Here is a 56372-nt window from a genome sequence, read left to right as displayed (position 1 = left end):
CGCGCAAAATGCACATGCTGTCGACCGTCGGGCCATGGTCCGGGTCGCGCTCACCCGATGGACCATAGCCAATGCAATCGGTCAGCTGTTGCATGAAGGTAGGGTTATGGATCAGCCATTCACCATTCTCGACATTGAACACTGTGAAAGTGGGACGGCCACGGCCATCGTCACTTGCGCCATTCAGGCCGAAACCGCGCAGGAGCGGAATTTTGCTGGCACCAAGGCGTGGAATATCGATGAGGCAGAGATCCTGATCGGCACAATAATGGCTCATCTGGTCTTGTGTCACCTTGCGCAAGGTTGCCGGGTCTGCGGTGGATGGTGTGTTCTTTACCTCAAAGACCTGCCGATCCTTATCGCTGATATTGCTCTGGTCAGTTGGTGCAGCGACGCTGTCCGGATCATCTGGCAAGGTCACATCGCCGACGCGAAGGGTGGTCAGGTTTGTCTCGACCCTGTTATCTGCTGCATCAGTATGGATATAGGATAGATCATAAGTCCCGGATTGTGCGGGTAAAGTCAGGAACAGACCTTGCGGAGTGATCAGATTTTCGAGGCTTGTGCTCTGGATCTCCTGGCCGTTTTGGCGCAGGACCAGTTGATTGGAATAATAGAGATTGCCGGTGATGCCAGCTTTCAGTTTGCCGCCGGGTGCTCCGTCCAGATCGCCAGTCCAGGTGGGGGTGTGATCTGCCACATAGGCGACAGGTGAACGGGACAGGATTTTCCCGTCCTGTATGACCTGAACTTCATAAGTACCGGCTTTGGCGGGAGAGGCAAAGGTATGCCAGGAAAGGCCAGCTCCGTCCGAGCCAAAACGATATTCCTGATCGATGCGTGTCTTGTTTGCCGGATCCATCAGTTGGACCGAATATTCCGCATTGGATTGCAACGCTCCTTCGGCATGCAGAAAGAAGGAATGCTCGATACCAAGCTGATAGGGGCCTTGATCAAGCAGGGAAAAGCTGGCGGCACCTGCGGTGAATGGGACGGCAAGTTCTTTGCTCTTGCCATTGATCTGTGCATCCACACTTCCCTTGCCTTCAGGACTGATGGCTTCAATCTGATAGTGACCATGCGCCAGTTTGGCTGACAAGCCGGTGAGGATCTGATCCGCACCCTGCAATTTGCCAAGGAGTTGTTTCTTGCCGGTCCTCTGATTTATGGCGCGAAAGCTGACCTCATCGGGGCGGACTGTTCCCTCACCAAGGGCGAGTGTCAGCGTCAGTTGGGTGCTGCCTGTCGCTTCCTCTTCTGTTTTGGGTGCTTGTTCCTTTGCCAGATTGTTCAAGGCGTCTTTCAGTGACCCGGCGTCCGATGCATCGCGATAGGTGCCGCCGGTATTGTTGGCGATGCATTGCAATTTTGCTTTGTCGTCCTTGCTGGCGATGCCAAAGCCAATTACGTGAGCGGTGAAGTCGATGCCCAGAGTGTCCAATTGGCTGGCAAGGGCGCAAGGGTCTGCGTCGCAAGTCTCAATGCCATCGGAGAATAGGATTACAGTCGCGGCATTTTCTTCAAATTTCAAATGTTCCGCTGCCTGACGGACAGCTGCCGACAGGGGTGTTTTACCCTTGGGGGTCAGCGATGCAATGGCCCCTGCCACCGCGCCATATCCATCCTTTGACAAAGGCACGATGGTTTCGATGTCGCGGCAATCGCCTTTTCTGCGATGGCCATAGGCAATGAGGCCGGTTTGCTTGCCTTGCCAATTCTGGCCAATTTCCCTGAATGCCGTGCGGGCGGTTTCAATCTTGCTGCGTCCTTCGATCTGCCCCCACATGGACCCGGATGCATCGAACACGAACATGGTGGCGTCATTGGCAAAGGCTGGTCCACAGAGAAAGGTCAGCGGAACTATGGTCTTAAACAGATTTGATATTTTAAAAATATTCAATTTATGACTCCTTGGATCGACAATGATATGAAAAAGAGGCGCGTCATTGTCCATCCCCCCAAATCGAGGGAGCTATGCATGAAAATTTGGGAAGAGGTTGCGCGGCTGGAGCAACAGGAGAGCGTGGAAGAGCTATGGGCTGTGTTGCTCAAAGCCTTGTCCGATCTGGGCTTTGACTATGCGATCTATCTGACCATTGGCGCAGATGGCGAAGAGGCCCTCATGCGCTCGAATATTCCTCAGATCTATGACCTGATCCAGGTGAAGGATGATCCGTTTTTCGAGCATTGCTGCAATTCCTATGAGCCGATTTTCACCGGCATCGAATTTGCTCAAGGCTATGAGGCTCTAACAGAGGAAGAGCTGGAGTTCATCCGTCAGGCCAGCGTGGTGACCGGCTTCATTTCAGGTGTCGCATTGCCCATGCGGCTGAGCGGTTCGGAGCGCTATGGCGGCTTCAATCTGGGTACAAGGCTGAAGCGGGATGACTTTCTGGCAAAGATTGAGGATCAGTTGGAGCCTCTGCGCTTTTTATGTCTGATCGCCCATCGCCGGATCGAGGAGATCTGCCATGGTCCGGTGAACGGGAGTGCCAATGGAAAGGCTGATTTTCGCTCGCTTTTGGTGGCCCCGCAAATCTCGGATGATGTGCAGCTCAGTCCTCGCGAGCGCGAGGTCATTTATCTGTTCAGTCAGGGCCTCAGCACCAAGGAATGCGCAATTGCCTGCAATATCTCGCCCAATACGGTCGCTGAATATAGCAAGAATGCCTATAAAAAACTGAGTGCCCGTAACAGAGTAGAAGCTGTGAACCGCTTCTTTGAGCTTAATCAGAGCGATGGCTGACGCAGCAAATGCGTGCACATTCTGCGACGGATTGGACTTGGCTCTTGCCATCCTGATTATCCTGGACAGCATTCAATCATGCGAGCTTTTTGATCATCCTGTTTGAGAGTGAGATGGCTCTGAAATTGATGCAGATGAGCGGAAAGCGCTCAAAATGTGGAGTGTGAGCGATTTTCGCTCAAAGCTCGGGATGCTATTGTCTGGATGGGAGGACGATTAACCGATGATTTCCATTGAGTTGGGCAAGTTGAATCTTGTGCGGCGATATCTGCTTGCTGCCTTGATCGCTGCCCTGATCCCGTTGATCACCATTGCTGTGCTGTATGACCGATATAGTGCCACGTTGCTCAATAGCCTGATCACCAATCGGATTGATGCCAATCTTGAGGCGGTTGCCGCCAAAATGAGCCATTTCATGGCGGTGCAGGTCAATCGGTTGGAAAATATCATTGATCTGCCTGACACCAGCGATTTTTTTACCAGAGGTCCAGAACCGGGACTCTCCAATCTCTTGCATGATATTCTTTTGTTGGAAGCCGAGAGCCCGGATATCTATGCTATCGAGTTGACAGATCTCAATGGCGAGATCTTGCAGACGGTGCCGGCGTTGCGTGCTCGTCCCCGCCCATTGAATTATACCCAGCTCCCCTATGTGCAGCATGGTGATGTGGAGGTTCTGGGTCCCGTGTTGCCACAAAATGGTCGACCAGGCTATTTTCTCATTCGTATGGCCGTGATCAGGAACCATCAGAAAATTGGTCTCGTTACCCTGCGGACAAGACTGGCCTCTCTAACAGAGCAGGTGGCCTCGCTGGTGGAGCCTGATGTCTATGACCCCCAGATCATTGTCTTTGACCGGATCAGACTGACCCCTGTGGGAACAAAAGCCGCCGCACAACAGGTCTTGGCCAGATCGCGACAATTCTTTCCCGGATGGCGTATCCAGCTGGTTGAGGGGACTGGGAATCTGCAAGAGCCAAGAACACAAATCCGCTATTTCCTCCTTTTTGCGGCATTGGTGTCCATTCTGGTGCTTGTTTGGCTGTTCTTCAAGATGTCGTCACGGCTATCCGGTTATCTCTGGCCACTCAATGAAGGTGCCAAGGCGGTGGCCAACGGTAATTTTGGTGTTTCGGTTCCTGAGGATGCGCCGGGAGAGCTGGGAATGTTGGCGCGGTCCTATAATCGCATGCGAGAACAATTGGAGAGCTTGATCAAGTCGCGGGTGGATGTGGAGCGGCGTGCAGCTCTTGGCAATATGGCGGCGGGGATCGCCCATGAAATACGCAATCCCTTGACGACAATTGCCACAACAGTTCATGGCTTGAACAGAGGAGAGACCGCTCCGGATCGACAACAGATGTATGCGGTCATCTCGTCGGAGATCACCCGTGTCGACAAGACAATTGGAGAATTTCTGAATTATGCCAAACCCAGTGATCCAGTGCTGGAACGAGTTCTGATCCGTGATGTGTTTCGCAGCATTCGAACCCTTGTGGCCTCCACAGCTCATAGAAATGGCATCACGGTCAATCTATCGGGAGATTCCACTCTGGAAATCAGAATTGATCCCGCTCATCTGAAACAGATCCTGCTCAATCTGTCTTTGAATGCCATACAGGCGATGCCAGAGGGCGGGTTGTTGACCTTGCAGGCCTTTCGCGAGCAAGACCAGGCAACGATTATTGTTTCTGACACTGGTATCGGGCTGGATGAGTATACCAAGGCAAGAATATTGCGGCCCTTTTTTACCACCAAGACCGAAGGCACGGGGCTTGGTCTGTCCATCACCAGTCAGTTGGTCGAGACCAATCAAGGCAGCATGACCATTGAGAGCGAGAAAGATGTTGGCACCACCTTCATTCTTTCCTTTCCGCTTGGTGGGTCGAAGGACCTGTTGGTTGATGTGCCACATGGCAGTCGGGAGTTGGAGCAATGACTGCGACCCGTGTTCTGATTATCGATGACGAGATCAAATTGGCGCAATCCCTGGCCTTCACCTTGCGGCAGGCTGGTATGGAATGTTCCGAGGCCCACAATGGTCATATCGGCTGCAGCCAGGCCAAGCGCGAGCAACCGGATATTGTTCTATTGGACATTCGTATGCCAGGAATGGGCGGTCTTGAAGTGCTCGAATGGTTTCAAGCGGAAATGCCGGATGTGTCTGTCATCATGATGTCAGCCTTTGATGATACCAAGGACGCGGTGACGGCCATCAAGATGGGAGCGGTTGATTATCTCTCCAAACCATTCGACGTGGACGAGTTGATCCTGCTTCTGGAAGAGACGAATGCTCGCCGCCAACTGGTGGCAGAGATACAATATCTGCGGGAACGCTATAGCAATGATGCCACCTTCATTGGCAATAGCCCGCTGATCCAGAATTTGCGTGAACAGATTGACCGCTTGTCTGAGGGCAATGCCAAGACATTGCTGTTGTCCGGGGAAACCGGTGTGGGCAAGGCGGTGGTTGCGCGTGAATTGCATATGCGGGGGAGCGGCAAGGAAGTGCCCTTCGTGGAAATCAATTGTGCGACCTTGCCCGAGAACCAGATTGAAGCCGAGTTGTTTGGTGCCGAGCGTGGTGCTTTGCCGGGGCTTGTTTCCAAGCGCCGGGGTCTGGTGGAAATCGCCAATGGCGGTACTTTGTTTCTGGATGAGATCGGTGAGATGCCCTTGGCCATTCAGGCCAAATTGCTCACTTTCATCGAGACCCGCGCTTATCGCCCGGTTGGGATGATGCGCGATCATAAGTCCGATGTCCGGATCATTGCGGCAACGAACCGCAATCTGGAAGAGGCGGTGGAAGAGGGATGCTTTCGACAGGATCTGTTTTTCCGCCTCAATGTCATGCCTATCCAAATTCCTCCCTTGCGCGAGCGGGAGCTGGATATCGAGTTGCTGGCCCTGCATTTTGCTCGTCGCTTTGCAGATGAGGTTGCAACGCCGCCAATCGGATTTGACAAATCCACGCGCAGCTTCTTTGCCTCCTATCGCTGGCCGGGCAATGTGCGTGAGTTGAAAAATCTGATCGAGAGGCTGACCATTCTGCATCCGGGGCAGGTCATTTCCATTGATCAGCTGCCGTCCGAGATCCGCAATGTCGAGCCAAAAGTGCCGCTCTCAATCGAGGATTCCATGGATAATGTAGAGCGTAACATGATACAGGATGCTTTGGTGAAATGTCGGGGCAAGAAAGGACTGGCGGCAGAACGACTGGGTATTTCTCGACATGCCCTGAAGCGGCGCATGCAACGATTGGGGCTTTCATGATGGGATCATCAATAAGGCGAAATTTGTTTGCGGGCTGGATTTTGGTCCTGACATGTGTTTTCCATGATGCCTCTCTGGCGCAAGCCGAAACCCGACCTGCTTCGGTGGTCAAGGTCGGGTGTCTCTATCCTTTGACCGGACCTGGCGGACTTTATGGCCGTGACAGTGCAATTGCGATTGAAATGGCGCAGGATTTCCTTCGCTCTTCCACCGATAAAGCCTATCCAGTGCTGGATGTCAGCATAGAGGATACGCGCTCCAAAACACTTCGCTCCATTCAGATTGCGCGCAAGTTCATCGAAGAAGACAAGGTTGCTTTTCTTTGCGGTGTGGTCAGTTCCAATATAGCTCGGGCTGTGTCCGAGCGCGCCCGTGAAAGCGAGACTTTTTTCATTGGTACGGATCATGCTTCGCCGAGCCTGATCAGCGAGGCGCTGCATCCGTTTTATTTTCGCGTCAATAATGGCACCCGCCTTTCGATGCTGGCCGGGGCCAAATATATCAAACAGAAATACGAACATCAAAACAAACCGTTGAAGATCGCGTTCATCGGACCGGATTATGATTATGGATATCAGGCATGGGAAGATCTGAGGGCCTTTCTCAGCTCCATGAATATGGAACTGGATATTCGGGGGGAATATTGGTCCAAATTGTTCGAGACCGACTTCATCACCTATATCCAGCAATTGTCTCGCTCGGATATTGATATTGTGGTCAGCGGTCATTGGGGGCTTGATCTGGTGACCTTTGTCAAACAGGCCAATCAGCTTGGGTTGTTCAATCAAACCCAGATCATGAATTTTGATGCTGGTGGCAATTATGAAATCCTGGCCGAGCTTGGCAATGACATGCCATTGGGCATGGTTCTGTCCGCGCGTCATCATCTCAACTGGCCTCCTACCAAACGCAACCGTGAATTTGTTGAGGCCTTTCGCGAGAAAGCAGGACGCTATCCAAGCTATGCGGCACAAGGCGCTTACACTGGTATTCTTGCCATCGCCCAAGCAGTGCATCAGGCGGGTGGCGTTGCTGATAAAGAAGCAATCCGGGTAGCCCTGGAAGGATTGAAGTTGAATTTGCCGGAGGACCCGGAGGGCTTCCAATCCTATATGGATCCTGACAGCCATCAGATGATGCAGGTTCAGGCGATTGGCAGAACCATGTTCAATAACAACTTCCCACCGGCAACGAGTCAACTTGGGGAATGGTCCATTTATTACCCACCCAAAGCATGGCCACGCCTTGATGGAGATGGATCGAACTCTCCATGAATTGCAGAAAATCGGACTTCGAGCGCTTGCCGCTCGCATTTGGAGCCATTTGAGCGGAAGGCGCTCAGAAACCTTTCCTGTCCAAATTGAGATTGATCGAAATCCCCCACGTAATGGGAATGCGTTCCACGGAGCGCAGGGAGGATTTCGCACTGAGAAAGCACCGGCTTGCAAGAGACGGAGACAATAGCTGTGCGGATTTCTATCTCCTGACAGGATAGAATTTGGAGGAAATTCATGGCTATATCGTCACGCTTGGCAAAGCCGTTTGGCGCCATTCTCAAAACAACTTCATCAATGATTGCCGTTGCCAGCCTTGCCATTGTGGTCGGAGCGGGTGTCTCGGCAGATGCATATGCGCAGGACAAGTCTGTCAAAATCGGATTTGTGACTTTCCTGTCCGGTGGTGCTGCGGGGCCATTTGGCGTGCCTGCGAGAAATGCGGCCGAGTTGATGATCCAGGCGATCAATGCTGGGTTGGTGCCTGCGCCTTATGCCTCAAACGGGATTGGCGGGGCGTCCATCGAGCCGATTTTTGTTGATGAGAATTCGAAGCAGAAGAATGCCGATTATCTGAAGCTGGTTGAAAAAGACGATGTTGACATGGTTGTCGGTTACATTTCTTCCGGCAGCTGCAAGGCCATTGCACCAGAAGCTGAAAAGGCCAAAAAGCTCACGATCCTGTTCGACTGTGGTACCCCACAGATTTTCGAGGATATTGTCACAGATCCAAAATATACTTTCCGCACTGGTGCTCATGCCACCATGGATAATGTGGCGGCAGCCCGTTATCTGGCCAAGATTGGTGCCAAGAGCGGTAAAATTGCCGGGATCAATCAGAATTATGCCTGGGGTCAGGATTCCTGGCGGGATTTCTCGGCATCTGCCGAGCAACTGGATGGCTCGGCAGAAGTTGTCACCAAGCAGTTCCCCAAAATCTATGCCGGTCAATATGGTTCGGAAATCTCCGCGTTGCTGACTTCCAAGCCGGATGTGGTTCATTCTAGCTTCTGGGGTGGCGATATGGAGGCCTTCATCATTCAGGGTGGAGCACGGGGTGTGTTTGATCGATCCAAGGTCGTGTTGACCACTGGCGAGACGGCCATGCATCGTCTCGGTGCCCAGATGCCGGACGGTACCGTCATCGGGGCACGGGGGCCTCATGGTGATCTGGCTCCCAAGTCAGAGCTGAATGATTGGTTCCGCAAGGCCTATTTTGATCGGTTTGGTACCCTGCCAACCTATCCATCCTACAAGATGGCGCAAGCCTTGTTGGGTGTTAAGGCCGCTGCTGACAAAGCTGGAAGTGCTGATCAGGACGCCATAATTTCTGCTTTGAAAGGTCTGGAATGGGAAGGTCCAAGCGGCAAGGTTTCCATGGCCCTGGCCAATGGCCATCAGGCTATTCAGGATACCGCCTATGGCACCTATGAATATGACAAGGACAGCGGCAAGGCGACATTGGTCGATGTGGTCCGCTTCAAGGCTGCCTGCGTCAATCCACCTGCCGGTGCCAAATCAATCGATTGGATCAAGGGTGGCTTCAAAGGCGCCCGGTGTGACTAGGCTCTAGTGAGCCTAGTCTCCCAAGAGGGGAAGGTGTCGTTGCACGGTGGGGCTGCGGCATCTTCCTTATCAAAATGATCGAGGCAGGTATGCAAGCCATGTCAAGGATATTGCGCCGCCTCGACACTCTCCATTTCAACCGGGATGGGGACAAGCAATCTCTCAAATCTGGAGTGAAGAATGCTGACCGCAGTCGCTATTGCTGTAGACGGTCTGGGTTTTGCCGCATGGCTGTTTCTCTCATCGGTAGGCCTGACCCTGATCTATGGTGTCATGCGCATCCTCAATATCGCCCATGGCGGGTTTTATGCATTGGGTGCCTATTCCTCGGCCTGGGCCATCGGTTTGTATACGCAGACCGGCAATACCATGGCCCTGACTTATCTGATCATTCCGTTGGCTGCCCTGATTGCCGGGGTGGTGGCGGGATTGGTCGTGGAACGCGGTATCTTGCGTTTTCTTTATGGTCGGGACGAGGTTCTGATGGTGCTGGTGACCTATGCGATTTTCCTGATTTTGGAAGATGTCACCAAGCTGATCTGGGGGACGGACAGCTACGTGGCTTATCAGCCAGCGTATTGGCTTGGATCCATTGATGTCTTCGGACTGCCTTATACCGTTTACAAATTCCTGATCATTGGCGTTGCGATTGCCTGTGGGCTGTTGCTCTATTGGGGGCTGAATCATACCCGGGTGGGCAAGTTGCTTCTGGTTGTGATTGAGGATCGGGAGATCAGTGCGGCGCTTGGCATCAATGTCACCTTGTTCTTCACGATCACCTTCTTGATTGGTGCAACACTGGGAGCTCTTGGTGGAGCTTTGACGGCGCCGGAAGTCTCCGTGGTGCCGGGCATTGGGGCCGAGATCATTGTCATGGCGTTTGCCGTCATCGTGATTGGTGGTATGGGCTCCATTGGCGGCGCAATGCTTGGCGCTCTGATTGTCGGATTTGCGCGCGCCGCATCCGTGCATCTCTATCCTCCTGCCGAACTTTTCTCCATCTATCTCGTCATGGCGGTGGTGCTGGCCGTCAAACCTTATGGCCTGTTTGCTCTGGCAGAAAGCAGGAAGATATGACCAAGTCACTTGATCGTACAGAATTGGGGCTGTTGCTTGCCCTGCCGATCCTGATCGGGTTGGCCTTCATCCTTCCGAAATGGATCGTCAATTATATGCAGGTTTCCATGGGAACCGGTCTGGTTGCTCTGGGTGTGATGATCCAGATGCGGGCGGGTCTCGTTTCCTTCGGGCAGGGACTGTATTTTTGTATTGGCGGTTATGCCGCCGGAATGGCTGCAAAATTCTGGGGTATCACCGATCTCTTCCTGCTGTTGATCCTTGGCCTCGTTGGAGCCGTTTTGGTCTCTTCAATCCTCGGCATTCTGATGCGACGATATCGTGAGATCTTCTATGCAATGCTCAGCCTCGCCTTGTCGATGATCCTGTTTGGATTGCTTTCCAGTACAGAGGAGCTTGGTAGTACCGATGGGTTCAATCTTCCAACTCCGACCTATCTGGGGTGGGCGCCCGAGGGGCGAGCAGCGCTTTTGTCTCTCTATATCATTACCAGCTGTCTTGTCATCGCGTGTGCTCTGGCCTTGCATCGTTTCCTGCAAAGTCCGGTGGGATATGTCAATGAAGCGATCCGCGAGAATGAATTGCGCGTGGAATATCTGGGCACATCTGCACACAGGTTGGTGCAGATCACCTATATGCTGGCCGCATCCGTCTCGGCTATCGGGGGTGTGCTCTGGGCTCTTGCTCTGGGCCATGTTGACCCGGAAATGACCAACTGGACCACGTCGGGTCAATTCGTCTTTGTCGCCATCCTGTCCGGTATCGGCAATATTGCGGCTCCGCTGATCGGGACATTCATTCTGGAAATCGTTCGTGTCTATGCCGTCGAGATTTCTCCCAATACCTGGCAGATGATCCTGGGCACGGTGATGTTGCTCACCATTCTGTTTCTGCCAAAGGGCCTGTGGTCTCTGGTTTCGAAAATGGGCAACAAGCAAAAATCCACCGACGGCGATGCCGCACAATCTGTGGGAGGCTGATATGACAACCATTTTGGAAACCCGGTTTCTGGAACGTACCTTTGGGGCTGTCTATGCGGCCCGGGATATCAATATCACCATCAATGAAGGTGAAATTCTTGGAGTGATCGGATCGAACGGGGCTGGCAAGACAACCTTCGTGAACATGGTCACGGGTTATCTGGAACCCAGCTCGGGTGAAATTCTCTATCGCGGCAAGAATATTGTCGGCAAACCGACCCGGGATATCACGCAGATGGGTATCTGCCGGTCATTCCAGATCCCTCAGCTTTTCCCGGAACTGGCGGTTATCGATAACATCATGACCGCTTTGATCCTGTCCAGACAACAGGGCATATCCCTGTTCAAGTCTGCTGTTTCCTGCGAGTTGAAACAGCAGGCAAGGGATCTTCTCGCACGATTCAAGATTGATGCTTATGCCGATCAGGAAATTTCCACCTTGCCACAAGGAGTGCGCAAGCTGATCGATATCGCCATGGCAACTGTGGCTGATCCTGATCTGCTGTTTCTGGATGAGCCGACCAGCGGTGTCAGCGCCGATGAAAAAATGGACTTCATGCAGACCTTGATTGATGCCCTGAAATCCAGCCGTACCGCCGTGTTGTTCATCGAACATGACATGGAAATCATCGAGACATTCTCCCCGCGATGTGTGGCTTTCTATGAAGGTACCATCTTGGCGGATGGTTCAACGAATGATGTCTTGAAAGAGCCAAAAGTGCGCGAATTCGTTATCGGCAGCGAATTTCATCGCGAAACCTCAATGCAGCAAGGAGGTCAGGCATCATGTTGAGCTTGAATATGGTCAATCTCTCCATTCAACGTGTCCCTATCCTGCGTGATGTGAGCCTTGAAATCGGAACCGGGGCGACTTGCGGTTTGATCGGACGCAACGGTGCGGGCAAGACTACATTGATGCGGGCCATCATGGGGGCCTTGCCGCTTGAGCAGGGATCCATCCAATATGACGGGGTAGATCTGCATGATGCCAAGCCCCACGAGCGGGCGGCGTTGGGGATTGGCTATCTGCCCGAGGATCGCCGTCTTGTTCCGCATTTCAGTGTTGAAGAGAACATCATGGTGTCTCTGTGGGCGACAGGGAACAAGGAAACCAGGCGTGTCAAATGGGTCTATGATCTGATGCCGGAAATTGGTCGTTTTGCCGACCGCAAGGCTCTTACATTAAGCGGTGGACAGCAAAAGCTTGTCGCGCTGGCGCGCGCCCTTGTCGCTGGCTCCAATCTTCTGTTGCTGGATGAACCCTTTGAAGGCGTGGCCCCGGCGCTTGCCCAACGGTTGATGGAAGTGATTGCAGATCTGAAAGCCGAAAATCTTTCGGTTCTGATTTCGGAGTCCGACTATACCCATTCGGAAAAACTGGTGGACCAGGTTTATTCCATCGAGCGAGGCGAAATCAGTCTGATGACCGCCAGCTCGGCTTCAGCGGCCTGAGGATTATCATGACAGATTTCATTTTCAATACCGCTCCCTCCATTCAGCAAATTCATGGGGGAGCAGCCCGGCTTGGTTCCATAATGGCTCAGATGGCATGGGCGCAATCGAACCGGATCGTATTGTTTGTCACGGATCCGGGGATTGTAAAGCTTGGTTTGGCGAATTCTGCATTGGTTTCTTTGGAAGAAAGTGGGTTTCGCGTTGTACTTTTCGATCAGATCGAGCCGGATCCAAAGGCCACTACGGTCCTTGAAGCAGTTGAAAGCGCCAAGGATAATGAATGCGGTTGCGTTATTGGTTTTGGAGGCGGCAGCTCGATGGATGTGGCCAAGATGGTGGCGTTGCTGACTGTCTCGGATCAATCTCTTGATGAGATTTATGGCGTCAATCAAGCCACGGGTTGCCGTTTGCCTCTGGTCCTGGTGCCAACGACAGCCGGAACCGGATCAGAAGTCACTGCGGTGTCCATTCTGACTACCGGAACAGCAGAAAAGAAGGGCGTGGTGTCACCTGTCATTCTGCCTGACATTGCGCTGCTGGATGCTGAATTGACGCTCGGCTTGCCGGGTCCGATCACGGCAGCAACCGGTGTGGATGCCATGGTGCATGCCATTGAGGCCTATATTTCCAAAAGTGCCAATAACAATCCCATATCGCGGCTTTTGGCTAAACAAGCCTTGAGCTTGTTGGGAGCCAATATTCGTGAGGCGGTGTTTAACGGGCAAAACATACAGGCCCGTCAGGAAATGCTGCTGGGTTCCATGATGGCGGGCCAGGCTTTTGCCAATTCTCCGGTGGCTGCAGTTCATGCGTTGGCCTATCCGGTCGGCAGTCTGTTTCATGTGCCACATGGCCTGTCCAACGCTTTGGTCCTGGTTGAGGTGATGCGCTTCAATGCTTCGAAATGCGCTGAGGCATATGCTGAATTGGCGCCATTTGTGTTTCCTGATATCGAGATCAATCGCTCAAGTCAGGCGGTCACTGCTGATTTCATAGAGCGCCTTGGAGAATTGAATTCCCAATTGGGACTGGAGGCTGGTTTACGCCATGTCGGGATTGGGCAAGGTGATATTCCCAAGTTGGCCAGTGATGCAATGAAGCAGACCCGCCTGCTCGTCAATAACCCGCGTGAACTGGGTTATGACGATGCCATCATGATCTATGAGGCGTCACTTTGATCACTCAGAAGAGGAAGGAGTATTGGTTCGGGCATGGCCCACCGAGCCAATAAAAGGGAGGGCCATTTTACGGGAGGAAATTATGTTGAAGCAGATTTTTTTAACGGCAGCTTTGTCTTGTTTGACGATGGTTGCCTCTCAAGCCAGTGACTGGACCCAATCCCCTTGGGGGCCGGAAGATGAAATTGGCGCTGCCAACCGGATCACAGCACAAAGTGTTCTGGCGGCGAGCAAATTGATTAAAACCGGCAAGACTTATAATCTGGGCATTGTTGTCGGTAAGGATACACCGGCTTTTTTTCCACGCACTCTCAGCGTTACCGTTTTGCAACCAAACCAGATTCAAACTCAGGGTTTGGGCAGCAATGGTATGACCTATAATGATGATATCTTCATGGGCTGGTTGGGTATTGGTCCTCAAATTGATGGATTAGGTCATATTGGGGTGAAGCATACATATTACAATGGCTTCAAGGACAACGACTTTGCCAAAACGGATGGTCTGACAAAACTTGGTCTTGAAAAGTTGCCGCCAATGGTAACGCGTGGTGTGGTGCTTGATATGGCCAAATTCTATGGTCAGGATATCGTCAAGGAGGGGACCGCCTATACAAGGGAAGACATCATGGCAGCTGCCAAAGCGCAAGGTGTGGAATTGCGTGAGGGTGATACGGTGCTCTTTCATTCCGGCTGGTTGAACTTGCTCGATGGCGAGCAAAAAGATCACAAACGATATGTATCTGTGGAGCCTGGTCTTGGGATTTCCGGCGCAGATTATCTGGCCGAGATCGGGGTTGTTGCAGTTGGTGCGGATACATGGGGGCTGGAAGCCGTGCCTTTTGAGAAAGGCACTGATGGGGTTTTCAAGGTTCACCAAATTCTTATTCCGCAGAATGGTATCTATATTCTGGAAAATATGGAAACCCGGGAATTGGTCCGGGATGGTGTGAAGGAATTCATGTTTGTTCTGGGGGTGTCGCGCCTGAAGGGGGCTGTTCAAATGATCATCAATCCCACTGCAATTCATTAGGCCGTGGACCTGAGCTGCTCTGTATCATGACTACATGAATGAGGTGTCTGACTAACAAATCTGTTTGGGTACGCGGCACAGGGAACATGTGCCGCGTGCTTTCTTGCCCACCTCGGCTTATTTCTTGCAGGCAGTGATAATGATCTCGACCTTGTAATCGGGAGTGGCCAAAGGAACGCCGCCGCAGGCACGGGTTGGGGCATGGCCCTTGGGTACCCATTTGTCCCAGACGGCATTCATCTCGGCAAAGTCATCCATGGAGGCCAGCCAGATGATGGCTTGCAGAATATGGTTCTTGTCAGATCCTGCCTCGGCCAGAAGATTTTCGATCTGTTGCAGGATGACTTCGGTTTGCACGGTGACGCTTTCACCTGGCGCTGCAACCTGGCCGGCCAGATAGACGTGATCACCGCATGTAACAATCTGGCTCATGCGGTCACCGCATTTGTGGCGTTCGATTTTGGCCATATGAAATACTCTCTTAGTAAGATTGGCTAGAAACCAAAGCCCATGACAAAGGCCACGGCGATGGCAAGAAGGAACAGGGTTTCGGCAACCAGAATGATGCCGTAACTGGGTTTGACGCGCAAGATTGTTGCCAGACTGGTTTTGACACCCAGTGCCGAGATGGCAATCACAAGACACCAACTCGACAATACGGCAATCGCTTCGGTTATGAACTGAGGCACCAGGCCTGTATTGACCAGCACAGCCAGCGCGATGAACATGATCAGGAACCAGGGCAGGGTGATCTTTTGTGTCTGGGCACCGCGAAAACTGACCATGACGACGATCATCACGATGGGCAGCAGGGCGACCCGAACCATTTTGACAAATGTTGCGATAACACCAGCTTCTTCGCTGATGGAATAGCCAGCGCCCACCACCTGAGCCACGTCATGGATCGTCGCACCGATCAGAAAGCCGCTTTCCAGATCGCTCAAGCCCAGCATTTGAAACAGAACCGGATAGGCAATCATGGCAATGGTGGATAATGCTGTGACACCAATCACCACAAAGAGCGTGTCCTGCTCTCGGTTATCCTTGGCCGGAAGAACCGAAGTGATGGCAAGGGCGGCTGATGCACCGCAGATGGCGACCGAGCCCCCGGCCAGAAGACCGAAGGCCAGTCGACGACCGAACAGGAAAGCCAGAAGGGCACCAAAGGCCAAGGTTGCCATGACAAAGCCGACCACAGCTGAGATGGCCCCTAGGCCAACGCTTTCCACGTCCCCCATGCTCAATCTCAGGCCGAGAAGCCCGACACCGAAACGCAGCAATGATTTGGATGAGAATTCCAGCCCGGTTGCGAATTTGGGATCATCATTGAGGAAATGGAATGCCATGCCGATAAGCAGGGCAAACAACATGACGGGCGCACCATAATGCTCGGACAGAAAGGTCGCTGCGGCGGCGATCACGCACACCAGAAGAATTCCACCGAAGTGGCTGTCCCAATGGGACTTGATCACCGTTACCATTGATGGCTCCTGAATTGGCAATAGGGAGCGCCTGTCAGGCGCGTTTGATGCAAGTTATGTCTTATCCGACCCATCGATTTGTGTGATCGAACGCCGCGTCATAGCCAAACAGGGCAACAGACCCGCCGGTATGCAGGAAGACAACACGCTCGTCTTTCTTGAAGTGACCCTTGCGGATCAGATCGATGAAGCCTGCTGCGCCCTTGGCGGAATAGACCGGATCCAGCAAAATGGATTCCAGTTCGGCAAACATCTGAATGGCTTCGATGCCACTTTCGGTCGGAATGCCATAGCCTTCGCCGACATAATCGGTGTTGGCGGCCACGTCCTCGCGGTTCACAATGCCAGAACAACCCAGTTTGTCTGCTGTGGCGCAGGCCAGATTATAGACATTCTCTTCCTGTTTTGGTTTTGGAGCACGCACGCCAATTCCAAGAAGCGGAATTTGGGCATTCATGGCTTTCAAGCCGACGATCAGGCCTGCCTGTGTGCCTGCAGAGCCGGTGGCATGGATGAGGTGGTCGATTTTCAGACCCCGGTCATTTGCCTGACCGACCAGTTCAAAGGCACAGTTCACATAGCCGAGCGCTCCGGTCGGGTTTGAGCCACCGCCGGGGATGGTGTAGACCTTTTTGCCATCTGCGCGGAACTTGTCAGCCACTGCTTCCATTTCGGCATTCATGTCCAGACCACCGGCTCTTTTTTCGGTGGTTGCGCCATGCAGGTGATCGAGCAGAACATTGCCGTTGTTGTTATAGTTTGCGTTGTTGGATCCGGTTCTGTCTTCCAGCAGGATATGACAATCCATGCCCAGCTTTGCTGCAAAGGCTGCGGTCTGGCGGGCGTGGTTGGATTGGGTTGCACCCTGGGTCATGACCATGTCGGCGCCTTGCAATTCTGCCTCGGCCATGAGGAATTCCAGTTTGCGGGTCTTGTTGCCACCGGTGGACAACCCGGTGCAATCGTCACGCTTGATCCAGATTTCCGGTCCGCCCAATTCTTTGGTCAAACGGTCCAGACGCTCCAGAGGGGTGGGGAGATGCGCGATAAAACGGCGAGGGTAGCGAGCGAGATGCATGGAAAACTCCTAACTTGGTTTTTTTGCATCTTAACCGTGGGGAATTGCTGATACTAATGCGAATTTTGCGCCTTAAATTGCACATCTTGCATAATCATGCATTTTCATTATGCTGAAGCCATGCAGTTGGATTGGATAGATGACATACTTGCGGTGATCGAAACCGGATCTTTGACACGGGCTGCCGAGCAGAGATTTCTGACGCAATCAGCCTTCACGCGGAAAATACGTACCATTGAGGGGCGTATTGGTTCTCCCTTGGTCGATCGCTCCTGCAAACCGGTAACCATCTTGCCCGGTGTGCGGGCTTTGGAGCCTGAGCTTCGTGAGTTGAGCGGACGATTGCGCCGCTTGCAACATGACCTCAAGGTCTCGGCGGAAGCAGGGGGGAATGATGTGACCTTTGCCTGTCAGCATGCCATCACCACAACCATTTCCCCTTGGGTGGTCAAGCAACTGACCAGTTCTCTGGACTTTTCGGTGCGGGTGCGGTCTGGCAATCTGGATAATTGTTTGATGCTGTTGCTGTCAGGGGAGGCGGATTTTGCCATTACCTATGAAAGTCCTGGTGATGCTGATTCCCTGATGCCGCAGGCTTTCGATGCACAAGTTGTGGGTGAGGACATTCTGGTGCCGGTTGCATCGCCACATCTGATTGCTGGTTTTGGCAAGGGAGAGATCCCGCTTATTGCCTATCCGTCTGATGTTTTTTTGGGACAGATTGTGAGCCGGTTTGTCCTGCCTGTTCTGCCTGATGATATCTTGTTATCGCCCAAAGCCGAGACGGCATTGACGTTGGCGGCGTGCGAATATGCGCTGGATGGCATTGGTGTGGCATGGTTGCCGCTTACTCTTGTTCGAAAGCATCTGGAAAAAGGGATGCTGGAGCGCATTCCCGAATTGCCTCAACAAGAGTTGAATATTGTGCTTATTCGATTGTCCAGCCAGAAGAGCGGTAGACATGATCGCGTCTGGGACCATCTGATTGGTGCTGCCGCTCCTCCTGGCTCCGGATTGTGAAGTCAGGCTTACAGAGAATTCCAGACTTGTTGACCTGTCTTGTCCAACCGGTCCAATGAGCAGAAAAGCGACAGGGTCAGCGTTGCATGCAAGTCCCTCCCGCCAATTTGCATGACTTCACCGGATTTGAGCTCCCCGGCCACCACGCTTTCCGGTAACCAGGCAACACCACTGCCTGATAGCATGCGGCGCTTGATGGCTTCTGTCAGGGCATCCACATATCGCAAGGATAAAGGCAGCTTGCGTCCACCGATGGTCTGATCGACGACGGACCCCAGAAAGCTGTTGGGGTCATAGCCGAGATAGGGAATAAGATTTCGGCTGCGACTATCAAGATCCCAACCATGGGCACGGACTGCGCCGGTTTGTGCCACCGGGATCATTTCTTCGGTGCCAATATCCTTTCGGGCAAACTGCCTTTCTTCGAAGACTGGCTGCACATCCTTGTGCCGGTAATAGAGCAGGAAGTCGCATGTGCCATCGGACAAGAGCTGACAGCAGGTGCTGAGATTGTCAGAATAGATTCTGACGCGCAAGTTCGGGATACTGTTTTCAAATTCGGCGATGCGGCGGGAGAGATAGTTGACTGAAATTGTGTGTAGAACAGCAAAGCGCTGAAAGGCCGTGTGTCCCAATTCCTCTGCGCGCAAGGTTTGGCGGATGTCTGTCAGATTGGCGATGGTTTCCTGTGCGACCGGCAGGAATTGCTGTCCGGCTTCGGACAGTTGCACGGGATAGCTGGAGCGCTTCATCAGAGGAACACCCAGCCAGTTTTCCAGGGACTTGATGCGACGACTGAAGGCGGATTGGGTGATGTTTCTTTCTTCAGCAGCACGGGTAAAATTCAGTGTTCGTGCCAGACAGGTGAAATCCTGAAGCCAATTAATGTCCAAATTTTTCCCTCCATTTTTCTCTTATCTTATTGTTAAATAAAAACTATGCAATATCGGAATGAATTAATGACACATTTGAGTTGGAAATAATCACCTATCAGGGCCTAGCGTTTGGTCTAGGCTGCCTTGGCACGATGCGCCAATCAACACTGAAGGAAGCCTTGGGCCTGACGGGGAGGAGAGCCGTCAGTTGAGCTTGCATAAATTGGGAGGAATATATGAAAATCCAAATGAAAACGACGACAGCACTTGCCGCTGCCATGGTCGCTGGTCTGTCAGCTGGTGCTGCGTCTGCCGAGACGACCTTGCGCTTGAGTACATATGTGAACGAAGCCGATATCCGATATGAGGGCTTTACGCATTTTGCAGATCTCGTTGCCGAGAAAACTGGTGGCTCCGTGAAAGTGGAAGTGTTCCCGTCAGCAACGCTTCATGGATGGTCCGAAGGTGTTGATGCAGTTCAGGGCGGGGTGTCAGACATCAGCTGGATCAATGCGGATAATCGCCTGCCATGCTATGCGGTTACATCGCTCTATCCGTCCGAAGTCAGTCTCAAGGATCAGACTGGTCTGGATGCGGCCTATGCGGATCTCATCAGGGATGAAGCGGCGAATGTCGAGCTGGTGCCTTTGTTCAATTCAAACTATTCCTACGATCAGGAATGGTGGTTTGAAGAGCCAATCGAGAATATCGGCAAACTGGACGGCAAATTGGTGCGCTCCATTGGACCATTGGTCAGCATGATGATCGAGACATGGGGTGGCGAGCCGGTTTTTGTTGCTCCAAAAGAGGTGTTCCAGTCTGCTGAGCGTGGGGTTGTCGATGGCATCAATATGGGTGTTGCGACCTACAGTTCCTGGAAATTGTGGACGGTGATGCCTTACATGGTCAATGCCAATCTGTTTTACGGCAACATCCAATACATGATGAACAAGAACAAGTTCGACAGCTTGACCGCTGACGAGCAAAAGGCTTTGACCATGGCGGCTGCCGAGACCGAAAAATGGTTGCAGCCACGCTATGAAGCCTGGGTTGACCAGCAGGTCGGCAATGCCGTGATGCAAGGTGGTGGAGCGGCTGTCTCGGTTTCGGATGAACAGCGTGCCAGCCTGATTGCCAGTGTCAAACCAAAATGGGATGAGACCGTGAACAAGGCTTGTGGCCAGGATATGGCCGACAAGTTCCGCTCCATTCTTGAAAGCCATGCTCCCTGATCTGAGGCTTTCACCGGTGGCCTTGTCCAGCTGGGCCACCGGACCCGATTTCTTTTATTGTGAGGTCCGAGATGGATGATGGATTTGACCGCCTGATCCGCAAGATAGAGCGCGTGGTGGTTTGGTTCGCAGGGATCGGTGCCGTGGTGGTGCTGATTCAGATGCTCTGGATATCCTATGGGGTATTCGTGCGCTATGGATTGGGCAAACCGGACCGGATGGTGACAGAGGCGACTGCGCTTTTGCTGTTTCCCGTTGCTTTTTCAGGTCTTGCCTTCGCTCTGCGAGAAGACGCCTTTCCCAAAGTCACCATGATCACCGAAGTGATGCGTCCCGGCATTCGACGCATGCTTGATATCATCAATCACCTGCTCATGTTCGGGGTTGGCAGCTTTTTTGCCTATGCAGGCGTAAGCGCTACGATCCGGTCTTTCAATTCCGGTGTTGCCTCCGAGATTCTGCATTGGCCGCGCTACATGTTCTGGGCGCCTGGTGCAGCAGCGCTGGTTCTTTTCTCACTTTATGTCGGTTTGCGTCTGATCCAGTTGATCCGCAAACCCGCACCGTCCGGAGATCTCTAATGGAATGGTATGTTGTTGGCCTCGGCCTTCTCGGCCTGTTGATGCTGTTCATCACCATTGGCCTGCCGATCCCCTTCGCCCTTGCGGCTGCATCTTTGCCTTTTCTGTGGCAAATTCAAGGTTGGGAAACCTCCATTGTCTCCTCCGAGCTGAAACTCTGGGGTGTCTGGATTGACTATATTCTGCTTGCCGTGCCGCTTTTCGTCTTTCTTGGCGAGTTGATCGGCAAATCCAATATAGGACCCAATCTCTATCAATTCCTGCATCAGGGCGTTCGCATCAAGGGATCTGCGGCTTATGGCTCCATTGGTGCCAGTGCCGGCTTCGGTGCGGTGTGTGGATCCTCCATGGTGGGCGCTTTGACCATCGGTGGCGTGGCGTTGCCCGAGATGTTGCGTCTTGGTTATGGCAAGCGCCTGTCCAGTGGTGTTCTGGCTGCAGGTGGTACGCTGTCGGTTCTGATCCCGCCAAGTCTGATCCTGCTCTTCTACGGCATTGTGACTGACCAGAGCATTGGTGATCTGTTCATTGCAGGCGTCATTCCCGGTCTGATCCTTGTCTCCAGCTTCGTGATTGTCGTTCTGGTCTGGGGCATGCTGAAACCTCAGGATATTCCGAGCAGTGAAGATGCATCCAAGATGCCGATGGTTATGATCCTGAGTACGGTTGGTCCGGTTGTTCTGATCGGTCTGGTGATTACCGTTGCGATTTATGCCGGTATTGCCACTCCGACTGAAGCTGCGGCTGTTGCTGCCTTGCTGACGGTCATTCTGGCCTTCTGGGTTGGCGGGTTGACCTTTCAGGGTTTCAAGGATTCCATCTTTGCCACCATGCGTACCATGGGATATCTGGGTCTGCTTCTGTCGGCAGGGGTTCTGTTCGGTTTCGTGCTGACCTATTACCGAGTGCCACAGCAATTCACCGAGCTGTTCCTGTCCTTTGATCTGTCGCCTTATACGGTTCTGGCCATCGTTCTGGTCTTCTACATCATCCTTGGGATGTTCCTTGAGCCGGTTTCGATGACTTTCATCACCTTGCCGACCATCTATCCTTTGATGCATGCGGCTGGCTTTGATCTGATCTGGTTTGGAGTGGTCTACACAATTACCATGGAAATTGCGGTGCTGACGCCGCCTGTGGGGCTCAATCTCTATGTCATACAGGCGATAGGGCGCGATCAGGTGACAATTGGGGATGTGATCATGGGCTGTCTTCCCTTCATCGGGGCCATGATCCTGCTGATCTCCATTCTGATCCTTTCTCCAGATGTGGCTCTGTGGCTGCCGGAGCAGATGCGCTAATGTCAAGATTGCCTTATCTTCGCGCCGGTTCTGGTCCGGTTCTGGTTCTGGTTCACGGCTATCTTGGTGGTGCAGCCCAGTGGGTCGATGAGATCGAAACCTTCCAAAAGGATTTCGATGTCATCGCCCCCAGTCTTCCCGGTTTCGGCGAGGCAGCTCACCTTCCGGCATGTGGCACCATCCATGAAATGGCCGTCGCTGTCCTTGAGCTTCTGGATGAACTGGAAGTGACGGACTATATCCTGCTGGGTCATTCCATGGGTGGCCAGATCGCTCAGGAAATGTCGGCTCTGCGGCCAGGGATGGTCAATAAACTGATCCTGTACGGGACGGGGCCGGTGGGTTTGATGCCGGACCGGTTCGAGCCGATCACCGTTTCCAAGGAGCGGTTGCAACGAGATGGTGTCGCCAAGACGATTGAGCGGATTGCTGCGACCTGGTTCAAGGATGGTGAAAATGCAGCCGGTTATGCCAAACTGGTGGAAATTGGAAGCTTGACCAATCCCGAAGCCGCCCTTCTTGGATTGGATGCCATGGCGGGTTGGGATGGTCGAGAGGCGATGAGCACTCTCACTATGCCGACGCTGGTGATCTGGGGAGATTCCGATCGATCCTACCGATGGCCACAGGTTGAAAGCCTCTGGCAGGGCATTCCAAGTGTGGATCTATGCGTGGTGCCCAAAGCTTCTCATGCTGTTCATCTGGAAAAACCGAAATTGTTTCATTCCATTATTGGCGATTTCCTTGATGGGTCTTATGACGGCAAGTCCTGATTAAGACCCCTGCATAATGGTCTTTGATTTGAAGTGAGGTCGGATCACTGATATGGCGGACTGTGATCTGGTCAGAACGGGGCTGCTTTGGCAGCCCCGTTTTTGTCTTGTTACATGCGTTCGGTTTGCTTTGATCCTGGCCGCTCAAACCCAAGGGCGTTTCGAGAGATGGGTGATGAGGGCGTCCAATGCGTGTCTGACGCGAGCGGTGCGCAGGGTTCTGGGGCTGAGCAGGGCGATGATATCGGCATCAGGCAGGTGATGGCTTTCCAACACCCGTTCCAACCGCCCGTCTGCCAGCTCAGCGGCCACGTTCCATTCAGAGCGTTCGGCAATGCCAAGGCCTGCCATGGCCCAGGATTTGACCACCTCGCCATCATTGCTGGCAAAGGCTGGGGTGACGCGGATGGATTGGCGATTGTTTTCTTGGTTCGTGAGGTTCCACATGGTGACATCAGCCTGATTTTCTCGGATCACGCCACAGGCATGTCTTTGCAAGTCTTGGGGATTGTCTGGGTGGCCCTGTTTCTCCAGATAGGTGGGCGAGGCACAGAGAAAGCGCCGGTTTGGGGCCAGTTTCTTTTGCACCAGTGAAGTGTCACTCAGTTGACCGACATGGATGATCAGATCCCAATTGTCCGTGCCTGCTGCGCTATAGGGATCATCGGACAGGATCAGATCGGGCAGGATGGCGGGGAAGTCCTGCTTCAATTGTGCGATGACCGGAGCGACATGGATACGGCCAAAGCCAAAGGAGGCGATGATCCGCAAAGGACCGCTGACTTCCTGTCTTCGGATGGCCAAATCTTCGTTCAATTCTGCCAGATTATCGAGAATGGCTCCGGTGCGTCGCGCCAGCATCTCGCCTTCTGCGGTCAGCACCAATCGCCCGCGTCCGCGCTCGATGAGGCGCAAGCCGAGCCTTTGCTCCAGTTGGGCCAGGCGTTGCGAGACGGCAGGCGGGCTCACATTCAGAGCTCTTGCGGCTGCGGCAAGGGAGGTCTCTGACGCCAGAGTGGCAAAGAATTTCAGATCAGGTGTCTCTAACATATTCGGTATCTATTGATGTTAAGTTCAGCTTAATTCTATTTACAGGTTTTGTTAATAGTGAGCTGCATTAAAAGGCGTTATGATGTGTAGGAGCCCTGAATTTACGTTCCGGATGGAAGCGCCATGAGTCCTGCTGATCTCTATCTCAATGATGTTCAAACGCCTGCATTGATTCTCGATGAAGCGCGCATGCAACGCAATATCGATCGATTGGCCGAGCATATCGGGTCGAAGGGTGGCGTCTTGCGGCCGCATCTGAAGACCGTGAAGTCGGTCGAGATTGCCAAGCGCCTTTTGATCAATGGCAATGGACCTGCCACGGTGTCGACCTTGGCCGAGGCTGAGATTTTTGCCGAGGCGGGTATTCGAGACATCACCTATGCCGTTGGAATTACCCCGCAGAAGCTGGACAGGGTGGCCGCGATCCGTGCCAAGGGCTGTGATCTAACGGTCATTCTGGATAGCCCAGATCAAGCAAATGCTGTGGTGGAGGTCTCACAAAGATTGGGACAAAAGCTTCCAGCCTTGATCGAGATTGACTGTGATGGTCATCGCAGCGGTGTTGAGCCGTCTGATCCCACCCTCATTGAGATTGGCACAATCTTGCATGAAGGCGCGGAGTTGCGTGGCATTCTGGGCCATGCAGGCGAGAGTTATGAAGTTTATGGCAAGGAGGCTCATGCTGCCTTTGCCGAGCAGGAACGCCAGGCTGCGACCAAAGCTGCGTCCAATCTGGTAGAGGCCGGTCTGCCTTGTCCCGTTGTAAGCATTGGCTCCACCCCCACGGCCCACGCCATTGAAAATCTGGATGGCATCACGGAAGTGCGCGCCGGAGTTCATACCTTTTTTGATCTGGTGCAGGCCGGGATTGGTGTCTGCGATCAGGATGACATTGCCTTGTCGGTTCTTACCAGTGTGATCGGGCATCAGCGCGACAAGGGCTGGATCATCATTGATGCAGGCTGGATGGCCTTATCACGTGATCGTGGAACGTCTGCTCAGCGCGTTGATCAGGGCTATGGCGTGGTGTGTGATGAGAGCGGGGATGTCATTCCCGATCTGATCGTCATCAAAGCCAATCAGGAGCATGGCATCATTGCCTTGCGCCCCGGGAGTGATGCGGGTTTGCCTGAACTGCCCCTTGGCACAAAGCTTCGGATCCTGCCCAATCATGCCTGCGCCACTGCCGCTCAATTTCCCGCCTATCACGTCGTGCCAACTTCGAGAGATGCGCCTTTGAAAGTCTGGCGACGCTTTCGCGGCTGGTGAGGCAGGGCCCTTTTTCCCACTCACGGCGTCGAAAGACTTCGAAAATGAACTACATTGTCTTCACTCTTTCTCCTTGTGAGTGGCAAAAAATTCTCCTGCCCTAACTATCAAATTTGTGAGGTTGTTTTCTGACCATGCAATATGTCCCCGAAGAAATCTCTGCCGGACTGGCATCCCATGAAATGGCCTATCGTGCCGTGAAAGAAGCGCTGATTGCTGCCAGTGAAAGCGCTACTATCTTTCCAGTGGTTCTTGGCCATGGCAGCGATCCGCAAAATAGCTATGCGATCAAATCTTCTGCTGTGTCCGATCTGGCCGGGTTGAAGGTTGGCTCCTATTGGCCGGGCAATGAGGCCAAGGGCATGCCGCGGCATAACTCGATCATCTTTCTCTTCGATCAGGAAACAGGTCGCATTGGTGCAGCAGTGGAAGCCGGGCAGTTGAATGCCTATCGCACGGCAGCAGCCGATGCTGTGGCGGCGGATTGTCTGGCGCGATCTGATGCTTCGACCCTTGCCATCTTTGGGGCGGGTCATCAGGCCGAATATGAGGTTTGGGCCTTGGCCAGGATTCGTAAATTGGACCGGGTTCTGGTGGTGACGCGGAATGTGAAGAAAGGCGAAGCCTTTGTTGCGGCTTTGCGCGAAGAAGGACTGGCGGCGGTGCTTGCTGACGCCGAGGTCGCCTGCCGGGGTGCAGACATCATTGTGACGGCAACGCCGGCAACCGCGCCGTTGTTTGACACAGACTGGGTACAGCCTGGCACCCATGTGGTGTCCATGGGTTCGGATTCTGTTGGCAAGCAAGAGCTGCCGCCGGAGCTATTCTCCAAGGCCAAGCTCTTTTGTGATCTGCCGGTGCAGTCTCGTGTGATTGGTGAGTTTCAGCATGCATCAGAAGAGACCCAACTGACCGCGATCGGTGATGTGTTGAGTGGCCGCGCCAACGGACGAGAGAGTGATCAAGAGATTACCATCTTCGACAGCTCTGGCTTATCGGTGCAGGATCTGTTTGTCGCCAAGGCGGTCTTGGCGCTGCTCAATGAGAATAATGCATCCCAAGAGCCCTTTGATGAGGATGACAGTTAGCAAGGCGGACAGAATATGTTTCCGCCTTGCTGAATGATTTATCAAGGTTTTAAAGAACCTGATCCAACGCTTCGATGGCCTGATTGACCTCGGCTTTCGAGGTATAGTGCGACATGCTGATCCGCAACACGCCATGGGTGGGGTCAAGGCCCATGGCCTCCAGAACACGCATGCCATAATAGTGGCCATGCCCTGCCATGATGCCGCGTTCGGCAAGCTTGGTGGAGATGTTCAAAGACGGTTCCTGACACAGTATGGAGACGGTGGCCGCGCGCTTGCTCGCCTGATCAGGGCCGATCAAACGCAGACCATTTTTGCCTCTGATATAGTCAAGAAAAGGTTGCAGCAGATCGGCTTCATATTGGGCGAACAGGCCATGGAGATCTTCGCACATTTGTGCCGGTGTTGTGCTGTTCTTGAAATGATGACCGTGCAGCGCTTCGAAATAATCGACCATCCCGGCAGAAACAGCGACGGATGCGTGATCCGGGCCAGCGGGAGTGAGGCGTTTATAGGCAACCTCGCCATTGAAGAAATGGGCCTGGTTGGGCAGCTTGAAGGCGAGCTCCTTGCGTACCACCATGATGCCCTGATGGGGACCCCATGTCTTGTAGGAAGAGAAGAGATAGATATCCGCGCCCAGCTTGCTGACATTGGGCCAGCCATGGGGTGCGAAGCTGACACCATCGACGCAAGTGACAGCTCCAACGGCATGGGCTGTTTTGACAATCTCTGCGACCGGGTTGATTTCTGCCACTACGTTGGAGCAATGGGGGAAGCAGACCAGCTTGACCTTCTCATCCAGCAGGGCATGCAGATCTTCCAGTGCCAGACTGCCGCTTTGTGGATCGACCTTCCATTCCCGGACTTCGATACCCTCGTCGGCGAGGCGTCGCCAAGGGCCGGTATTGGCCTCATGATCCTGATTGGTGACAATGATCGCATCGCCCTTGTTCAGCATCTGACGAAAGGCCTGCGCCAACACATAGGTATTTTGGGTGGTAGAGGGGCCAAAGCTCAGCTCGCCCGTCTCGATACCCAGACAAGCGGCTATTCTTTGGCGTGCCTCGTCCATTTCCTCTCCGGCCTTTTTCGAGGCTGCAAATGGATAATAAGGCTGTACTTTGCGCTCGGTGACATATCTTTCCAGGCGCGTAATAACCTGCTGGCACATATAGCTTCCGCCAGCATTTTCAAAAAAGGCCTGACCGTCCAGAGAAGAGGCGCGAAAGGCGGGAAACTGAGCGCGAACAAAATCATTATCGAGGGACATCAAATTCTCCGTCCTAAAAACTCTCATTATGCAGAGCTCTTGGAGAGAAGCAATTGCTTCAGCGTCTCATTCCTTCAATGTCAGACAGGCATTCGTGATCTCATCGGCAAAGGCGCGCATGCGTCGGTTGAGGCGTCTGTTTTGCGAGTAGAGCAGATGGATGTGCCAGGTGGGGTGTCGCAGATCGGGCAGCACCGGGACCAGCTCCCCTCTATCCAAGGCCTGTCGCACCACGAAATAGGGCATGCGCGTGATGCCCAATCCCTCGATTGTGGCTTCCATCAGAAAGGTGCCGCTGTTTGAATTCAAAAAGGGTTGGAACTCGATGCTTTGCGGTTTGGATCTGTCATCCAGAAAGGTCCAGCTGGCGCGGCGGGCATTGCCAAAATAGAGTAGCTGATGAGCAGGGAGATCCTTCAACTCGTTCGGACTGCCATGTCTGGCGAGATAGGTCTTGCTGGCATAGAGGCCATGCTCGGCTGTGCCGATGAGATGATCAAGCGCGCTTTCATCCTCGGATGGCGAGATGCGAATGGCCAGATCGTAATTCTCGAAGGACAGGTCCACATGTCGATCATCGAAATCGATGGTCAGCATGATGTCCGGATAACTGGTCTTGAATTTGATCAGCGCGTCCGTCAGATAGCCAAGGCCGAACTCACGGGGCAGGGACACGGATAGAGGTCCGGAAAGATCGGCTGATAGGCTCATGAAATCGGCGTCGATCTCGTCGACTTCTCCCACCGCCCTGATGGCGCGTTGATAGAGCTCTTCCCCCGTCTGGGTGATGGTCCAGACGCCCGGTGCCCGCTCGATCAATTTGCTCTCATAGCGATCTTCCAAAAGCGATAAGCGTCGGCTGAGGGCAGATTTGGCAATATTGAGGCTGCTGGCCGCCTTGGAAATACCGCCTGCCTCGACGATCTGCACGAAAAATCGCAAATCTTCTATCTGTCCCATTGCTCACCCTATCTGTACCTATTTTATCTGTTCTAATTTAAAGAACTTGAAGGTCTATTTATGGCCTCTATATCGCACTGAGAGAACATTTTAAGATGAAAATCAATCAGGTTGTAGTGATAAATTTCAAGGACGCATCATGGGACTTTTACAAGAAGGCAAATGGGTTGATCGCTGGTATCAGACCAAGGATACCGGTGGGCGGTTTGTCCGCAAGGCCTCGCAATTTCGCAACTGGATCACTGCCGATGGTTCCGCTGGCCCGACTGGTGTTGGCGGCTTCAAAGCCGAGAAAGATCGCTATCATCTTTATGTATCATTGGCTTGCCCCTGGGCGCATCGCACGCTGATCTTTCGGGCCTTGAAAGGGCTGGAAGACATGATCTCCGTCTCGGTCGTGCATTGGTATATGGCCGATAATGGCTGGACCTTTGCGGATGGCGCAGGCGTGATTGCCGACCCGATCAACAATGCCGATCTCATGCATCAGATCTATACCGCAGCGGACAGCACCTATTCCGGTCGTGTGACCGTGCCGGTTCTATGGGACAAGAAGCAGAACACCATTGTCTCCAATGAGAGCGCCGAGATCATTCGCATGTTCAATTCCGCCTTTGACAGGTTGGGCGCAAAGGCTGGCGATTATTATCCGCAAGCCCTTCAGGCCGAGATCGATGAGGTGAATGATCGGATTTATGGCAGCGTCAACAATGGCGTCTATAAAGCTGGCTTTGCTACCACTCAAGCTGCTTACGAGGAAGCTGTGGTGCCGTTGTTCGACAGCCTTGATTGGCTGGAAGAGCGTCTGTCCAATCAGCGCTATGTGATGGGTAACGAGATTACCGAGGCGGACTGGCGGCTTTTCACCACGCTTGTGCGGTTCGATCCGGTTTATGTGGGGCATTTCAAATGCAATCTGAGGCGGATTGCTGACTATCCGAACCTCTCCAATTATGTGCGCGATCTCTATCAGCAGCCGGGCGTGGCCGAGACAGTGAATATGGAGCATATCAAGAAGCATTATTATGCCAGCCACGAGACGATCAATCCCAGCCGTGTCGTGCCGATGGGACCGGACCTGGACTATACCGCGCCGCATGACCGGGCTCGACTTTAAGTCCTGAACCAAGCCCTCTCCCCCTCCCAAGCCACCCGTCATGGTACCCTCTTGATGCTTTCGGGGGCGGCTGGGAGGAGGAGAGGGCAGGACATGCAGCCAACAGCGCGCTCCCGAAAAGTTGCAGACTTTTCGGATAAGAGTTCGCTCTTAAAAGTCTCGCCTCGAGACTTTTAAATCAGGCACCAAGACGAAGGACCACGCTGAATTCATATTATAAGAGGATAAAATGACCGACCAATCAGGACCAATCATTGCGGCCAAATTTCCGTCAAAAGTCGATCTGGAGGAGGGGAAGGATTATTATTGGTGCCGGTGTGGCAAATCCAAAAACCAGCCTTTTTGTGATGGCTCCCATGCGGGCAGTGATATCACGCCGATGAAATTCACCGCCGAGAAGACCGGCTCGGCGGCGCTTTGCCAGTGCAAGTCCAGCGCCAATGCGCCTTTCTGCGATGGCACCCATGCCAGCCTTGGGGATTTGAAGGCAGGCGACGCCGCGCCCCCACCAAAGACCGAGCTGCCAAGTGCTGTACCAACACCAGAAGAACCAACGGTGGCGCGCATTCATGAGCTTGCCCGTGATGGTCTTTCCAAGCTTGGGCATCATGGCGAAATGGGGGCCATGGGTGTGCCGCGCAAGGATTTGCCCCACTGGGATGACATTCAGATCCTGCCCGCGCAAATGGCGCGAAAACCATTGCTGGATGATGAGCCGGTCGCAACATCGGTCACCATTGGTCCACGTGCCACCAAACCTTTGCAGCTGGATATTCCACTGATGGTCTCTGACATGAGCTTTGGCGCGCTGTCCGAGGAAGCCAAGACCGCTCTGGCCCGAGGGGCCGAGCTGGCAGGCACCGGCATTTGCTCTGGGGAAGGCGGCATGCTGCCCGAAGAGCAGGCCGAGAATAGCCGCTATTTCTATGAACTGGCGTCGGCGCAATTTGGGTGGGACATTGCACTGGTCGAGAAGGTGCAGGCGTTCCATTTCAAAGGTGGGCAAGGGGCCAAAACCGGGACCGGTGGCCATCTTCCGGGCGAGAAAGTCACTGGTAAGATTGCCGATGTGCGCGGGCTGGAGCCGGGACAAGCGGCGATCTCTCCGGCGACATTCCGCGACCTGGTCACTGCGGCTGACTTCAAACATCTGGCCGATGAAGTGCGCGAGCGCTCCGGCGGCATTCCCATCGGTTTCAAGCTGTCGGCCAATCATATCGAAGAGGATATCGATTTTGCGCTGGAAGCAAGCGCCGACTATATCATTCTGGATGGACGCGGCGGCGGAACCGGCGCGGCACCGCTGATTTTCCGCAACAATATCTCGGTGCCGACCATTCCGGCCTTGGCTCGGGCGCGGCGACATCTGGACAAGAGAACCGGCGGCGAAGTGAGCTTGGTGATCACCGGTGGCTTGCGTGTGGCGGAGGATTTCGTCAAGGCTATGGCCCTTGGAGCCGATGCGGTGGCGCTCAGCAATTCCGCCATGCAGGCGGTGGGCTGTATCGCGGCGCGCATGTGCAACAGCAACAATTGCCCGGTGGGTGTGGCGACACAAAAGCCGGAGCTGCGCAAGCGGTTGGATGTGCAAGTGGGTGCCGAGCGTCTGGCGCGCTATTTCGGGGCCAGTGTCGAGCTGATGCAGGTTCTTGCCCGTGCCTGTGGTCATGCCTCTCTGAGTGATCTGAATGCCGAAGACATCACCACATGGAAGCGGGAAATGGCCGATCTCAGTGGTGTGCGCTTTGCCGGTGTCAAGGACTGATAATCTCGCATGGCAGTCCTGCAAAAACCGATCTGGTGATGAAGTGAAGCAATCACCAGATCATTGAGCTTAAGAGCCTGATTTTAAAACCCTGAACCGAGCCCACTCCCCCGCCCAAACCGCCCACGAGGGTACCATGACGGGTGGTTTGGGCGGGGGAGTGGGCTGGTGACGCGGCCTAAAAGTCTCATACGGAGACTTTTAAATCGGGCACCAAGTCTCAGAAAGGAGAAAGCTCATGCTTGATCAAGCTAAAAACATTGATGAAATCAAAGTTCGCACGGATGATATGCCCAGCGAGATGCGTCTCTTGCTGAGTGATTATCCAAGGGACAGCTGGGAGGCGCATCCCGGCTTTCATGAGAAGACCCGCCATTGGCTTGGGGCCCATCAGATGTTTCGGCGTCTCGCAAACCGTGTGAGGCTGGATGCCGAGACCTATCTGGATGGCAAATATGAGCTCGATTATTATGGCGGGCGGCTGGCCTATTACGGCAATGTTCTGGTTGGTAATCTGCACGGCCATCATGGCTGGGAAGATCATAGCTATTTCCCGGAGCTGTCCAAGGCCGATGCCCGTTTTGATGCAGGGCTTGCTGTTCTGGAACAGGACCATGCCGATCTGGACAAGGTGCTGGACCATTTCACCCGCACGGCCAACCGCGCCATTCAGCTCATTCAGTTGGATGAAGCCCAGGTTCGTGATGAGGTGGGCAAATTGCACGGCAATGCCGAGATGATTGAAGCCTTTCTGAAACGGCATTTGAGTGATGAAGAAGAGCTGGCAGTGCCCATCATTCTGCATCATCGCCTACGAGGATAAGGTGCGAGGTTAGAGGTTAAAACATGACCGACAAACCAAATGACAGCTCCGTTCAGGAGGATCAGAAAAATGCAGCAAAGCGCCGCGCGCAAGGAGAATTTGTGCGCGGCGTCAGCGGCTTTCGCCATGCCATAGGGGATGCGGATTTTCCGCCGGAAGCCGGGAGTTATCATCTTTTTGTGGCGTTGAATTGCCCTTGGTGCCATCGGGTCATTCTGGCGCGCAACATGCTGGGCTTGCAGGATGCAATCTCCATGGATGTGGCCTTCCCCAATCGCACAGATGAAGAGCATCCGGAAGGGCCCAATCTTTGGGAGTTCAATCCCGAGCGCATTGCCAGTCTGACCGGTTTGCCATTGGCGGAATGCAGTTTGGAGACCGCAACCGGCAAGGGCTATCGTCTGGCGCGTGATATCTATCGCGCGGAGGGATCAAACGAGCAATCGGTGCCCATTCTCTATGACAAGAAGAGCGGGCGCATCGTCAATAATGAAAGCGCCGAGATCCTTCGCATGCTTGATCTTCATGCTGCTGCACTTGGTAGCAGTATATCGGATGACCAACGGGTCCGCCTTTATCCGGCAGGTGAAGTGCAGCGTGCCGAGATTGACCAATTGAATGATCGCATCTATCGCACCATCAATAACGGGGCCTACAAAGCTGGATTTTCCTCTGATCAGTCCGTCTATGTGCAGGCCTTTGCGGACTATTTCAAAGCCCTGCACTGGCTGGAAGATTTACTGTCTGATGGCAGGCCTTATTTGACCGGCGATGTCTTTACCGAGGCGGACTTGCGGCTCTTTCCGACGCTTTATCGCCATGACCCGGTCTATTATCTGCGGATGAAACTGAACGGGGCCAAGATCCTTGACTATCCCAATCTCTGGCGATGGTTATGCCGTGTCTATTCTCTGGATGGCGTGGCACAAAGCAATTCGCTGGTCCATTGCCGACAGGGCTATTTCGGCCGCTCCTGGAATGGCGTCGTCCCTGCCGGGCCTTTCAAACCGATGCCCTACCCGGAAGCCTATCACTATCCCGAACTTGCCCGGGATGGTTAGGGCCTAGACGCTGGCCAGATCGATGATCTTGCGCTCATCTTTGGCATTGCCGGTATTGATTGTGGTGGCGGGTTCGATGAGCAGCACTTCGCAGGTGCCGCCCAAGGCCACCGGGCAATGTTCCACGCCATGGGGCACGATGATGAACTCGCCCTCATTGACGATCTCGTCGCGGTCGCGGAATTTCATCAGCAAGCGGCCCTTATGGACGAGGAACATCTCGTCCTCATGCTTGTGATGATGCCAGACAAATTCGCCCTCGAACTTGGCCAGCTTGATCATCATGTTATTGACCCGGCCAGCGACGCGTGGGCTCCATGTGTCATGGAAAGACGCAAAGGCCTTTTGCAGATTTTTCGGTGTATGGGGTGAGAGATGATTGTTCACCCCGGCGACATCGCGCTGAATGGAGCGCAGCTGTGTTTCCAGCTCAGGGCTGTCTGCCGGATAATCACCATCCAGTGCCGCTGTACCGATTGTAAAGCCAGCAGCGCCTGAGCGCCGGACAATCTCGATCCGCTCTCGGCTGCCGATGGAGCCTGCCATGATGACCGGCTTGTCGACGGCGGCGCAAACCGCTGCCATCAAACCGGTGACATTTTCCCTGGAGCGATAGGCCAGCAGATCAAGTCCATGCACGCCATCCATCGCGGCCAGTTGCACGGCGCTTTCCACCACTTCGTCAATACAGCCAGCCAGCACGCTGGGGTGGCCTTCGATCCGACCGGGGAAGGGGTAATATTGAATGTTCGTGTCTTTCAGGATGGGCAGAACCGCCTCGACATTGGTGCCGCCCAGTAGAATATCAACGCCGATCTCCACCGCTGCCTTGGCCGATGCGACTTCGCTTTCCTTGTCCAGTGATACCACTTCCAGATAGCTGGTCGCGCCGCCTTTCTTGATGGCGACATTCAGTTCTTTCAATCGCTCGAAGGGCAGGCCGACATCCTTGAAACCAATGTGATGAACCCCGGCAGCAAGGGCAACTTTCAGATGTTGCTCGGCATCCTCGACCGTCTTGTCATTGCGGGTGAGCATGAAGATAAAACGAAGTCCCATCAGTTGGTTCCTTTTTGTCGGGCGGCAATCAATTGTCTGGCATAGCCAATGGCTGTCAAAAGGCTGGCGGCATCGGCACTGCCCTGTCCGGCAATGTCAAAGGCCGTGCCATGGTCGGGGCTGGTGCGCACGAATGGCAAACCGAGAGTGATGTTCACGCCTTTCTCCAATCCCATATATTTCACCGGGATCAAACCCTGATCGTGATATTGCGCCACCACGATATCGAATTGTCCCTGACGTGCCATCATGAAGACCGTGTCTCCGGGCCAAGGGCCGGAGGCATTGATGCCTTCCTTTTTGGCGGTTTCGATGGCCGGGGCGATGATGTCGATTTCTTCGCGGCCAAACAATCCGCTTTCGCCAGCATGAGGGTTCAGCCCTGCCACTGCAATGCGCGGATGGTCGTATCCAAGGGCTTTTGCTCCGTCATGAGCCAAGCGGATGGCCGCCATTTGGGCGTCGAAATCCGCGCCCTTGATGGCATTCAGAAGCGAGCAATGAATGGTGACCAGAACGGTGCGGATCTCGTCATTGCCAAGCATCATGGCCACTCGTTCGGCTCCACCAAGATCGGCCAGTATCTCCGTATGGCCGGGATAGGAGATGCCCGCGCGAGAAAGCGCTTCCTTATGAATGGGGGCGGTGACAATGCCAGAAATAGCGCCATTTGCTGCGAGCTGAATGGCGGTCTTGATGGCATCAAAGGCGGCTTGCCCGCACTCTGCGCTGACTTTGCCAAAGGTGGGGAGAGTGTTGAAAGTGCTGGTTTGCAGCACTTCGATCTGGCCTGGCTCAAAGCTGGCCTCTTCTACTTGCTCAATGGCTTTGACTTGTCGCTCTGATCCTGTGATCCGGGCCGCTCGTTCCATCACCTTTGGGCAACCAAGGACGAGAAGGGGCTCGCTTTCAGGCACATGGGACAGGGCCTTGATGATGATTTCCGGCCCGATACCTGCCGGATCGCCCATGGTAAGAGCGAGGGGGTTGGTTCGATTGGTCATTGCTTCTGTCTAACATCCTGTTTGGAGCATAATATTTGCGCGGCGCGTAGAAAGCTTTCTTCATCGCCAAAGCCACCGGCCTTCATGCCAAGGATCAGAGGCGTGCCATCTGCACGCTTTGCCTTTGCCAGCACAAAGCCGGGTTCCAGCTCGCCCTGTAAGGTGAATTGTTTGATCTTCAGTCTATCGAGCATGGCTTGCATGGTGTCGCCGCCGGTTGCGATCAGCGTGTCAAAATTTGCTTGCTGCTGCATGGCTTTTGTCACCAATTCTTGAAGAGCTTGATCCGGATTGTCGCTGCGCTGCTCCGGTGTCATCAGGCAGGTGACACTTTCATGCTGTGCGGTGCGTTTGGCTTGCTGGCGGCTGATGGGGTTGGCGCTACCGACCACCGTCAGGATTGAACGGCTCGGAGGGAGGGAGGCTTTTGTGACCGGGCTTTGCTTGAAGCGATCGGCCAAGGCCATGGCCAATCCGGGAGAGCCAACCCAAAGGGCGTTTTCCGGCTCCTTGATGGCCGCGACCTTTCGGGTCAACTCTTCCTGTGTTTCGGCATTCAATATTGTGATGTCGGCAATGTCAGCAGGAAGACTATCCCTGATGCGGGAGGATCTGGCCGGATGGACGGGATCATTGGCGTAGCTGGACTGGCAGACCGGGATATCATGGACATATTGCACGCCGTCTCGCGTGATGCGACCCGCTGCCGGAAAGGCCGGGGTCACTATCAATCGCTTGCGTTTGCTGGCTGTGAAGGCGGCGCTGATCTCTGCCTTGATATGCCCGCGCAAGGTGCTGTCGATTGTTTTGAAAAGCAGGGATGCACCCGCCAATGACCGGGCCGCTTTGTCTGTCACTGTTGCGGCATCGATTTCAGACAGAGACCGACTGGCACAATCCGCGGACCAGACAGTGGATGCATCGCTTGGCGCTGTGATATCGCCTCGCAAGACAGTCACAGTGTGTCCGCACCGCTGAAATGGAGCACCGCCATCGGCTGCACTGGTCAAATCATCGGCAAGGATGCCGATCAGAGGTGTATGTGTGGGCGCTTTATTTATGATGCTGAAGTCTTTCATATGGTGATGATATCAAACCAGGTTTGCACATAAATCGATTTGTTTTCACCGTTATTGGTGATAATTTATCACCTATGAAGCGATCCGATATCCCATCTCTTGACGATTTGCGTGCCTTTGAAGCGGTGGCGCGGCTTGGCTCTGTCCGGCTTGCCGCCGATGAATTGGTCTTGACCCATGGTGCGGTCAGCCGACGGGTGAGCAAGCTTGCTCGCGACTTGGATATTGCGCTGGTCGCGCCAGACGGACGCGGCATATCGGTGACGGCAGATGGAGACATTCTGGCGGAGGCAATGACCAAGGCGCTGGTCTTGCTGGGAGACGCTTTGACCTCCATCCGACAGCAAGAGGAGGACAAGCCCATCGTGCTGTCCTGTGAGCGCTCGGTTGCCATGCGTTGGCTGATCCCGCGTCTCAGTCAGTTTCAGGATGCCCATCCCGACTGTCCGGTGCATTTGTCCGTTGGGGGCGGGTCGCTGAATTTTGCCCGTGACGGGGTGGCGCTGGCGGTGCGTCGGCTGGATTTTCCCATCGATCCCGACTGGCAGATAAAGCCCTTGTTCGACGAGGCCATCGGCCCGGTCATGGTGCCGGACATGCAAGAGGCTTTTGAAGCGGGGGAGTATATCGCGCTTGGCAGCAAGACCCGACCGGACGCTTGGGAGACATGGCAATCGCTCTATGCCGACGCTCCGAAGCCAAAGGATGTCCGACAGTTTGATCATCATTTCCTGCTGGCGGAAGCCGCAGCCAGCGGCCTTGGCGTTGCGATCTGCCCGCAGATTGTTGTCAGCGATGATATCGAACGCGGGCGCCTGATCGCACCTTGCGGTTTTGTCGCTGATGGCTCCGGCTATGGGCTGATCCATCAGCGCCGACCCGAGTTGAGCGATGGGGCAAACATGCTGGCAGATTGGCTTTGCGAGACCTTTGCTACTGTCGGAGCTAGGCCCGCGCCCTAAAAATCCCCTTCGGCGCATTGGAGGCAGGTGATGTTGTTGCGGCGCCACATGTCGACGACGGAGTTGCGATCATCCACGACAAAGGCAATGCTCTTTCCCTCGCTCAGCAATTGATCAAGGATTTCCTGTTTGATGATAACGTCTGAGCGATGATCTTTTTTCGGGCGCATCAGCAACCGATTGAAGGGGATATCATTCCAGGTGAGCCAGGTCTCGGTTACCTTGCGATTTTCCTCGCCCCGGCCAGAGACGATGATCAGCTCATGACGTCCGGCATCCCAAAGGGTTTTGTAAAGTTCGACCACAGCCGGGTTGGGCAGATCGTCGCCCATCCTGTCATTGAAGGCAGCCCAGTTTGGCTTTGGCCCGTCCAGCAAGGGCCGCCGATGATCAATCAGAGCCAATGTGCCATCAATATCAAAAAGCACGCATTTCATTTGTCAGGCCATAAACTCATATATGTGGTGGATTTGGCAGCAGCAGATACTGTCTTTGCAAGAAGAAAAATCACCCTATCTCCTCATCAATGAGATGGTCAAGGAGTGTGTATGAGCAAGGATGTCAGGGGACTATCGATAGCAGACTGCGTATGGATCTTGTGTGATCCTTTCGATATCGGCATTGGAAAAAGGAGCCCGGAATACCGGGTCCCTTTTTCTGTCTTAAAGCACTTCCCACAATTGTTGAATCGCGAGTAGTGCTTTAATTCTTTGGTTTGAAGCGAGTTCTTATCCGAAAAATGCTTCAACTTTTCGGGAACACGCTCTTAGAGACCCTGCACTGTTGACAAATCGATCCCCAATGCATTGGCAACGCCTTCGCCATATTTGGTGTCTGCCCGATAGCAGTTCACGATATGCCTGTGCTGAATTTCCAGTCTGGCAGGTCCGATTGCCCGGGCTGTATTTTCGAACAGAACCTGCTGTTGCTCAGTACTCATCAGATTGAACAATTTGCCGGGCTGGGAATAATAATCATCGTCAACCCGATGGTTCCAGTGATCGGCAGCGCCCTCGATGCTTAAAGGAGGTTCGCTATAGTCCGGCTGTTCATTCCATTCGTTGAACATGTTTGGTTCATACCCAATCCGGCCACCGGCATTGCCGTCAACCCTCATGCCACCGTCCCTGTGATAGGAATGGAAGGGGCAGCGAGGTGCGTTGACCGGGATTTGGGTATGATTGACGCCGAGACGGTGTCGGTGGGTGTCACCATAGGAGAACAGGCGTCCTTGCAACATGCGATCGGGTGAGAAACTGATACCGGGAACAACATTGGCCGGGCTGAAAGCGGATTGTTCAACTTCGGCAAAATAATTTTCCGGATTCCGGTTCAGCTCCATTTCGCCGACTTCGATGAGAGGATAATCCCCTTTTGGCCAGACTTTGGTCAGATCAAATGGATTGATGGGATAGGAGCCGGCCTCTTTTTCCGGCATGATCTGGACATATAATGTCCATTTGGGGAAATCACTCTTCTCGATGGAGTCGAAGAGATCTCTTTGATGGCTTTCCCGGTCGCCTGCAATAATCTGTGCGGCCTCTTCATCTGTCAGATTCTTGATGCCTTGCCGGGTTTTGAAATGAAATTTCACCCAGAAACGCTCATTGTCAGCATTGATGAAGCTGAATGTGTGACTGCCGAAGCCATGCATGTGGCGGTAAGTCGCTGGAATGCCACGATCACTCATGACGATGGTGACCTGATGCAGGGCTTCCGGCAAATTGGTCCAGAAATCCCAATTGTTGTTGGCATCACGCATGTTGTGACGCGGATCTCTTTTCACTGCATGGTTCAAGTCAGGGAATTTGAGAGGATCACGCAGGAAAAAGACCGGCGTATTGTTGCCCACCAGATCCCAATTGCCTTCTTCGGTGTAGAATTTCACTGCAAAGCCACGAATATCCCGCTCTGCATCGGCCGCGCCGCGCTCACCGGCTACCGTAGAAAAGCGCAGGAACAAGTCGGTTTTCTTGCCAATTTCAGAGAAGATCCTGGCTCTGGTATATTGGGTTATGTCATGTGTGACGGTGAATGTGCCATAGGCTGCAGATCCCTTGGCATGCATTCTGCGTTCGGGAATAACCTCCCGGTCAAAATGAGCCATTTTTTCCAGGAACCAGACATCCTGCAAGAGAACGGGGCCTCTTGCTCCTGCGGTCATGGTGTTTTGATTGTCCGGAACAGGTGCCCCGGAAGCAGTGGTCAGTCCATTTTTCTTGGTCATGGGTCCCTCTCAATCGGACTTCATTAGAACTGTCCCAAAGATAACATCCAAGCTTGTCATTAATCTATATTATCCTTATTATCAGAATAATAATTTGAACTTATGAGATTATGATTCCCATGAGAGCCTTGTCCGGAATAACGCTGAAAGATCTTGAATATGCTCTGGCTGTTGCGGAGGAAAAGCACTTTGGGCAGGCGGCAAGCCGGTGTGGGGTTTCACAACCGGCAATCAGTCAGCAAATCAGGAAAATGGAGGATTTTCTTGGTCTGTCGCTTTTTGAGAGAAGCGGAAAATATGTGAAAGTGACGAAGTCTGGCGCACTCATTCTTGAAAAATCACGGGAGATCATCGGCAAGACACTTGAATTGTCCCAGCTTTCCAAAAGCCTCTCCAATCCCATGGAGCTGACACTGACCATCGGCATCATTCCGACCATCTGCCCCTATCTCATTCCCCATCTGATCCGACCGCTCAAGCAAATCTATCCCAATTTGAAGATAACCATCATTGAGGAACCAACCCCTATTCTTGAGGAGATGATTTGCGGACATGAGCTGGACATCATCATCACGGCCACGCATCCCGAGGCGAAAATGCTTGAGGTGACGACCCTCTATTTCGAACCTTATGTCTTTACTTGTCCTGAAGATCATCCTCTGGCCGGTCGGGAAACTGTCAATTGGAGTGAGATCGACAAGAATGAGATCATCATGCTATCGCCTGAACATTGTTTGCGCAGTCAGACAATGGCTCTTTGTGATGTCAAGGATCAGAGTATTTCCGGCGGGGCACGCAGCCTGGAAATGCTTCGGCAGATGGTGGCCTTGGGAGAAGGATGCGCCTTGCTTCCCATCCTGTCTCTCAGTGGTATCGAGAAATTTCAGGGACTGATAGCCATCCATAAAATCAGCGGCGGTGCCTTTGGCCGCAGCATTCATATGATATGGCGTTCAACAGATCCGCGAAAACCTCATCTGAAGACATTTGCGAATGAGATTATTTCCATCACAAATGAACCCAATATGAGACGTTTCCTCGACCATTGAAGACGGGGGAGAGGGCGGACATGTCGCTGATCGCACGTTCCCGAAAAATTGCGAACTTTTCGGATAAGACCTATTTTAGATCAAAGAGTTAAGATACTTCATCGAAGGATGATGTGATGGTCTTGAGACAATCCTTGGTGCGCTCGCTTTTTACATCGACGGGCAGATAGATCTCATATTGAATATGCTCATCCAGCTCTCGCCGCCAGATGCCGCAATCTCTGGCCGCTTGCATGGTGGCATCACTCTTTGCAAGCTCTTCAATCAGACTGACTTGTAGCTGCATGGGGTCCCGGGTCTCTTCCCAGAAGTCTTCCGACAACCCGGTATCCAGGCAATTGAAAATGATGCCGTGCTTGGTCGAGAACACATAAATGGAAGATTGCGTATCCTTGACCTTCTCATGAAAGCTGGATGCGATCTTCACATAGTCCTTCCATTGCGTCTCACAAAGATCCCGGCTTTGCGAGGCAATTGATGCACTCATCGATGCAATGAGAAAAAGAGCACAAGCCGCGATCATCCGGCATGTCTCCCACGCCATCGCCGCACATGAATGCTGCTGAAACCTAACCATCACTGTCTTCCCCGGCTGCAGATACAGGACTTATTGATCTCAAGCAGACAGCTTACCTTGGCTCGCGCGGATTTCAAGCGGGTTTGTGGGGTGGGGGAGGATGCTAGCCCTACAGCGATTAATGTCATTTCTATCTTTTTACTACGTAATAGCTTGGACGGAGTAGGTGCGACAAGTCAGTTGTTTATTCGAATTCTGCATGTGTGTGATGGAGAGATGCTCTTTTTGCGAGTATGATTTGCTGTGACATCTGATTCCAAACTTAGCGCAAAGAAAATGATCAAATTTCAAAAGGGCACTCGAAATGAATTCGATAGGCTGCAAGAGGCTGATGGCTTCGAGGAGCGGGCTGAAATCATTAGACGCCAGTTAGCAGAAGTCTTTGGTTCCAAGAATCTTTCATTCTTGCTCGGATCAGGCTGTTCTTCCTTCAAATCTGATGGCCAAGAGCTTGGTATTCCGACTATGGGGCCGTTGGCGCAAGAGTTTCGTGGTTTGTTTGACGCCAAGGAGAGGGAGCCATTACTTGCAAATGACTTCGTGACAGCTGAGCAAAAAGACAGGCTGCACAATGAGCTTGGTATTGATCTGCTGCACGAGGATTATCAATGGAATTTGGAACGGATGATGGAAGCTTTAATGACCACGCATCAGTTCTGCATTAGTAGTAATAAAGAGAACTTCAAAGAAGCAGTTGATACTGTAGAGGAGGTTATTTCCGGCGTAAAAAAGTTTATTTTGCAAAAGTGCACTCAGGGGCAGTTTGCTCAAGGCGATGATAGTGTTGTTTCTTTGTATCGCCGCTTTTATCAATCTCTTGCAACACGTTCACGTGGTTTGGCCTCGCCTTGGGTATTTACGACAAACTATGATTTATTTAACGAACGGGCGATGGATCGTTCTGGTATCCCTTACGCCAACGGTTTTTCAGGTACAGTTGAGAGGAGATTTAATCCTGCTACCTACCGCAGGGCACTAGCCGAACAGTTGGATATTTCGTCAAAACGATGGGCGGCTGTGGAAGGTTATGTTTATTTCTGCAAATTACATGGCTCGGTGAATTGGACAGAAGAGGCAACGGGCCTTTATCCAATTCGAGAAGCCACTGATCTTCCTAATCCCGCTGAAGATCGAGTTATGATATATCCGACGCCCTCAAAACAAACCGCAAGTTTCGGATCACCATACGCTGATATGTTTCGGGAGTTTCAAAGACAAATTGTTCAGGATCAGAGCGTACTTCTTGTGGCTGGGTTTAGCTTTGGTGATGAGCATGTCAATAACATTATTTTTCAAGGGCTGACACTTCCGGGCTTCCGGCTGATAGCCTTTTTAGATCCAGATACAAATGACATTACCAAACAACTTGCTTCGCTCGGTGACCCAAGAATTTGGTTTATTTGGGGTGAGGACGAAACCACAGGAAAGAAAGCGCACTATTTCGATAACATCGTAAAATATCTGATGCCGTCGAGTGCTGATCAGAAAGCTGATCAAGCTATAGAAAAAATATTGGAAAAGCTATTGGCCAAACCGCAAGGCGAAAATAATGACGAGGGATGACAATAATCGTACTATCGGCAAAATTGTTAGTGTCTCTGCTGATCGTGTTGTTGTCGAGCTACATAGGGGTAGTGACAATTTCACGGTAGTTGGTTTCGATGATATTCACTATATCGCTACGTTAGGTTCATATTTACTTGTTCCCACACGGTCAGAATACGTGGTTCTTGAAGTAATTGGATTGCGAGAAAAAGATACCTCACCTTCTTATCCAAACAGTGTGGAGTTGAATAAGGCAGGGGCTGCTAAGTTCTTAGACGTCGTTCCGGTAGGAGCGATGCCAGTTGAAGGGGGTATCTTTCGATTTGGTGTATCTTCCTTTCCTCCACTTTATGCAGATGTGTTGTATGCAAGAGATGAAGACCTGGATCGAATTTTTAATGTCGAACAGGTGCCTGACCAAATCGCAAAGATTGATGCCGATGATGTCGAGCGGAGAGGGGAAGTTCCCCATACTATCGAGATAGGCACCTCTGCAGTTTTTAAAGGCTATCCGGTAAAGGCACAGCTTGATTCATTATTTGGTGGACACGTTGCTGTTTTGGGTAATACCGGAAGTGGCAAATCATGCACAGTTGCCTCAATTCTCCAATCTGTTTTCACTAGATCAGATGAGTTTGCAGCTAATGGTGCAGCTTTCATTATATTTGATGTGAATGGTGAATATCGACAAGCTTTAGAAAACCTAGCTTGGCAGATAAATGGGAGCTATTTCAAAGCGGCTAATGAAGAGTTTGAAGAAAATCAACTGGATGAGGGGTTTGTTGGCGCTGACTTAGTTGATCGTTTTCGACTGCCTCATTGGTTTATGACTGTCGATGAATGGGCACTGTTGCTACGTGCGAGTGAAAGATCACAACAGCCAGCGCTGCGAACTGCATTGGGGCTAACAACCTTGTTTGCAGAGCAGGATGGACATCAGCTTGAGGTAGATATCGCATCTATACGTAACCATGTTCTGGCAAAGATCATCCTTGCGATCCTTCAGAGCGATGCTAGTAGTGCTAGTAAATCTGATCGAATAAGGTCAATATTGGCCTCATTTCATACTGAAGAGATTAATCTCGAGATTGCTAGACATAGGATTAGAGTTAATTTTGGAGAGTTTGCAGACGTTGAAGGACTTGCCGAGGTATTATCTCAGTATGTGCAAGATGAGCCTGTTCTCCCAACTTACGCTAACCGCCCTTTTTCGTTCGAGCGTCTTCAGGCCGCACTTGATTTGGCTCTCCATTATGAAGAAGCAAATGGAAATAAGCAAATACGAGAGTATTGCTCCCAAATGGTGACGAGGCTGAAATCCGTTATTGATAATCCAGATTTTGAGTTTCTCAGAGCGAATGCCGATGAGCTGGAAAATCACGAGTGTGAGCCGACACAATTTGTAGATCGTCTACTTGGAATCTCCAAAACAGAGAATGGGTATTGCAAAGAGCGGCAACTTTGTATCCTTGACCTAAATGACGCTTCTGATGAGATCGTAGAGTTGGCGTCAGCAGTTGTCGCGAGATTGATTTTTGATCGAATGCGTAGGACTGAGCCACGGAATAAGATGCCCGTGCACTTAATCTTGGAAGAGGCTCATCGCTACATTTCTGAACGCCCAAGTCGCTTTGCTATTGATGCTGGAGTAACTTTTCAACGGATCGCAAAGGAAGGTCGAAAGTATGGTGCATTTTTGATTGTTGCTTCACAAAGACCTAGTGAGCTGTCCAAGACAGTGTTGTCACAATGCAACAACTTTATCATTCATCGGATCCAAAACCCTGACGATTTGTTCCAAATTAGGCAAATGACACCGTTCATCTCTGAAACTGTGCTCAAGCGCCTTCCTTCATTACCCAAGCAACACGCTCTCATCTTTGGAAATGCTGTGAAGATACCAATGACTTTTAGAGTTAGGGATGCCGATCCTGCTCCCAATAGTGATGACGCTCAGATACGAGATTTGTGGTATATTCCAGACAATCCCCGATTGCTTTGGACATAACCTTAATTTGTTTTCTGCTCTTAAGCCATTCTGGTGACTTTTAATGATTTGAATTCCATTGAGGGTACCAGAGTTAGCTGCAATTTCTTTTCTTCCGGTACCGACAGGTTGATTGGGCATGAGTATGTTGTGACAAAAACTTATTGGAGAGAATTTCATGCCTACTCAAGAATTTGATCAATCTGTCGCCAACTGCGAACAAGCAATTTTGGAATTTAGAGACAAGTCTATTACGCAGAATTACATTCCTGAGGCTGTGGTCATTGCTGGAAGATTCATTGAACGTCGTTTTGAATTAGTAGACTTTTATAAAGAGTTGGATACAAAGCTTAAGTCCAATTCAACCGCACTATATCAGTTTTTCGACAGTGTATTTCTTACGGCTTCTTATTGGAACTTAGAGGAAAATAAGAAGGCCAGAGCGGAAAGAAATGAACTGAAAACAATTAATGAGCAAATAGCTATAGCAGCTCGTAAATTGTCAGGGTTGATGGAACAACGCACTAATCTGAATGATACTTCTGGCTTTTACAGTGATACCCATTACGGGGTTTGTGAAACTCTGGATGCTGCGGGTGGTTCAAATTTCTCTTACGAGTCGTGGGTTCAAGACGACTTTAAGCAATTGTATTGCAGATTTGGTCTGACATACTGGCCCACATTCACTGAATTTTTTGAAGAGTTGGCTCAGGATGCGGAGCAAGCAGAAATCCGAGCTAGTAACGAGGTCACAGCCGCCGCTACAACTGGTGCTCGCTCTTCTCTGAAAGACTATTTAAGAGCACTTCAAAAGCATCTTGATGACAATTTTCTAGCGTTTCCGCATCTAGTTACAGCGCACTTTAGACTTTCTGATAGTGCAATTGCCTCATTGGTGAATTGTGTACTCGACTTGGACCCTGACGAAATGAAAGATGCGGCGTATGTCAAGAGATTTCGGCAGGGAGAGCGTGAGCGAGCGGAAAAGGAGATCGAGCTTGAGCAAGAGGCGTATTGAGTTGAAACTATAGCTTCAAAGTAAATCTTCTTCCCCCGCTACCCCCTAACACCCCGTCTCCACTCCGACGGGCTGGTGTGGAAGCATTTGCGGAAGGCGGCGGCGAATTTGGCGGGGTTGGTGTAGTTCAGATCCATGGCGATCTGGGTGATGCTGGTGTCGCCTTGCAGCAGGTCCTGCGCCTTTTTCATGCGTTGCAGGGTGATATATTCGTAAGGAGCCTTGCCGGGCTTCCTTCCCACGCACAGCCCAAAGCGCATTGATGCTGCATGACGTGCTTTATGGGGAATGAAGGGATGTTTGCAGGAAGTCTGTAACGCTCTGATTGCGCTGGCCAAGGATAAGGAGCGTCTTGCAAGCCGCCATGGCATAGAGAGGCTGGTCTTTTGCGCCTGCCTGCTTCAGCCATGCTCTTCGCGTTTTTGGCAATGGCGTGGCAATGGTGACCTTGTTTTTCAGATCGGATCGGCATTGCAGCGATTGATCATAGGCGATCTTCAGATAACGACTATCTCTTGATGTGAGAATGGCGATGCCTTCATCGAGCCAGGCAGGAAAATCTTCCTGCCAATATCGCCAAGGACCAAGGCGTTTGTGCAATTCTATATGGGCCAGTTCGTGGGCGAGGATCGTAAGAGAGACACCGTCAGGCGAGACATGAACCAGATGCCAGCCATAAACCCTTGCCTTGGCAGTTTTGCCCTTCAAGCGCTGCTTGCAACTTTGGCTTTGACAGATCAGCCATAAGGGTGCGGCTGTTCTGTCTCCGAATGTGGTTTTTACCATCATTCGGGCCTGATCAATTTGATGGAGCAGCTTTGTCTGTTGTTGCCCTGTCAGGCTGTTCTCGGCATAGATGGATGGAGCGATTTGCTGAAATCCGTAAACTGTGGGCACCAAGGCGGCTCCGATGGCTGGAACAAGCCAGACCAATATCAGCAAGGATGCGATCAAGCCAGTTGTCACGCCAGCAAGAATCATCCGCCAATTGAATATACAGTAGCTAGATACCGGCATACCAGGCATAGCCCCGGTCCTCCCAATAGCCACCCTTTCCTCCCTCGATATCGGCAAAGCTTTCGATGAGTTCAATGGAGCGAATATATTTCGCCATTTTATATCCCAATTGACGCTCCACCCGCAGTCTCAATGGGGCACCATTTTCGATTGGAAGCGGGCCTTCATTCATCTCATAGGCCAGGATGGTCTGAGGATGATAGGCATCTTGCAAATCGATGCTTTCATAATAGCGAAAGCCGCCGGACAGGCCTTGTTCGATGGTGTCATAACATCGAATGAGGACATAACGTGCGGTCTTTTTCGGCTTGGTTAGAGCCATTAGATCAGCCAGAGGCACGCCTTTCCATTGCGCAATACAGCTCCAGCCTTCCACGCAATCATGGCGCGTGATCTGACTGCGGGACGGCATGGCCATCAACTGGGCGAGCGACAGGGAAAGCGGTTTCTCTACCAGTCCGGAAATCTGCAATTGGTAGGTTTGGAACGCATTTTCGCGCAGGGCCAGATAATCGGCATCTTGTGGGTCGGTCACGCCATTTGGCCGCATGGGTTGAATGATGTCCGAAGGCTCATATTCCCGCACCAGAGCATCGGCATTCAGCAACATGCGCTGGAAGCGATAAGTCAGGGATTGGGCGCTATCCATTACCTTGCGGGTGGTCGAGGGGCTTTTCGCCATCTGATCCAGCGCATCGCAGCCGGTCAGTCCCAGCCCCGCCAATGCGGCAAGGGAGCCTGTGCGAAGGAGCTGACGGCGAGACAGGGAGGCTCCATCCTTCGTGTCTGAATTTTGGTCTTTTGCCTTGGTTGAAGAATGGGTCATTGTGAGGCCTCATCATCGAGCTTTGGGGAAGGGGAGATGGGGGGATCGGTGCGATACCATCCAGTGATGATGGCTCGTAATTCATTGATCGGGCCTGCCAGAAGGATCATGGCCATATGGATCAGGAAAAACCCAAAGAGCAGCACCAGCCCAATGAAATGAAAGGAACGGGCTGACTGGCGTCCGCCAAAGAGCTCGGTCAACCATGGCAGTATGGCATTCATGCCCGGTGACATGGCAAGACCGGTGGCTATCATCAGCGGGAAGAGAAAAAACAAGACGCTGCCATAGGCCAGTTTCTGCAAGCTTTGATAGCGCCGTGTGTGATGAAACTGCCCTTTCACATGGGCCATGAAATCGGCAGGCAAGGCTTGCCAATCAGTCTTTGTCATCCATAGATCCTGAATGATATGGCCTTTGGGTCCCCTTCGAAGACCCGCTATCAGCCAGATCAGCAAAGTTGCCACAAACAGCCAGGCAAAGAAGAAATGCACGGCGCGCCCGGTTGTCAAATCTCTGCCCGATGGCAGGGTCATGAAGGAGGGGAAGGCCTGATAGGTTTGAAACAATCCTTCACCTTGCAGCCCCAGAAGACCAGAGCTGTCCATTTCCAACCCCAGAAAGTTGGTTATTCCAACGGGACCCTTGGGTGTGTCTTTTGCCTCGATGGTCAGAAACACCTGACCTGTGGCAGCGCCCGACTGCTCGCCAAAGGAAAGTTCGGGATGGGCGTTGAAAATCTGCAAACCGGATCCGGCCAGAAAGAAAAGGCACAAAGCCCAGAGCCAATGGGTCAGACGGGTTGCAACGCTCTGGCGATAGACGAGCCGTCCGCCTTGGTGGGGTTTTGCGCGATAGTGGAATCGCGCGGAAATCTTGCTTGAAATGCTGGTCCAGGTCACAGTCTCATCTCCCGTGAAGTCAGTTTTGAAGAGTGTTTCCGAGGACATCTTGGCGTCGAGAAGCAACTCTCCTTCGGAGAAACGAAGGCGTGCGAAAAAAGTTTCACGTCATCAAAAATAAAGGTTGCCAATCTTCTTGGTTGTTATATTTCTCAAAGTGACCAGATGCTGTGTGGGATGGCTGGACAAAGGCCGCTCATGCGGGGGTTTTGCGGAATTGGGAGACGGTCAGGGTGCTGACACCAAAGGACATATCTGGCTTGATTGCCAGAGTTGCTCTGGGAGATCGGGCAGCGTTCGATTTGCTTTATCAAAGCACATCGGCGAAACTTTTTGGTGTTCTGCTTCGTCTCTTGAATGACAGGGCAGAGGCCGAAGATGCCTTGCAGGAGGTCTATGTAAGGATCTGGCAACGGGCCGATCGCTATTCGGCCTCGGGCGCCAGTGCCATGTCCTGGCTGATCGCCATTGCGCGCAATCATGGCATTGACCGGTTGCGGGCACGAAAGGATGGCCATCAGGATATTTCTCAAATGCCGGAGCTGGAGGATAAGGATCCCACACCGGAAATGAATGCCATGGCCAGCTCCGAGCGCGTGCAGATCGATATTTGTCTGGATGAGCTGGACAGCAACCGGGCACAGGCTGTGCGCGGGGCCTATCTTGAAGGATATTCCTATCAGGAACTGGCCGATCAGAATAAAGTGCCTTTGAACACGATGCGAACCTGGCTGCGCCGCAGCCTCGCCAAGCTAAGAGAGTGCCTGGATAATGCGTGATCAGACTGACAATCCTGCCCAGCCAGCAGATGATGACAGTCTTGCTGCTGAATATGTGCTGGGTGTTCTGGACGCGGCAGAGCGGGAGAGCTGTGCCCGGCGTATCGAACAGGATAGCGCATTTGCCGCATTGGTCGTGCAATGGCAGGAACGGCTCGCCAGCATGAATGAGACCTATGAGGAGGTAACTCCTCCCGCGGCTATCAAATCTGCCATCGATGGGCGTCTGTTTGGAAGCGAGGCTGCCAACTCGCCGCTGGGTGAGGTCCTGGAACAGGCCCAACGTGGCTTGTGGCAGCGCTTTGGTGGCTGGATCAGTGCAGCTGTTGCGGTGCTGGTGTTGGCCATCGGGGTCGGGCTTTGGAGCGGAGCTCTGTTGCCGATAGATAAAGGACCTATCCTTGTGGCCGAGCTGGCTGCGACAGAAGGACGTGCCAGCTTTGATGCGAGATTTGAGCAACAGAGCGGTCAGCTGCGCATCACGTTTAAAAATGGAGTGCCGGGAGCGGAGAAGGATTTCGAACTTTGGGTGATTGAGGAAGGGCAATCTCCTGTTTCGCTCGGTGTGCTGCCGCAGAATGTTGCAAGCAGTGATCTTGATCTGTCCGAGCCATTGGCAGCCAAGCTTACACGTGGCGCTGTTCTGGCTGTCAGTCTTGAGCCCAAGAATGGCTCGCCTACCGGATTGCCAACCGGGCCAGTGGTGGCATTGGGGCCTTTGAAGGATGCCCTTCAAAGCTGACATGCAAGCGAAGTTTTTTGAGAATAATCATGGGGCGAGATGGATTTTGGATCTGTCTCGCCTTTTGTTTTGTCTTCAAGTTATTGATAAATAAATTCTTTCTTTGATGTGAGAATTTTCTCGATTTTTTGAAGCAAAGCTGAAACTTAATCTGGAGCGGGTTCGTTATTTCCTATGTTCCACCCGATCAGAGGTGGTCAAACAGGAGTTTTTGAACATGAAAAAGTTTGCTCGCGCCCTTGCGATTTCCGCCGTTGTTTCCCTTGCTGCCCCTGTCATTGCTCAGGCCGCTAATCCGATGGTCGGTGGTGCACCAATGTATGCGACCAAGAATATCGTAGAAAATGCCGTCAATTCCAAAGACCACACCACGCTGGTGGCTGCTGTGAAAGCTGCAGGCCTGGTCAAGACTCTTCAGTCCCCTGGTCCTTTCACCGTATTTGCGCCGGTTAACAAGGCTTTTGATGCTCTGCCAAAAGGTACCGTCGAGACCTTGCTGAAGCCAGAAAACAAGAAAATGCTGACCAAGATCCTGACTTGCCATGTGGTTTCCACCAAGGCCTTGTCCGGCGCAATCAAGAAGATGATCGCCGATGATGGTGGTGCTCATATTGTCAAGACTGTGGGTGGCTGCAAATTCACCGTGATGCAGAAGAAAGGCAAGATTCAGATCAAGGACGAAAAGGGCGGTGTTGCCACCGTGACCATCGCTGATGTGAAACAGTCCAACGGTGTCATCCATGTGATCGACAAGGTCCTGCTTCCTGCATCTTAAAGAAGCGTGACAGCGAGCAGGGGCTGGACCGGCACGCCGGTTCAGGCCTTGCTTGCCTTCCGTGAACGATCCGGTTTTGTCTCTTCCTTCCTTATTGACCAGATCATGAAACCAGGCCCACCCTCTCTTATGCGACAGTTTCCCGGGGTGGGTTGGGCGGTCCGGCAGGAGATGGCTTCTATCCTTCTCGCCATGTTTTGCCGGACCAATTATCAGGGCAGTTTGCAGCCTTCATCGGTGCATTGATCGTTCGTTGCTCCGATAAGATCTGCTGCGTCTGATGTGAAAGTTTCTTCCTCATTCATCGCCAGATTTGCATCGCGCTCGGCTATGAGCTTGGTGATGTCGGCGGCGATGCGCATGTCTTCCACTGTGCCGAAATAGCGGGTTCGATAGCGCCCTTGCGCATCAATCAATATGGTGCTGGGCGTTCCCTGCATATGATAAGCCTCCATGGTGCGGGGCATGGCATCGTCTCCCTTTTCATCGACACCGACGGGGAAGGTGATGCGATATTCCTTCAGGAACACCTCCAATGCTTCCGGCCCCATGGCGTGGTGATGTTCAAACACCGTATGCAGGCCAATCACCGCGACATCTTCCGGTTTGAAATGGCTGGTGATTTTCTGGGCCATCGGCAGGCCATAATAGATGCAGCCCGGGCAAAGCATTTGAAAGGCTTCCAGCACAATGACCTTGCCTGCAAAGTCGCCGACTTGCAGGGCTTTGGAGCTGTTGAACCAGCGGCTGACTTGCCAGTCTGGGGCAGGGCGGGCTTTTTCGGCGATGATCATGGCTTGGCTCCATGTTTTGCATGGCTGTCTCTGGTAAATGGATAGCAGGGCTGATGGCAGCCCCGCCAGATGCAAATGCGCGTTGGGTGTAAGGGGGAAGGCGCTACGACCGGGTGCGCATTTGCACCGAGGTTTAGTTCAGCTTCCCGGGCAGGCTCAGATCGCCTGAGGCAACATCAAAGACATTGGTGACGCATAGAAGCGGGCTATGGACATTGGCATTGACGCGCAGCGCTGCCGTCACTCCGTCATAGGACAGATTGTCCAGTACATTGTTGTCGGCAAAGGCGACATTGATGGCGATTTCCGGTCCGTCAAAGACGGGAGAGAAGCCGGGGCTGTCGATGAAAAGCGGCAAGCCCGGCCAGGTGGCCGGCATCTTTGGTGTCTGGCCTTCGGGGATGTCGCGAACGGAGAGGGCATTCTTGCCACAGGCCTCATTGGGCGTCAGCACCACCCAGTGGCTATGCCATTGCTCGCCATCATTGGTCAGATCACCATCGCCATTTTCGTCAATGAATGGGGTGTCGTCAAAGTCCGGATGACTGGTTGCGGCCAGCGCCAGAATGCCGGTTTTGCCTTCGAAGCCCACAGCGGACGGATCAAGCGACGTTGGCCAGACGTAGGACAGCACAGGAGCACCACCAAGGGAGCCTGCGGGCGTTGGTTTTTCACTACCCGCAATGCCATTTGTGGTCATGTGAAAGGTCACGACCCGGCCCTTGCGATGGACGTGAGCGGCCAGAATGTCAAAGGCGGCGACTTTGGATGTGTCGGCATCGGAGGTGACCGCGCCTTTCTGATTGATGGCGTGGGAATGGGAGTGATCCCCTTGTCCGCCAGCGCTGACTGAAAGACTGGATCCGGCAAGCAGAGCTAAGGCGAGGGAGAGAGATTTCATGGGCATTTCGATACTCCAAACAGTTTGAGGGAGGAAGAATGCATTCTATTTAGTATCGACTCGAAACTAAAATCAAGAAAAAAGTTTCGACTCGATACTATTGCGTTTATAATATCGACTCGCTATAAGAGGGGATTAGAAGGAAAAAGGACCAATCGTGACCACGCGCTCAACCAGTGACAAGGACCAAAGATTTCGGCAAATTCTGGCGCTGATTGATCGGCTGGGGAGGCTGATTGCGTCTGAACGCTGGAGTGATCAGGTCAATCCTGCGCAGATGTCAGCGCTGGATTATCTGCTTCGTTCCAATCGCTTTTCCCATGCGCCCAGCCATGTGGCCGACTATCTGGGCACCACCCGTGGCACCATGTCCCAAACACTCAAGACCCTGGCGCGCAAGGGGTTTGTCGAAGAGCATCGCTCTCAGGAAGATCGGCGCAGCATTTCCTATGAATTGACGCAAACGGGCCGGGAGCTCGTGCAGCAACCGTCTGATCTGATCGAGGCGCTCAAAAATTTGCCATCGGAGGATTGTAAGCTGTTGGAAGGGGTGCTGACCCAGAGCCTGCGCGATGTGATCAGCCGCCGGGAAGGCCGCGCTTTTGGCCTTTGTAAGGATTGCCGCTATCACAAGAACGCTGCCAACAGCCAAGGCGAGGGCGGCTATTGCACCTTGCTCAATCTGGCCCTTCAGCCCGAAGAAGCCGATCTGATCTGCCACGAATATGCGTGAGTGCTGTTTGTAGGCAGCTCACTTTCGTGAGCTTTCGCGAGGGGCGACGGCGAAGCCTAAATCTATTGTGTCTTCGGGATATTGTTCCAGCCCTTTGAGCAGGATGGTGCCTGCGGTTTGGCCTATCTCGAACAGTGGGGTTTGAACCGTGGAAATGGTTGGCACGCATTCGGCGGTGACGCCCAGATCGTTGAAGCCGCAAAGGCCGAAATCGCGGGGGATGTTGATGCCCCGCCGCTGGCATTCGAACAGCACGCCGAGGGCCATGTCATCGTTGTTGCAGAAAATGGCGTCGCATTCCGGATATTGCTGCATCAGCTTGCCATAGAGATTTGAGCCGGTACGCACATCTGATGGGCGATTGGTCACCACAATGGCTTGCTCATCCAGCAAGTCCGCATTTTGCAAAGTCCGTTTGAAACCTGCCAGACGCTTTTGTGAACGCGGATCCATTTGCGCTCCCAGAAATCCGATTTTTTGATAGCCCTGATCGAGCAGATGCTGCACGGCGGACATGGCGGCTTTCTCATGCGAAAAGCCCACAATCTTGCCGATGGGGGCATCGCTCAAATCCATGATTTGCACCACAGGCACGCCGATATTGGCGAGCATGGATCGGGTCTCGTCCGTTTGTTCGATGCCCGCCAGAATGACGCCTTTGGGGGCTGGGTTCAAAAAGGAGCGCAGGATGCGTTCTTCTTCCAGCGGGTCATAGCCGGTGTTGCCGATCTGCAATGTGATGCGGGTGTCTTTGAGGGCATCTTCAATGCCGCGCAAGACGTCGGTGAACACATGGTTCGACATGGACGGGATCATGACAACGATGGAATTGGTCTCGCTGGAGGCCAGAGCCGAGGCCGATTGATTGGGCACATATCCCAATTTACGCACAGCCGCTTCGACCTTGGCGCGCAAAGAATCGGAGACTTTTTCCGGTGAGCGCAACGCCCGGGAAACCGTGATTGCGCTAACGCCAGCCTCCCGTCCAACATCAATCAATGTCACTTTAGTCATGCATCAAACATCCTGTAATTTAAGGGGAAATTATATCAGAATCTTTTTTTGTTGCAAAATGATTGCGCAATCATTTATGGTCATCCTCAACTTGAATCTTTGCTGAAGCGAATTCTTGTCCGAAAAGTGAAGTCACTTTTCGGGGATGCGCTCTAAGGGACCACGAATGCGTGAAAAGCAAACATTGATACTCATCGTGATGGGCGTCTGCGGCGTTGGCAAAACGTCCGTGGCCAAAGCCTTGGCCGAGCGTCTGGAGGGGCGTTATGTCGAGGCCGATGAGTTTCATTCCCCGGACAATATCGAAGCCATGCGGCAGGGCATTCCGCTGAGTGATGACATGCGCGGGCCATGGCTGCGCGGCATTTCCGACGAGATCCAGTCCTTGCAACAGACGCATCCAAGCCAACCCATCGTGGTGGCCTGTTCAGCGCTGAAAGAATCCTATCGCGCCATTTTGCGAGATGGATTGCCGGAAGCGACCTTCGTGTTTTTGACTGCGCCCAAGTCCTTGATCGCCGAACGCATGACGGGCCGCAAGGATCACTTCATGCCGCTTGAGCTTTTGGAAAGCCAACTGGCCGATCTGGAGCCGCCAAGTGAGGGGGAGAAGCATATTCCGATTGATGCAAGCCTGCCGCAGGAGCTCATTGTCGCCTCGGTGTTGGCCGAGCTGGCCCATCAATCAGACCAAATTCTGCAAATGAGATGAATAATTATTGGGAGGAATACCATCATGAAACTCATCAAATCCCTTGTCATGGCAGCAGCCCTGAGCTGTGTGTCGACAGCCACCATGGCAGCAGATTATGCCCTGAGATTTCAGTCATCTGATCCATCAGGCAACCCGAATTTCGAGCTGCAGCAGAAGTGGGCCAAACAGGTTGGTACCCTGACCAATGGCCGCGTCACCATTGAAATGCTGCCGGTTGGCTCCATCGTCAAACATACCGAGACCCAGGATGCGGTTGCCTCTGGCATCATTGATGGCCATGTGACTGACACCTCCTACTTCGCTGGTAAGGATGCGGCCTTCAGCCTGATCGCCAACCCGGTTGGGGCTTATGGCTCTCCATCCGAGATGCTGAACTTCATCGAATATGGTGGCGGCAAGCAGCTCATGAATGATCTGCTTAATCCTTATGGCTTGCAATTCATTGGTGCGACCACTCCGGGTCTGGAAGCCTTCATTTCCAAGGTGCCGCTCGATGGTGTTGATGATCTGAAGGGTCTGAAAATGCGTGCGCCGGAAGGTCTGGTGCAGAATGTGTTTCAGGCAGCCGGTGCTGCGCCTGTGAACCTGCCAGGCTCCGAGGTGTTCACCTCTCTGGATAAAGGCGTGATTGATGCGGCTGACTACACCGTCTTCTCCACCAACCACAAGCAAGGCATGCATGATGTGGCCGGTCATCCGGTCTATCCTGGCTTCCATTCCATGCCACTGGTCGAAGTGTCCATGAACAAAGGCACTTGGGACAAGATGTCTCCGGATCTGCAAGCCATTCTGGAAATGTCCGTTCGTGATTTTGCGCGCGACATGACCAATCAGCTGGCCATGCGTGATGTGGTGGCTGTGGCAGAAGCCAATGCCAATCCGAAGATCACCGTTCACAATTGGTCCGCAGCAGAGCGCGCGAAATTCCGTGCCATTGCCAAGTCTCAGTGGGCAAAGGTTGCAGCAAAATCAGCAAATGCCCAGCGCGTTTATGATGTGCTCTCCACTTACCTCGTCGAACAAGGCTTGCTCAAAGAGTAATCTCTTGGCCTAGTTTCTTGGCCAGGCCCTCTCCCCCTCCCAAACCACCCGATAACGTGCCCATGTGGGCGGTTTGGAAGGGGGAGAGGTCTTTAATTGAGATCCAAAATTGCGATCCAACCAAAGCTGGACCGGCTATGTTGCCGGTTCAGCAACTTGACAGGCCGGACCAATGACTGACGCATCTGACGAATTTGGCGCATCTGAGACATCTGAGCGAGACGAGCGCGAGCAAAAGCCCATTCCGGAAGCCGGATTTCTGGGGCGATGGGTTGCCCGAACGGGGAATGTGTTCGCGGT

General features: G+C 52.8%; 55 protein-coding genes (2 of these 55 running past the window's edge). 34 read left to right on the top strand and 21 right to left on the bottom strand.

All coding sequences use genetic code 11. The annotated features are described in order from the left end of the window. Positions 1-1900: the 5' portion of a vWA domain-containing protein gene (locus tag CRO57_RS13690; RefSeq protein WP_170956098.1), read on the bottom strand. It extends 509 nt beyond the left edge of the window; the window shows 1900 of its 2409 coding nt (coding positions 1-1900); the start codon lies at positions 1898-1900; its stop codon lies beyond the left edge, outside the window. A gap of 78 nt (positions 1901-1978) precedes the next feature. Here CRO57_RS13690 and CRO57_RS13685 point away from each other — a divergent pair, with 78 nt between their 5' ends. From CRO57_RS13685 to CRO57_RS13635, 11 genes are all read left to right on the top strand, one after another. Further along, positions 1979-2746, top strand: a complete 768-nt coding sequence (locus CRO57_RS13685; protein WP_097153988.1) for a helix-turn-helix transcriptional regulator — start codon at positions 1979-1981, stop codon at positions 2744-2746. 223 nt (positions 2747-2969) lie between these two features. After that, a complete protein-coding gene (locus CRO57_RS13680; RefSeq protein ID WP_097153987.1) occupies positions 2970-4685 on the top strand; it encodes a sensor histidine kinase in 1716 nt (571 codons plus the stop codon). After that, positions 4682-6019: a sigma-54-dependent transcriptional regulator gene (locus tag CRO57_RS13675; RefSeq protein WP_097153986.1), complete on the top strand. Its 1338-nt coding sequence runs from the start codon at positions 4682-4684 to the stop codon at positions 6017-6019. The genes CRO57_RS13680 and CRO57_RS13675 overlap by 4 nt, the downstream gene beginning before the upstream one ends. Beyond that, entirely contained in the window at positions 6016-7293 is a 1278-nt protein-coding gene (locus tag CRO57_RS13670; RefSeq protein WP_170956097.1) for an ABC transporter substrate-binding protein, read from the top strand. The genes CRO57_RS13675 and CRO57_RS13670 overlap by 4 nt, the downstream gene beginning before the upstream one ends. A gap of 237 nt (positions 7294-7530) precedes the next feature. Further along, positions 7531-8859: an ABC transporter substrate-binding protein gene (locus tag CRO57_RS13665; RefSeq protein WP_210200868.1), complete on the top strand. Its 1329-nt coding sequence runs from the start codon at positions 7531-7533 to the stop codon at positions 8857-8859. Between the two features lie 180 nt (positions 8860-9039). Beyond that, positions 9040-9936 (top strand): branched-chain amino acid ABC transporter permease, encoded by an 897-nt coding sequence (locus tag CRO57_RS13660; RefSeq protein WP_097153984.1) that lies wholly within the window; start codon positions 9040-9042, stop codon positions 9934-9936. Next, on the top strand, positions 9933-10916 hold the full coding sequence (locus tag CRO57_RS13655; protein ID WP_097153983.1) for a branched-chain amino acid ABC transporter permease: 984 nt from the start codon (positions 9933-9935) through the stop codon (positions 10914-10916). The genes CRO57_RS13660 and CRO57_RS13655 overlap by 4 nt, the downstream gene beginning before the upstream one ends. A gap of 1 nt (position 10917) precedes the next feature. Further along, a complete protein-coding gene (locus CRO57_RS13650) occupies positions 10918-11709 on the top strand; it encodes an ABC transporter ATP-binding protein (protein WP_097153982.1) in 792 nt (263 codons plus the stop codon). After that, positions 11703-12368, top strand: a complete 666-nt coding sequence (locus tag CRO57_RS13645; RefSeq protein WP_097153981.1) for an ABC transporter ATP-binding protein — start codon at positions 11703-11705, stop codon at positions 12366-12368. Before CRO57_RS13650 ends, CRO57_RS13645 begins: the two co-directional genes overlap by 7 nt. An 8-nt stretch (positions 12369-12376) precedes the next feature. After that, positions 12377-13549: an iron-containing alcohol dehydrogenase gene (locus tag CRO57_RS13640; protein WP_097153980.1), complete on the top strand. Its 1173-nt coding sequence runs from the start codon at positions 12377-12379 to the stop codon at positions 13547-13549. Between the two features lie 82 nt (positions 13550-13631). Then, positions 13632-14579 carry a cyclase family protein gene (locus tag CRO57_RS13635; protein ID WP_097153979.1) on the top strand — a complete coding sequence of 316 codons (948 nt, stop codon included), beginning with the start codon at positions 13632-13634 and terminating at the stop codon, positions 14577-14579. Between the two features lie 117 nt (positions 14580-14696). On the opposite strand, the gene CRO57_RS13630 is transcribed toward CRO57_RS13635, so the two are convergent. The 3 genes from CRO57_RS13630 to cuyA form a co-directional block, all read right to left on the bottom strand. Further along, positions 14697-15047, bottom strand: a complete 351-nt coding sequence (locus tag CRO57_RS13630) for a RidA family protein (protein WP_097153978.1) — start codon at positions 15045-15047, stop codon at positions 14697-14699. Between the two features lie 26 nt (positions 15048-15073). After that, on the bottom strand, positions 15074-16060 hold the full coding sequence (locus tag CRO57_RS13625) for a YeiH family protein (protein WP_097153977.1): 987 nt from the start codon (positions 16058-16060) through the stop codon (positions 15074-15076). Positions 16061-16121: 61 nt separating this feature from the next. Continuing rightward, entirely contained in the window at positions 16122-17138 is a 1017-nt protein-coding gene (gene cuyA, locus CRO57_RS13620; protein WP_097153976.1) for a D-cysteate sulfo-lyase, read from the bottom strand. 96 nt (positions 17139-17234) lie between these two features. On the opposite strand from cuyA, the gene CRO57_RS13615 reads away from it, so the two are divergent. Beyond that, positions 17235-18158, top strand: a complete 924-nt coding sequence (locus CRO57_RS13615; protein ID WP_210200867.1) for a LysR family transcriptional regulator — start codon at positions 17235-17237, stop codon at positions 18156-18158. Positions 18159-18166: 8 nt separating this feature from the next. Here CRO57_RS13615 and CRO57_RS13610 read toward each other — a convergent pair whose 3' ends face one another. After that, positions 18167-19051 carry a LysR family transcriptional regulator gene (locus CRO57_RS13610; RefSeq protein WP_097153975.1) on the bottom strand — a complete coding sequence of 295 codons (885 nt, stop codon included), beginning with the start codon at positions 19049-19051 and terminating at the stop codon, positions 18167-18169. Between the two features lie 218 nt (positions 19052-19269). Between CRO57_RS13610 and dctP the strand changes: the two genes are divergently transcribed. From dctP to CRO57_RS13590, 4 genes are all read left to right on the top strand, one after another. Further along, positions 19270-20265 (top strand): TRAP transporter substrate-binding protein DctP, encoded by a 996-nt coding sequence (gene dctP / locus CRO57_RS13605; RefSeq protein ID WP_097153974.1) that lies wholly within the window; start codon positions 19270-19272, stop codon positions 20263-20265. Positions 20266-20336: 71 nt separating this feature from the next. Continuing rightward, positions 20337-20846: a TRAP transporter small permease gene (locus CRO57_RS13600; protein WP_097153973.1), complete on the top strand. Its 510-nt coding sequence runs from the start codon at positions 20337-20339 to the stop codon at positions 20844-20846. Continuing rightward, positions 20846-22147 (top strand): TRAP transporter large permease, encoded by a 1302-nt coding sequence (locus CRO57_RS13595; protein WP_097153972.1) that lies wholly within the window; start codon positions 20846-20848, stop codon positions 22145-22147. The genes CRO57_RS13600 and CRO57_RS13595 overlap by 1 nt, the downstream gene beginning before the upstream one ends. Then, positions 22147-22920 carry an alpha/beta fold hydrolase gene (locus tag CRO57_RS13590; protein WP_097153971.1) on the top strand — a complete coding sequence of 258 codons (774 nt, stop codon included), beginning with the start codon at positions 22147-22149 and terminating at the stop codon, positions 22918-22920. Before CRO57_RS13595 ends, CRO57_RS13590 begins: the two co-directional genes overlap by 1 nt. Before the next feature lie 144 nt (positions 22921-23064). Here CRO57_RS13590 and CRO57_RS13585 read toward each other — a convergent pair whose 3' ends face one another. After that, positions 23065-23970 carry a LysR family transcriptional regulator gene (locus CRO57_RS13585; protein WP_097153970.1) on the bottom strand — a complete coding sequence of 302 codons (906 nt, stop codon included), beginning with the start codon at positions 23968-23970 and terminating at the stop codon, positions 23065-23067. A gap of 123 nt (positions 23971-24093) precedes the next feature. Between CRO57_RS13585 and CRO57_RS13580 the strand changes: the two genes are divergently transcribed. Next, the gene (locus CRO57_RS13580) at positions 24094-25239 is read left to right on the top strand and encodes a DSD1 family PLP-dependent enzyme (RefSeq protein WP_097153969.1); all 1146 of its coding nucleotides are present in this window, start codon (positions 24094-24096) and stop codon (positions 25237-25239) included. A 134-nt stretch (positions 25240-25373) separates the two neighbouring features. Then, complete coding sequence (locus CRO57_RS13575; RefSeq protein WP_097153968.1) at positions 25374-26327, top strand: ornithine cyclodeaminase family protein; 954 nt, start codon at positions 25374-25376, stop codon at positions 26325-26327. A gap of 49 nt (positions 26328-26376) precedes the next feature. Here the strand turns inward: CRO57_RS13575 and CRO57_RS13570 are convergent, their stop codons facing one another. Next, positions 26377-27600, bottom strand: a complete 1224-nt coding sequence (locus CRO57_RS13570) for an aminotransferase class V-fold PLP-dependent enzyme (RefSeq protein ID WP_097153967.1) — start codon at positions 27598-27600, stop codon at positions 26377-26379. Positions 27601-27666: 66 nt separating this feature from the next. Beyond that, positions 27667-28560, bottom strand: a complete 894-nt coding sequence (locus CRO57_RS13565) for a LysR family transcriptional regulator (protein WP_097153966.1) — start codon at positions 28558-28560, stop codon at positions 27667-27669. A gap of 139 nt (positions 28561-28699) precedes the next feature. Between CRO57_RS13565 and CRO57_RS13560 the strand changes: the two genes are divergently transcribed. From CRO57_RS13560 to CRO57_RS13545, 4 genes are all read left to right on the top strand, one after another. Continuing rightward, on the top strand, positions 28700-29677 hold the full coding sequence (locus CRO57_RS13560) for a glutathione S-transferase family protein (RefSeq protein ID WP_097153965.1): 978 nt from the start codon (positions 28700-28702) through the stop codon (positions 29675-29677). A 229-nt stretch (positions 29678-29906) separates the two neighbouring features. Further along, complete coding sequence (locus CRO57_RS13555; RefSeq protein WP_097153964.1) at positions 29907-31442, top strand: glutamate synthase-related protein; 1536 nt, start codon at positions 29907-29909, stop codon at positions 31440-31442. A gap of 238 nt (positions 31443-31680) precedes the next feature. Then, entirely contained in the window at positions 31681-32265 is a 585-nt protein-coding gene (locus tag CRO57_RS13550; protein WP_210200866.1) for a hemerythrin domain-containing protein, read from the top strand. A 23-nt stretch (positions 32266-32288) separates the two neighbouring features. Next, positions 32289-33326: a glutathione S-transferase C-terminal domain-containing protein gene (locus CRO57_RS13545; RefSeq protein ID WP_097153963.1), complete on the top strand. Its 1038-nt coding sequence runs from the start codon at positions 32289-32291 to the stop codon at positions 33324-33326. Positions 33327-33329: 3 nt separating this feature from the next. Here the strand turns inward: CRO57_RS13545 and CRO57_RS25290 are convergent, their stop codons facing one another. The 3 genes from CRO57_RS25290 to CRO57_RS13530 are packed head-to-tail and all read right to left on the bottom strand — an operon-like array spanning position 33330 to position 36468. Beyond that, a complete protein-coding gene (locus CRO57_RS25290) occupies positions 33330-34385 on the bottom strand; it encodes a cupin domain-containing protein (RefSeq protein WP_097153962.1) in 1056 nt (351 codons plus the stop codon). Continuing rightward, a complete protein-coding gene (pdxA, locus tag CRO57_RS13535) occupies positions 34385-35389 on the bottom strand; it encodes a 4-hydroxythreonine-4-phosphate dehydrogenase PdxA (RefSeq protein WP_097153961.1) in 1005 nt (334 codons plus the stop codon). The genes CRO57_RS25290 and pdxA overlap by 1 nt, the downstream gene beginning before the upstream one ends. Further along, the gene (locus CRO57_RS13530; RefSeq protein WP_097153960.1) at positions 35386-36468 is read right to left on the bottom strand and encodes a four-carbon acid sugar kinase family protein; all 1083 of its coding nucleotides are present in this window, start codon (positions 36466-36468) and stop codon (positions 35386-35388) included. The genes pdxA and CRO57_RS13530 overlap by 4 nt, the downstream gene beginning before the upstream one ends. Before the next feature lie 74 nt (positions 36469-36542). Here CRO57_RS13530 and CRO57_RS13525 point away from each other — a divergent pair, with 74 nt between their 5' ends. Next, positions 36543-37430: a LysR family transcriptional regulator gene (locus tag CRO57_RS13525; protein ID WP_097153959.1), complete on the top strand. Its 888-nt coding sequence runs from the start codon at positions 36543-36545 to the stop codon at positions 37428-37430. Here the strand turns inward: CRO57_RS13525 and CRO57_RS13520 are convergent. Together CRO57_RS13520 and CRO57_RS13515 are read right to left on the bottom strand one after the other, a co-directional pair. Next, the gene (locus CRO57_RS13520; RefSeq protein WP_097153958.1) at positions 37427-37867 is read right to left on the bottom strand and encodes a phosphatase domain-containing protein; all 441 of its coding nucleotides are present in this window, start codon (positions 37865-37867) and stop codon (positions 37427-37429) included. The two genes, CRO57_RS13525 and CRO57_RS13520, sit on opposite strands and share 4 nt — an antisense overlap. A gap of 329 nt (positions 37868-38196) precedes the next feature. Beyond that, positions 38197-39657 carry a catalase gene (locus CRO57_RS13515; RefSeq protein ID WP_097153957.1) on the bottom strand — a complete coding sequence of 487 codons (1461 nt, stop codon included), beginning with the start codon at positions 39655-39657 and terminating at the stop codon, positions 38197-38199. Positions 39658-39776: 119 nt separating this feature from the next. Here CRO57_RS13515 and CRO57_RS13510 point away from each other — a divergent pair, with 119 nt between their 5' ends. Then, positions 39777-40706: a hydrogen peroxide-inducible genes activator gene (locus CRO57_RS13510; protein ID WP_170956096.1), complete on the top strand. Its 930-nt coding sequence runs from the start codon at positions 39777-39779 to the stop codon at positions 40704-40706. 88 nt (positions 40707-40794) lie between these two features. Here the strand turns inward: CRO57_RS13510 and CRO57_RS13505 are convergent, their stop codons facing one another. Then, the gene (locus tag CRO57_RS13505; RefSeq protein ID WP_097153955.1) at positions 40795-41229 is read right to left on the bottom strand and encodes a hypothetical protein; all 435 of its coding nucleotides are present in this window, start codon (positions 41227-41229) and stop codon (positions 40795-40797) included. Between the two features lie 330 nt (positions 41230-41559). Between CRO57_RS13505 and CRO57_RS13500 the strand changes: the two genes are divergently transcribed. From CRO57_RS13500 to CRO57_RS13490, 3 genes are all read left to right on the top strand, one after another. Then, positions 41560-42846, top strand: a complete 1287-nt coding sequence (locus CRO57_RS13500) for an SIR2 family protein (protein ID WP_097153954.1) — start codon at positions 41560-41562, stop codon at positions 42844-42846. Continuing rightward, a complete protein-coding gene (locus tag CRO57_RS13495) occupies positions 42833-44836 on the top strand; it encodes an ATP-binding protein (RefSeq protein WP_097153953.1) in 2004 nt (667 codons plus the stop codon). Before CRO57_RS13500 ends, CRO57_RS13495 begins: the two co-directional genes overlap by 14 nt. Before the next feature lie 157 nt (positions 44837-44993). Next, positions 44994-45833 (top strand): hypothetical protein, encoded by an 840-nt coding sequence (locus CRO57_RS13490; RefSeq protein ID WP_097153952.1) that lies wholly within the window; start codon positions 44994-44996, stop codon positions 45831-45833. 38 nt (positions 45834-45871) lie between these two features. Here CRO57_RS13490 and CRO57_RS25385 read toward each other — a convergent pair whose 3' ends face one another. The 4 genes from CRO57_RS25385 to CRO57_RS13470 form a co-directional block, all read right to left on the bottom strand. Then, complete coding sequence (locus CRO57_RS25385) at positions 45872-46024, bottom strand: helix-turn-helix domain-containing protein (RefSeq protein WP_425291283.1); 153 nt, start codon at positions 46022-46024, stop codon at positions 45872-45874. A gap of 88 nt (positions 46025-46112) precedes the next feature. Then, positions 46113-46799, bottom strand: coding sequence for a hypothetical protein (locus tag CRO57_RS13480; protein ID WP_141401249.1), 687 nt, complete (start codon positions 46797-46799; stop codon positions 46113-46115). A 37-nt stretch (positions 46800-46836) separates the two neighbouring features. Then, on the bottom strand, positions 46837-47676 hold the full coding sequence (locus CRO57_RS13475) for a molybdopterin-binding protein (protein ID WP_097153949.1): 840 nt from the start codon (positions 47674-47676) through the stop codon (positions 46837-46839). Beyond that, a complete protein-coding gene (locus tag CRO57_RS13470; protein WP_097153948.1) occupies positions 47673-48626 on the bottom strand; it encodes a cytochrome b/b6 domain-containing protein in 954 nt (317 codons plus the stop codon). Before CRO57_RS13470 ends, CRO57_RS13475 begins: the two co-directional genes overlap by 4 nt. Positions 48627-48814: 188 nt before the next feature. Between CRO57_RS13470 and CRO57_RS13465 the strand changes: the two genes are divergently transcribed. The 3 genes from CRO57_RS13465 to CRO57_RS13455 all read left to right on the top strand — a co-directional run bounded on the left by CRO57_RS13465 (position 48815) and on the right by CRO57_RS13455 (position 50874). Continuing rightward, positions 48815-49357: a sigma-70 family RNA polymerase sigma factor gene (locus CRO57_RS13465; protein ID WP_097154079.1), complete on the top strand. Its 543-nt coding sequence runs from the start codon at positions 48815-48817 to the stop codon at positions 49355-49357. Beyond that, positions 49350-50099: an anti-sigma factor gene (locus tag CRO57_RS13460; RefSeq protein WP_097153947.1), complete on the top strand. Its 750-nt coding sequence runs from the start codon at positions 49350-49352 to the stop codon at positions 50097-50099. Before CRO57_RS13465 ends, CRO57_RS13460 begins: the two co-directional genes overlap by 8 nt. A 217-nt stretch (positions 50100-50316) precedes the next feature. Further along, positions 50317-50874: a fasciclin domain-containing protein gene (locus CRO57_RS13455; RefSeq protein ID WP_097153946.1), complete on the top strand. Its 558-nt coding sequence runs from the start codon at positions 50317-50319 to the stop codon at positions 50872-50874. Between the two features lie 212 nt (positions 50875-51086). Here CRO57_RS13455 and CRO57_RS13450 read toward each other — a convergent pair whose 3' ends face one another. Together CRO57_RS13450 and CRO57_RS13445 are read right to left on the bottom strand one after the other, a co-directional pair. Continuing rightward, on the bottom strand, positions 51087-51668 hold the full coding sequence (locus CRO57_RS13450) for a peroxiredoxin family protein (protein WP_097153945.1): 582 nt from the start codon (positions 51666-51668) through the stop codon (positions 51087-51089). Between the two features lie 133 nt (positions 51669-51801). Continuing rightward, positions 51802-52575: a hypothetical protein gene (locus CRO57_RS13445; RefSeq protein ID WP_210200865.1), complete on the bottom strand. Its 774-nt coding sequence runs from the start codon at positions 52573-52575 to the stop codon at positions 51802-51804. Positions 52576-52726: 151 nt separating this feature from the next. Here CRO57_RS13445 and CRO57_RS13440 point away from each other — a divergent pair, with 151 nt between their 5' ends. After that, positions 52727-53302: a MarR family winged helix-turn-helix transcriptional regulator gene (locus CRO57_RS13440; RefSeq protein ID WP_244580096.1), complete on the top strand. Its 576-nt coding sequence runs from the start codon at positions 52727-52729 to the stop codon at positions 53300-53302. 18 nt (positions 53303-53320) lie between these two features. On the opposite strand, the gene gntR is transcribed toward CRO57_RS13440, so the two are convergent. Continuing rightward, positions 53321-54316 (bottom strand): HTH-type transcriptional regulator GntR, encoded by a 996-nt coding sequence (gene gntR / locus CRO57_RS13435; RefSeq protein WP_097153944.1) that lies wholly within the window; start codon positions 54314-54316, stop codon positions 53321-53323. Positions 54317-54482: 166 nt separating this feature from the next. On the opposite strand from gntR, the gene CRO57_RS13430 reads away from it, so the two are divergent. The 3 genes from CRO57_RS13430 to CRO57_RS13420 all read left to right on the top strand — a co-directional run. Beyond that, complete coding sequence (locus CRO57_RS13430) at positions 54483-55028, top strand: gluconokinase (RefSeq protein ID WP_097153943.1); 546 nt, start codon at positions 54483-54485, stop codon at positions 55026-55028. Positions 55029-55052: 24 nt separating this feature from the next. Further along, complete coding sequence (locus CRO57_RS13425; RefSeq protein WP_097153942.1) at positions 55053-56072, top strand: TRAP transporter substrate-binding protein; 1020 nt, start codon at positions 55053-55055, stop codon at positions 56070-56072. A gap of 172 nt (positions 56073-56244) precedes the next feature. Continuing rightward, a protein-coding gene (locus CRO57_RS13420; protein ID WP_097153941.1) for a TRAP transporter small permease subunit crosses the window boundary here: on the top strand, positions 56245-56372 show its beginning. The gene runs 442 nt beyond the window's last position; 128 of the gene's 570 nt are visible here — the first part of the coding sequence; its start codon is at positions 56245-56247; its stop codon lies beyond the right edge, outside the window.

Origin of the sequence: Cohaesibacter gelatinilyticus, from assembly GCF_900215605.1 — a bacterium.
Classification (GTDB): Bacteria; Pseudomonadota; Alphaproteobacteria; order Rhizobiales; family Cohaesibacteraceae; genus Cohaesibacter; species Cohaesibacter gelatinilyticus.
Note: the sequence above shows the minus strand (reverse complement) of the source record. Positions and strands in the feature narration are given on the sequence as shown.

Bases quoted from the DNA above. Each gene is read 5' to 3' on its own strand.
- CRO57_RS13670 (WP_170956097.1), top strand. From the start codon at position 6,016: ATGATGGGATCATCAATAAGGCGAAATTTGTTTGCGGGCTGGATTTTG.
- CRO57_RS13555 (WP_097153964.1), top strand. From the start codon at position 29,907: ATGACCGACCAATCAGGACCAATCATTGCGGCCAAATTTCCGTCAAAA.
- CRO57_RS13590 (WP_097153971.1), top strand. From the start codon at position 22,147: ATGTCAAGATTGCCTTATCTTCGCGCCGGTTCTGGTCCGGTTCTGGTT.
- CRO57_RS13450 (WP_097153945.1), bottom strand. From the start codon at position 51,668: ATGATCATCGCCGAAAAAGCCCGCCCTGCCCCAGACTGGCAAGTCAGC.
- pdxA (WP_097153961.1), bottom strand. From the start codon at position 35,389: ATGACCAATCGAACCAACCCCCTCGCTCTTACCATGGGCGATCCGGCA.
- CRO57_RS13560 (WP_097153965.1), top strand. From the start codon at position 28,700: ATGGGACTTTTACAAGAAGGCAAATGGGTTGATCGCTGGTATCAGACC.
- gntR (WP_097153944.1), bottom strand. From the start codon at position 54,316: ATGACTAAAGTGACATTGATTGATGTTGGACGGGAGGCTGGCGTTAGC.
- CRO57_RS13625 (WP_097153977.1), bottom strand. From the start codon at position 16,060: ATGGTAACGGTGATCAAGTCCCATTGGGACAGCCACTTCGGTGGAATT.
- CRO57_RS13615 (WP_210200867.1), top strand. From the start codon at position 17,235: ATGCATTTTCATTATGCTGAAGCCATGCAGTTGGATTGGATAGATGAC.
- CRO57_RS13630 (WP_097153978.1), bottom strand. From the start codon at position 15,047: ATGGCCAAAATCGAACGCCACAAATGCGGTGACCGCATGAGCCAGATT.
- CRO57_RS13635 (WP_097153979.1), top strand. From the start codon at position 13,632: ATGTTGAAGCAGATTTTTTTAACGGCAGCTTTGTCTTGTTTGACGATG.
- CRO57_RS13490 (WP_097153952.1), top strand. From the start codon at position 44,994: ATGCCTACTCAAGAATTTGATCAATCTGTCGCCAACTGCGAACAAGCA.
- CRO57_RS13425 (WP_097153942.1), top strand. From the start codon at position 55,053: ATGAAACTCATCAAATCCCTTGTCATGGCAGCAGCCCTGAGCTGTGTG.
- CRO57_RS13445 (WP_210200865.1), bottom strand. From the start codon at position 52,575: ATGCCCATGAAATCTCTCTCCCTCGCCTTAGCTCTGCTTGCCGGATCC.
- CRO57_RS13650 (WP_097153982.1), top strand. From the start codon at position 10,918: ATGACAACCATTTTGGAAACCCGGTTTCTGGAACGTACCTTTGGGGCT.
- CRO57_RS13660 (WP_097153984.1), top strand. From the start codon at position 9,040: ATGCTGACCGCAGTCGCTATTGCTGTAGACGGTCTGGGTTTTGCCGCA.
- CRO57_RS13575 (WP_097153968.1), top strand. From the start codon at position 25,374: ATGCAATATGTCCCCGAAGAAATCTCTGCCGGACTGGCATCCCATGAA.
- CRO57_RS25385 (WP_425291283.1), bottom strand. From the start codon at position 46,024: ATGAAAAAGGCGCAGGACCTGCTGCAAGGCGACACCAGCATCACCCAG.
- CRO57_RS13645 (WP_097153981.1), top strand. From the start codon at position 11,703: ATGTTGAGCTTGAATATGGTCAATCTCTCCATTCAACGTGTCCCTATC.
- CRO57_RS13430 (WP_097153943.1), top strand. From the start codon at position 54,483: ATGCGTGAAAAGCAAACATTGATACTCATCGTGATGGGCGTCTGCGGC.
- CRO57_RS25290 (WP_097153962.1), bottom strand. From the start codon at position 34,385: ATGGGACTTCGTTTTATCTTCATGCTCACCCGCAATGACAAGACGGTC.
- CRO57_RS13680 (WP_097153987.1), top strand. From the start codon at position 2,970: ATGATTTCCATTGAGTTGGGCAAGTTGAATCTTGTGCGGCGATATCTG.
- CRO57_RS13550 (WP_210200866.1), top strand. From the start codon at position 31,681: ATGCTTGATCAAGCTAAAAACATTGATGAAATCAAAGTTCGCACGGAT.
- CRO57_RS13495 (WP_097153953.1), top strand. From the start codon at position 42,833: ATGACGAGGGATGACAATAATCGTACTATCGGCAAAATTGTTAGTGTC.
- CRO57_RS13580 (WP_097153969.1), top strand. From the start codon at position 24,094: ATGAGTCCTGCTGATCTCTATCTCAATGATGTTCAAACGCCTGCATTG.
- CRO57_RS13460 (WP_097153947.1), top strand. From the start codon at position 49,350: ATGCGTGATCAGACTGACAATCCTGCCCAGCCAGCAGATGATGACAGT.
- CRO57_RS13585 (WP_097153970.1), bottom strand. From the start codon at position 23,970: ATGTTAGAGACACCTGATCTGAAATTCTTTGCCACTCTGGCGTCAGAG.
- CRO57_RS13455 (WP_097153946.1), top strand. From the start codon at position 50,317: ATGAAAAAGTTTGCTCGCGCCCTTGCGATTTCCGCCGTTGTTTCCCTT.
- CRO57_RS13665 (WP_210200868.1), top strand. From the start codon at position 7,531: ATGGCTATATCGTCACGCTTGGCAAAGCCGTTTGGCGCCATTCTCAAA.
- CRO57_RS13470 (WP_097153948.1), bottom strand. From the start codon at position 48,626: ATGTCCTCGGAAACACTCTTCAAAACTGACTTCACGGGAGATGAGACT.
- CRO57_RS13475 (WP_097153949.1), bottom strand. From the start codon at position 47,676: ATGACCCATTCTTCAACCAAGGCAAAAGACCAAAATTCAGACACGAAG.
- CRO57_RS13600 (WP_097153973.1), top strand. From the start codon at position 20,337: ATGGATGATGGATTTGACCGCCTGATCCGCAAGATAGAGCGCGTGGTG.
- CRO57_RS13525 (WP_097153959.1), top strand. From the start codon at position 36,543: ATGAAGCGATCCGATATCCCATCTCTTGACGATTTGCGTGCCTTTGAA.
- CRO57_RS13655 (WP_097153983.1), top strand. From the start codon at position 9,933: ATGACCAAGTCACTTGATCGTACAGAATTGGGGCTGTTGCTTGCCCTG.
- CRO57_RS13515 (WP_097153957.1), bottom strand. From the start codon at position 39,657: ATGACCAAGAAAAATGGACTGACCACTGCTTCCGGGGCACCTGTTCCG.
- CRO57_RS13545 (WP_097153963.1), top strand. From the start codon at position 32,289: ATGACCGACAAACCAAATGACAGCTCCGTTCAGGAGGATCAGAAAAAT.
- CRO57_RS13570 (WP_097153967.1), bottom strand. From the start codon at position 27,600: ATGTCCCTCGATAATGATTTTGTTCGCGCTCAGTTTCCCGCCTTTCGC.
- CRO57_RS13685 (WP_097153988.1), top strand. From the start codon at position 1,979: ATGAAAATTTGGGAAGAGGTTGCGCGGCTGGAGCAACAGGAGAGCGTG.
- CRO57_RS13510 (WP_170956096.1), top strand. From the start codon at position 39,777: ATGAGAGCCTTGTCCGGAATAACGCTGAAAGATCTTGAATATGCTCTG.
- dctP (WP_097153974.1), top strand. From the start codon at position 19,270: ATGAAAATCCAAATGAAAACGACGACAGCACTTGCCGCTGCCATGGTC.
- CRO57_RS13595 (WP_097153972.1), top strand. From the start codon at position 20,846: ATGGAATGGTATGTTGTTGGCCTCGGCCTTCTCGGCCTGTTGATGCTG.
- CRO57_RS13530 (WP_097153960.1), bottom strand. From the start codon at position 36,468: ATGAAAGACTTCAGCATCATAAATAAAGCGCCCACACATACACCTCTG.
- CRO57_RS13565 (WP_097153966.1), bottom strand. From the start codon at position 28,560: ATGGGACAGATAGAAGATTTGCGATTTTTCGTGCAGATCGTCGAGGCA.
- CRO57_RS13675 (WP_097153986.1), top strand. From the start codon at position 4,682: ATGACTGCGACCCGTGTTCTGATTATCGATGACGAGATCAAATTGGCG.
- cuyA (WP_097153976.1), bottom strand. From the start codon at position 17,138: ATGCATCTCGCTCGCTACCCTCGCCGTTTTATCGCGCATCTCCCCACC.
- CRO57_RS13520 (WP_097153958.1), bottom strand. From the start codon at position 37,867: ATGAAATGCGTGCTTTTTGATATTGATGGCACATTGGCTCTGATTGAT.
- CRO57_RS13505 (WP_097153955.1), bottom strand. From the start codon at position 41,229: ATGATCGCGGCTTGTGCTCTTTTTCTCATTGCATCGATGAGTGCATCA.
- CRO57_RS13640 (WP_097153980.1), top strand. From the start codon at position 12,377: ATGACAGATTTCATTTTCAATACCGCTCCCTCCATTCAGCAAATTCAT.
- CRO57_RS13500 (WP_097153954.1), top strand. From the start codon at position 41,560: ATGATCAAATTTCAAAAGGGCACTCGAAATGAATTCGATAGGCTGCAA.